This window comes from Pseudoduganella aquatica, assembly GCF_009857595.1.
Taxonomy (GTDB): domain Bacteria; phylum Pseudomonadota; class Gammaproteobacteria; order Burkholderiales; family Burkholderiaceae_D; genus Rugamonas; species Rugamonas aquatica_A.
This window is the reverse complement of sequence record NZ_WWCU01000004.1, coordinates 57672-115342: the sequence shown is the minus strand read 5'-3', so window position 1 is coordinate 115342 and position 57671 is coordinate 57672. Positions and strand designations below refer to the sequence as shown.

General features: G+C 66.2%; 37 protein-coding genes (1 of these 37 only partly in view). 24 read left to right on the top strand and 13 right to left on the bottom strand.

Annotated elements, in window-relative coordinates:
• Nucleotides 1-50 precede the first annotated feature (50 nt).
• Together galB and GTP77_RS05570 are read right to left on the bottom strand one after the other, a co-directional pair.
• The gene (galB, locus tag GTP77_RS05575) at nucleotides 51-2762 is read right to left on the bottom strand and encodes a beta-galactosidase GalB (protein ID WP_161071195.1); all 2712 of its coding nucleotides are present in this window, start codon (nucleotides 2760-2762) and stop codon (nucleotides 51-53) included.
• Nucleotides 2763-2934: 172 nt separating this feature from the next.
• Complete coding sequence (locus tag GTP77_RS05570; protein WP_161071194.1) at nucleotides 2935-4014, bottom strand: LacI family DNA-binding transcriptional regulator; 1080 nt, start codon at nucleotides 4012-4014, stop codon at nucleotides 2935-2937.
• 97 nt (nucleotides 4015-4111) lie between these two features.
• On the opposite strand from GTP77_RS05570, the gene GTP77_RS05565 reads away from it, so the two are divergent.
• Both GTP77_RS05565 and GTP77_RS05560 read left to right on the top strand, forming a co-directional pair.
• Entirely contained in the window at nucleotides 4112-5236 is a 1125-nt protein-coding gene (locus GTP77_RS05565) for an endo-1,4-beta-xylanase (RefSeq protein ID WP_161071193.1), read from the top strand.
• Nucleotides 5237-5255: 19 nt separating this feature from the next.
• Nucleotides 5256-6917 (top strand): glycoside hydrolase family 43 protein, encoded by a 1662-nt coding sequence (locus GTP77_RS05560; RefSeq protein ID WP_161071192.1) that lies wholly within the window; start codon nucleotides 5256-5258, stop codon nucleotides 6915-6917.
• A gap of 229 nt (nucleotides 6918-7146) precedes the next feature.
• Here GTP77_RS05560 and GTP77_RS05555 read toward each other — a convergent pair whose 3' ends face one another.
• Together GTP77_RS05555 and GTP77_RS05550 are read right to left on the bottom strand one after the other, a co-directional pair.
• Nucleotides 7147-9132 carry a TonB-dependent receptor gene (locus tag GTP77_RS05555; protein ID WP_161071191.1) on the bottom strand — a complete coding sequence of 662 codons (1986 nt, stop codon included), beginning with the start codon at nucleotides 9130-9132 and terminating at the stop codon, nucleotides 7147-7149.
• 78 nt (nucleotides 9133-9210) lie between these two features.
• A complete protein-coding gene (locus GTP77_RS05550; RefSeq protein WP_161071190.1) occupies nucleotides 9211-9507 on the bottom strand; it encodes a hypothetical protein in 297 nt (98 codons plus the stop codon).
• Between the two features lie 233 nt (nucleotides 9508-9740).
• Between GTP77_RS05550 and tolB the strand changes: the two genes are divergently transcribed.
• Both tolB and GTP77_RS05540 read left to right on the top strand, forming a co-directional pair.
• A complete protein-coding gene (gene tolB, locus GTP77_RS05545; RefSeq protein WP_161071189.1) occupies nucleotides 9741-11006 on the top strand; it encodes a Tol-Pal system beta propeller repeat protein TolB in 1266 nt (421 codons plus the stop codon).
• 103 nt (nucleotides 11007-11109) lie between these two features.
• Nucleotides 11110-11280, top strand: a complete 171-nt coding sequence (locus GTP77_RS05540) for a DUF3606 domain-containing protein (RefSeq protein ID WP_161071188.1) — start codon at nucleotides 11110-11112, stop codon at nucleotides 11278-11280.
• Here GTP77_RS05540 and GTP77_RS05535 read toward each other — a convergent pair.
• Complete coding sequence (locus tag GTP77_RS05535; RefSeq protein ID WP_161071187.1) at nucleotides 11264-13057, bottom strand: DUF885 domain-containing protein; 1794 nt, start codon at nucleotides 13055-13057, stop codon at nucleotides 11264-11266. The genes GTP77_RS05540 and GTP77_RS05535 overlap by 17 nt on opposite strands.
• 350 nt (nucleotides 13058-13407) lie before the next feature.
• Here GTP77_RS05535 and GTP77_RS05530 point away from each other — a divergent pair, with 350 nt between their 5' ends.
• The 12 genes from GTP77_RS05530 (at nucleotide 13408) to GTP77_RS05475 (ending at nucleotide 27850) form a co-directional block, all read left to right on the top strand.
• Nucleotides 13408-15774 (top strand): TonB-dependent receptor, encoded by a 2367-nt coding sequence (locus GTP77_RS05530; protein ID WP_161071186.1) that lies wholly within the window; start codon nucleotides 13408-13410, stop codon nucleotides 15772-15774.
• A 19-nt stretch (nucleotides 15775-15793) separates the two neighbouring features.
• Nucleotides 15794-16846 (top strand): LacI family DNA-binding transcriptional regulator, encoded by a 1053-nt coding sequence (locus tag GTP77_RS05525; protein WP_161071185.1) that lies wholly within the window; start codon nucleotides 15794-15796, stop codon nucleotides 16844-16846.
• Between the two features lie 53 nt (nucleotides 16847-16899).
• The gene (locus tag GTP77_RS05520; RefSeq protein ID WP_161071184.1) at nucleotides 16900-17655 is read left to right on the top strand and encodes an SDR family NAD(P)-dependent oxidoreductase; all 756 of its coding nucleotides are present in this window, start codon (nucleotides 16900-16902) and stop codon (nucleotides 17653-17655) included.
• Nucleotides 17656-17672: 17 nt separating this feature from the next.
• The gene (locus tag GTP77_RS05515) at nucleotides 17673-19676 is read left to right on the top strand and encodes a DUF4962 domain-containing protein (RefSeq protein WP_161071183.1); all 2004 of its coding nucleotides are present in this window, start codon (nucleotides 17673-17675) and stop codon (nucleotides 19674-19676) included.
• A gap of 10 nt (nucleotides 19677-19686) precedes the next feature.
• Nucleotides 19687-20634: a sugar kinase gene (locus GTP77_RS05510; RefSeq protein ID WP_161071182.1), complete on the top strand. Its 948-nt coding sequence runs from the start codon at nucleotides 19687-19689 to the stop codon at nucleotides 20632-20634.
• A 79-nt stretch (nucleotides 20635-20713) separates the two neighbouring features.
• Nucleotides 20714-21994, top strand: coding sequence for an MFS transporter (locus GTP77_RS05505; RefSeq protein WP_161071181.1), 1281 nt, complete (start codon nucleotides 20714-20716; stop codon nucleotides 21992-21994).
• Nucleotides 21991-22812 carry a GDSL-type esterase/lipase family protein gene (locus GTP77_RS05500; RefSeq protein ID WP_161071180.1) on the top strand — a complete coding sequence of 274 codons (822 nt, stop codon included), beginning with the start codon at nucleotides 21991-21993 and terminating at the stop codon, nucleotides 22810-22812. The genes GTP77_RS05505 and GTP77_RS05500 overlap by 4 nt, the downstream gene beginning before the upstream one ends.
• Nucleotides 22809-23645 (top strand): fumarylacetoacetate hydrolase family protein, encoded by an 837-nt coding sequence (locus GTP77_RS05495; protein ID WP_161071179.1) that lies wholly within the window; start codon nucleotides 22809-22811, stop codon nucleotides 23643-23645. Before GTP77_RS05500 ends, GTP77_RS05495 begins: the two co-directional genes overlap by 4 nt.
• A complete protein-coding gene (locus GTP77_RS05490; protein ID WP_161071178.1) occupies nucleotides 23645-24460 on the top strand; it encodes a polysaccharide lyase family 7 protein in 816 nt (271 codons plus the stop codon). Before GTP77_RS05495 ends, GTP77_RS05490 begins: the two co-directional genes overlap by 1 nt.
• On the top strand, nucleotides 24457-25179 hold the full coding sequence (locus GTP77_RS05485) for a ribonuclease activity regulator RraA (protein ID WP_161071177.1): 723 nt from the start codon (nucleotides 24457-24459) through the stop codon (nucleotides 25177-25179). The genes GTP77_RS05490 and GTP77_RS05485 overlap by 4 nt, the downstream gene beginning before the upstream one ends.
• A gap of 49 nt (nucleotides 25180-25228) precedes the next feature.
• Nucleotides 25229-26638 (top strand): aspartate kinase, encoded by a 1410-nt coding sequence (locus GTP77_RS05480; protein WP_161071176.1) that lies wholly within the window; start codon nucleotides 25229-25231, stop codon nucleotides 26636-26638.
• 9 nt (nucleotides 26639-26647) lie between these two features.
• Complete coding sequence (locus GTP77_RS05475) at nucleotides 26648-27850, top strand: YbfB/YjiJ family MFS transporter (RefSeq protein ID WP_161071175.1); 1203 nt, start codon at nucleotides 26648-26650, stop codon at nucleotides 27848-27850.
• A 10-nt stretch (nucleotides 27851-27860) separates the two neighbouring features.
• Here the strand turns inward: GTP77_RS05475 and GTP77_RS05470 are convergent, their stop codons facing one another.
• Both GTP77_RS05470 and GTP77_RS05465 read right to left on the bottom strand, forming a co-directional pair.
• Nucleotides 27861-30959: a glycoside hydrolase family 2 TIM barrel-domain containing protein gene (locus GTP77_RS05470; RefSeq protein WP_161071174.1), complete on the bottom strand. Its 3099-nt coding sequence runs from the start codon at nucleotides 30957-30959 to the stop codon at nucleotides 27861-27863.
• Nucleotides 30960-31047: 88 nt separating this feature from the next.
• Nucleotides 31048-32469 carry a glycoside hydrolase family 88/105 protein gene (locus GTP77_RS05465; protein WP_161071173.1) on the bottom strand — a complete coding sequence of 474 codons (1422 nt, stop codon included), beginning with the start codon at nucleotides 32467-32469 and terminating at the stop codon, nucleotides 31048-31050.
• A gap of 202 nt (nucleotides 32470-32671) precedes the next feature.
• Here GTP77_RS05465 and GTP77_RS05460 point away from each other — a divergent pair, with 202 nt between their 5' ends.
• From GTP77_RS05460 to GTP77_RS05445, 4 genes are read left to right on the top strand one after another with little or no spacing between them, the layout of a single operon-like run.
• Nucleotides 32672-33256: an RNA polymerase sigma factor gene (locus GTP77_RS05460; protein ID WP_161071172.1), complete on the top strand. Its 585-nt coding sequence runs from the start codon at nucleotides 32672-32674 to the stop codon at nucleotides 33254-33256.
• Nucleotides 33243-34190 (top strand): FecR family protein, encoded by a 948-nt coding sequence (locus GTP77_RS05455; RefSeq protein WP_161071171.1) that lies wholly within the window; start codon nucleotides 33243-33245, stop codon nucleotides 34188-34190. The genes GTP77_RS05460 and GTP77_RS05455 overlap by 14 nt, the downstream gene beginning before the upstream one ends.
• Entirely contained in the window at nucleotides 34191-37952 is a 3762-nt protein-coding gene (locus tag GTP77_RS05450) for a TonB-dependent receptor (RefSeq protein WP_161071170.1), read from the top strand. It begins immediately after the preceding gene.
• A 17-nt stretch (nucleotides 37953-37969) separates the two neighbouring features.
• Nucleotides 37970-39733, top strand: a complete 1764-nt coding sequence (locus GTP77_RS05445) for a glycoside hydrolase family 28 protein (RefSeq protein WP_161071169.1) — start codon at nucleotides 37970-37972, stop codon at nucleotides 39731-39733.
• On the opposite strand, the gene GTP77_RS05440 is transcribed toward GTP77_RS05445, so the two are convergent.
• Nucleotides 39728-42076, bottom strand: coding sequence for a hypothetical protein (locus GTP77_RS05440; protein WP_223149308.1), 2349 nt, complete (start codon nucleotides 42074-42076; stop codon nucleotides 39728-39730). The two genes, GTP77_RS05445 and GTP77_RS05440, sit on opposite strands and share 6 nt — an antisense overlap.
• Nucleotides 42077-42234: 158 nt before the next feature.
• Between GTP77_RS05440 and pelA the strand changes: the two genes are divergently transcribed.
• From pelA to GTP77_RS05420, 3 genes are read left to right on the top strand one after another with little or no spacing between them, the layout of a single operon-like run.
• The gene (gene pelA, locus GTP77_RS30310; RefSeq protein ID WP_223149307.1) at nucleotides 42235-46206 is read left to right on the top strand and encodes a pectate lyase; all 3972 of its coding nucleotides are present in this window, start codon (nucleotides 42235-42237) and stop codon (nucleotides 46204-46206) included.
• Nucleotides 46203-47609 carry an oligogalacturonate lyase family protein gene (locus GTP77_RS05425; RefSeq protein ID WP_161071168.1) on the top strand — a complete coding sequence of 469 codons (1407 nt, stop codon included), beginning with the start codon at nucleotides 46203-46205 and terminating at the stop codon, nucleotides 47607-47609. Before pelA ends, GTP77_RS05425 begins: the two co-directional genes overlap by 4 nt.
• A 25-nt stretch (nucleotides 47610-47634) precedes the next feature.
• Nucleotides 47635-50625 carry a TonB-dependent receptor gene (locus GTP77_RS05420; protein WP_161071167.1) on the top strand — a complete coding sequence of 997 codons (2991 nt, stop codon included), beginning with the start codon at nucleotides 47635-47637 and terminating at the stop codon, nucleotides 50623-50625.
• A gap of 119 nt (nucleotides 50626-50744) precedes the next feature.
• Here the strand turns inward: GTP77_RS05420 and GTP77_RS05415 are convergent, their stop codons facing one another.
• Together GTP77_RS05415 and GTP77_RS05410 are read right to left on the bottom strand one after the other, a co-directional pair.
• Complete coding sequence (locus GTP77_RS05415) at nucleotides 50745-51656, bottom strand: MBL fold metallo-hydrolase (protein WP_161071324.1); 912 nt, start codon at nucleotides 51654-51656, stop codon at nucleotides 50745-50747.
• A gap of 178 nt (nucleotides 51657-51834) precedes the next feature.
• Nucleotides 51835-52560: an oxidoreductase gene (locus tag GTP77_RS05410; protein ID WP_371869328.1), complete on the bottom strand. Its 726-nt coding sequence runs from the start codon at nucleotides 52558-52560 to the stop codon at nucleotides 51835-51837.
• Here GTP77_RS05410 and GTP77_RS05405 point away from each other — a divergent pair.
• The gene (locus GTP77_RS05405) at nucleotides 52540-53295 is read left to right on the top strand and encodes a LysR family transcriptional regulator (protein ID WP_228892941.1); all 756 of its coding nucleotides are present in this window, start codon (nucleotides 52540-52542) and stop codon (nucleotides 53293-53295) included. The genes GTP77_RS05410 and GTP77_RS05405 overlap by 21 nt on opposite strands.
• Before the next feature lie 23 nt (nucleotides 53296-53318).
• On the opposite strand, the gene GTP77_RS05400 is transcribed toward GTP77_RS05405, so the two are convergent.
• The 3 genes from GTP77_RS05400 to GTP77_RS05390 all read right to left on the bottom strand — a co-directional run.
• Nucleotides 53319-55070, bottom strand: coding sequence for a PHA/PHB synthase family protein (locus tag GTP77_RS05400; protein ID WP_161071165.1), 1752 nt, complete (start codon nucleotides 55068-55070; stop codon nucleotides 53319-53321).
• Between the two features lie 116 nt (nucleotides 55071-55186).
• Nucleotides 55187-56704, bottom strand: coding sequence for a thymidine phosphorylase family protein (locus GTP77_RS05395; protein ID WP_161071164.1), 1518 nt, complete (start codon nucleotides 56702-56704; stop codon nucleotides 55187-55189).
• Nucleotides 56701-57671: the 3' portion of an MBL fold metallo-hydrolase RNA specificity domain-containing protein gene (locus tag GTP77_RS05390; protein ID WP_161071163.1), read on the bottom strand. The gene runs 391 nt beyond the window's last position; the window shows 971 of its 1362 coding nt (coding positions 392-1362); the start codon falls outside the window, past its right edge; it ends in the stop codon at nucleotides 56701-56703. Before GTP77_RS05390 ends, GTP77_RS05395 begins: the two co-directional genes overlap by 4 nt.

The following is a 57671-nucleotide window of genomic DNA, read 5'->3' as shown; positions in this document are numbered from 1 at the left end:
GTCAACAACCATCGTGTCCATGCGTTGTTACATGGACACGGATAGTGAACTCAGCGCTTGCCGGTGTGTGACACTGGCTGCGCCTGCAGCGTGACGGAGGCGCTTTGCAGCGCCGGCGATTCGGCGCGCACGGTGATGGCGCCGCCCTGCCCCGGCTTGGCGCGCACGATGACCAGGCACAGGCCGTTGAACGCAGGCCGCTCGGCCGAGGGGAAAGGCACGAAGCTGGTCGGGTCGCCGTTGTCGGTCGCCACGATCTCGCCCGGGCCTTCGATGCTGAACTTGACGGCGTTGTTCGCCGTCGGCACGGTGCTGCCGTCCTTGTCCGCCACGCGCAAGGTGATGAAGGACAGGTCCAGGCCGTCCGCCGCAATCTGCTTGCGGTCCGGCGACACATCCAGCTTGGCGGCCGCGCCCACGGTGCGCACGGTGGAAGTTGCCCACTCCTTGCCCTGCTTGTAGGCCACCACTTTCACTTCGCCCGGCTCATACGTCACCAGGTCCCAGCGCAGGCGGTACTCGAACTCGGTGCGCTTCTTGCGGCCCTGGCTTTTGCCGTTGACGAACAGCTCGGCCTCGTCGCCCGAGGTGAACACGTGCACCGGCGTGACCTTGCCTTCCCGTCCGGGCCAGGTCCAGTGCGGCAGGATGTGGGCCAGCGGCAGTTCCGGACGCCAGCGCGCCTGGTACAGGTAGTAGCGGTCCTTCTTGAAGCCGGCCAGGTCTATCATGCCGGAGTAGGAACTGCGCGAGGAGTAGAACGGCGTGGGCTCGCCCAGGTAGTCCCAGCCGGACCAGACGAATTCGCCCGCCACGTAGGGATACTGGTCCTGCGCCGCCCAGGAGCGGTCCGCCGAAGTGCCGAAGTCCGCCGCGTACAGCTCGTAGGCGCTGACCTGGTGCGTGGTCCAGTCGCCGCCCGCGTCCGGGCGCACCGGGGACGTGAGCGCGCCGGTGACCGGGAACTGGTACTCGCCCCGGCTGCTCAAGGCGGAGGCGCTCTCGCTGCTGAAGATCACCTTGTCCGGGAAGCGCGCGCGGAACTCGGGGAAGCGGCCGGGATTGGTGCGGATGCCCGCGCCCTGGTAGTTCACGCTGATCATGTCCACCGTGGTGGGCAGCGGCATGTCGGCGCGCGCGTAGTTCATGGCCGTCATGGTGGGACGGCTGGCGTCTTCCTCGCGCACGATGGCGGTGAGCCTGCTGCCGATGACCGCGCCGGCCTCGCCCGAATACTGCTCGCCCACTTCATTCCCTATGCTCCAGATCACCACCGATGGGTGGTTGCGGTCGCGGCGCAGCATGGAGCGCAGGTCCTGCTCGTGCCAGTCGGGGAAGATCAGGTGGGTGTCCAGCGCGGTCTTCTTGCGCTCCCACACGTCGAAGATCTCGTTGATGACGACGATGCCCATGCGGTCGGTCAGTTCCAGCAGCTCGGGCGCGGGCGGGTTGTGGCTCATGCGCAGCGCATTGGTGCCCATCTCGATCAGGATCTCGAGCTGGCGTTCGGCGGCGCGCACATTGAAGGCGGCGCCCAGCGCGCCCAGGTCGTGGTGGTTGTTCACGCCCTTGAAGGCGATATGCTCGCCGTTGACGAACATGCCCTTGTCCGGGTCCATGCGCACGTCGCGCAGGCCGAACTTGGTCTCGTAGCTGTCCACCACCGCGCCGTCGCGCTTGACCGTGGTCACGGCCACGTAGCGGTTGGGCCGCTGCGTGGGCGGTGGTCCCCACAGGCGGGGATTGGCGATCGTGACGGAACCGGCGCTCTTGCCGCTGGCGTGCGGCGCCAGATCGATGCGCTGCGGCGCGATGGACGCCACCACGCCGCCGGTGCGCGCGCCCTTCTCGTCCAGGTTGTAGATGGCGGTCGCCACTTCCACGCTGGCTGCGGCGGCCGAATCGTTATCCAGCGCCACTTCCAGCGCCACATCGGCCGAGGCCTTGCCCACATTGGCAGTCTTCACATGCGTGCCCCACTGGCCCACGTGGCCCGGGTTGGTCTTGGTCAGCCACACATTGCGGTAGATGCCGCCGCCCGGATACCAGCGCGACGATTCCGGCGGGTTGTCCAGGCGGATCGCCAGCGTGTTGGCGCCGCCGGGCACCACGTAGGGCGTGAGATCCACGCGCCAGGAGTTGTAGCCGTATGGCCAGCCGCCCACCAGTTTCCCGTTCAGCCAGACCGACGCGTAAGACATGGCGCCTTCAACGTCCAGGAAGATGGAGCGGCCCTTGTCGGACGCGGGAATGGCGAGCTGCTTGCGGTACCAGCCTATGCCCCAGCTGGGCAGACGGCCCACGCCGCCGTATGGCCCCTGCTCCAGGAACGGCCCGGCGATGGCCCAGTCGTGCGGCAGGTTGACGCGCTTCCAGGCGCTGTCGTCGTAGCCCGCCTTCAGGTAGGCCACGTCCAGCCTGGGTTCCTGCGCGGGGCGTTGGTAGCGGCGCGCGGGGTCGCGGATAAAGGCATTGCCGCTCGGGAGTATCCAGGGTTTGAGCACCGGCGTCTGCGCGGCGCCGGCTTTGATGGCGGCATCCGGCATGGCGTCCGCCGCCTTGCCGTCTTCGCTGGTTTTCACTTCGGGGCGGACGTCGTAGCGCAGCGAGTCGGACGTGCCGGCCGGGTCGCCCATCTGGAAGCGCCAGTCGGCGTTGATCAGCACGCGCTCGCGCTGCGGGGCGGCGGTGGCGGCCATGGCAAAGAAGCCGGCGCATAGCATCAGCCGGGCCAGTATGTTTCGGTTGGATAGTGGGTTCATTTTTCTTCAGGCAGTCCGGATAAAAAAATCGCCGGGGCCATGACTGGCAACCCGGCGAAAAGACCTTATGAGTTACGCGACCACCCAAGAAATCTGGGAATAACAGGAAATAGATAGCGCAACCATTTCAGTCTATTCCTTTGCAAGGGAGCTTGTCAAGACGGCTGGCCGATTAATACGACAACAGCGTGGGCGCATAGGCGCGCGCAGGCGGCCGCACACGCGGCGGCGCGTCGGACTGGCGGCGCACCAGCGTGAAATCGACGGACAGCTGCTCCGCCGGGCACGGTGTATGGTTGCGCATGGCCTGCACCTGCCGAACCAGGCAGCGCACGGCCGCTTCCGCCATGGCCGCCGTGGGCTGGCGCACCGTGGTCAGCGCGGGCCAGATGGTGACGGCCAGCGCGGTATCGTCGAAGCCGGCCACGGTCAGGTCGCCCGGCACGTCCAGGCGCTGCTGGTGCGCCACCGCCACGGCGGCCGCCGCCATGTCGTCATTGCTGGCGAAAATGGCGGTCGGCCTGTCGCCCAGGGCCAGTAGCCGCTCCGCCGCGTCCAGGCCGGAGCGGTAGTTGAACAGGCCGGGCACCACCAGTTCCGGATCCAGCTGGCCGCCGAAGTCGCGCAGCGCGGCCTGGTAGCCGGCCAGCCGCAGCGCGCTGCAGGACTGGGCCGGATTACCCATCACGAAGCCGATGCGCGCATGCCCCAGCTCGATCAGGTGGCGCGTCATCTGGTAGGCGGCGGCATGCTCGTCGATGCCGATGGCGCTGGCGCGGGGATCGGGCTGCCCGCAGGCCACCACCACCAGCGGCACGCCGGACTCGGCCAGCAACTCGACGATGTCGGCCCGGTCGCACAGCGGCGGCGGCAATATCATGCCGTCCAGATTGCTGTCGGTGAAGCGCTGCGCCTGCTCCAGGGCCTGTGCGCCCTCCTCGCACGCTTCCACAAACAGCTGCACATTATTCAGGCTGGCCTGGCTGAGCAAGCCAAGCAGGAATTCCGCCAGGTAGGCGCCGCTCGGTTTGCTGTAGAGGAAACCGACGCGTATGGGCTTTTGCCCAGCGATACTGCGCGCCTCGGGATTGGGGGCGTAGCTGAGCGCGGCGGCGGCGGCGGCGACTTTCTTGCGCGTGCTGCCGCGCACCGTGTCCTTGCCGTTCATGACACGCGACACCGTCATCGGCGACACGCCGGCCAGTTTGGCCACATCCATCATGTTGGGGATGCGTTTGCTTTCCGAGTCCATTCGGCAAATCTTTATGAAAAAAATTGATATAACATCATAATCCGAAATAAAATGAATTGCGCTATCATTGCGTATAAAAAATCCAACAAGGAGACATATGACTACCCGACGCAGCACCCTCCACATGCTCGGCGCCGCAGCCGGCGCCCTTCTACTGCCGCCCACAGCGCTTGCGGCGCCCGCTGCCGCCGGTCCCGAACCGCTGAAAGACATCGCCGCAAGGAAAGGCATGCGCTTCGGGAATGCGCTTGGCAAGGTCGGCGGGCCGGCCTACCGCGAACTGATGGCGCGCGAGTGCAATTTGATTGTCGCCGAAAACGAGACCAAATGGCCAGCCTTGCAGCCGCGCCCCGGTCCGCACCAGTTTGGGGTTCCGGACGAGATGTTCGCCTGGGCGAAAAAGGAAGGCATGGCGCTGCGCGGCCACACGCTGATCTGGCAGTCGCCGAAATGGCTGCCGGCCTGGGTCAACGCCTACGACTTCGGCGCGCAGCCCAAGCAGGCCGCCGAGCGCCTGCTGGCGGAACATATCAAGGCCGTGTGCGGCCACTTCGGCAAGGACATCATCAGCTACGACGTGGTGAACGAGGCGGTCAACCCCGCCGACGGTGCGCTGATCGAAAACGTGTTCAGCCAGCGCCTGGGCGCAGTCGGCGAGATCGACCTGGCCTTCCGCCTGGCGCACGAGCACGCGCCACACGCGCAGCTGGTCTACAACGACTATATGGGCCCAGGCGCGGGCAGCGCCAAGCACCGCGCGGGCGTGCTCAAGCTGTTGCAGGACTTGCGCGCGCGCGACACGCCGGTGCACGCGCTCGGCCTGCAAAGCCATATCGGCGACGCGCTGCCGCCTGCGAACACCGCCGCCGGCAGCGAATGGCGCAAGTTCCTCGATGAAGTGACCGGCATGGGCTACGACCTGCTGATTACGGAGTTCGACGTGAACGACCGCAAGCTGCCTGTCGATTTCGCCCAGCGCGACGCAGGCGTGGCCGCGCTGGCGCGCGACTACCTGGACCTGACGCTGAGCTATCCGCGCTGCCGCGACTTCCTGCTGTGGGGCATGGCGGACCACGTGAACTGGCTGCAGACCTGGAAGGAAGCCGCGCGCCCGGACGGCAAGGCCCAGCGCCCCGCCCCGTTCGACGACCAGCTGCGCGCCAAGCCGCTGCGCGACGCCATCGCCAAGGCCATGCAGGACATGCCGCAGCGCGCCGCCTGAAACCACTTGGACATCAACCATGCGACTTAAAAACATACAGCTCTACACAGCGCTCGCCTGCGCGCTGATCGCCACCGCAGCCCAGGCCAGCGACGCTCGCTTCGAGCGCTTCAGCTACGAGGGCCGCACGCAGGAGATAGCGCAGCCGGCCGCCGGCGAATTCCGCAACCCCATCCTGTCGGGCTACTATCCGGACCCGTCCATCACCCGCGTGGGCGAGGACTACTACCTGATCAACTCATCGTTCACGCACTACCCCGGCCTGCCGGTGTTCCACTCGCGCGACCTGGTGAGCTGGAAGCAGATCGGCAACGCCATCGACCGCCCCGGCCAATTCAACTTCCAGGGCCTGCGCTCCTCGCGGGGCATCTTCGCGCCGGACATCTCCTACAGCAACGGCGTGTTCTACATCGTCACCACCTGCGTTGATTGCGGCGGCAACGTGGTGATGACCGCGTCCAATCCTGCCGGCCCGTGGTCCGATCCCAAGCCGGTGAAATTCGGCGGCATCGACCCGTCCATCTTCTGGGACACCGACGGTAAAGCCTATATGGTGAACAACGGCGATCCGATTGAAAAGCCGCGCTACGACGGCCACCGCGCCATCTGGGTGCAGGAGTTCGATCCCAAGACCCTGTCCATGGTCGGCGAACGCACGCTGATCGTGAACGGCGGCGTGGACATCAGCGCCAAGCCTATCTGGATCGAAGGGCCGCATTTGCTCAAGCGCGGCGAATACTACTACCTGATCGCGGCCGAAGGCGGCACCGGCGACCAGCACTCCGAAGTGGTATTCCGTTCGTCCAGCGTGCGCGGACCGTTCACGCCTTACGAGCACAATCCCATCCTGAGCCAGCGCTCGCTGGACGGCAAGCGCGCCAACCCGGTGACCTCGGCAGGCCACGCCAAGTTTGTGCAGACGCAGAACGGCGACTGGTGGGCCACCTTCCTGGCCACGCGCCCTTACGACGGGGACTTGTACAACATCGGCCGCGAAACCTTTTTGCTGCCGGTGACGTGGAAAGACGGCTGGCCCATGGTGCTGGAAGCGGGCAAGCGCATTCCCTTCACCGCGCCCAAGCCCAAGCTGCCGGAGCAGCCGCGCCCTGAGCTGCCCATGTCCGGCGACATCGCCTACACGGACGAGTTCACCGGCGCCGCCCTGTCAACGCAATGGATAGGCGTGCGCACGCCCGCCGCGCCATTCTACAAGCTGGAGCAAGGCGCGCTGGCGCTGACGGCCGGCGGCCAGCTGGGCGACCTGAAAAGCACGCCGTCCTTTATCGGCCGGCGCCAGCAGCACCATATCGCCAAGGTCTCGACCACGCTGAGCTTCCAGCCGCAGCGGGACGGCGACCGTGCCGGCCTGGTGGCCTACCAGAGCGACGAGTCATATCTGTTCTATGGGATCAGCCGCATCGCGGGCAAGAATGTGCTGGCCCTGTACACGCGTGCCAAGGCCAGTGAGGATGTGCTGGTCGCCAGCGCTCCGTTTGAAGGCGACAGCGTCGCGCTGTCCGTGCAGGCGGACGGCGGCAAGATGGCGTTCAGCTACACCGCAGGCGGCAAGACCGAAACGCTGGCGGACAAGGTGGACACCACCTTCCTGTCCACCCGCAAGGCAGGCGGTTTTGTAGGCACCATCATCGGCCCCTACACCTGGCGCGCGAAGGCAAATTGAGATTGGGGCATGCTAGAATGGCCTCTTGAAAAAGAAGCTGTTCCGCATGCCCCCTCTCCCCATGATCTGGGCCACTTACTGGTCCGCCGCCTTGCTGCTGCTGGTGTTCCTTGCTTTTGGATGGTGGTGCTACCGCGCGCACCGCAAAGGCGGCGGCGCGAAGAAACCGCCGCGCTCAGGCTCCTACACCAAGCGCAGGCCGAGGCGCAGGCGCGCCCCCAAACCCTAGTTAGAACTTGGCGCGCACGCCCAGCACGAAATTGCGGCCAGGCAGAGGCGCGATATCCTTCAGCACCGACGTCGACATGCGGATGTCTTCGTTCAGCAGATTCTTCGCCAGCACAAACCACGTCAGATCCTGGCTGCCCAGGCGCTGCGTGTAGGAGAAGTTGGCGTTCAGCTGGTTGTAGGAACCGGTCGGCGTGGTCTCGAAGGATGCGAGACGATCCTGGCCATTCGCGTGCACCAGCGACAGTCCGCCGCGCAATGCGCCTTCGCGGTAGCCCACGCTGGCGCCAACGCGCGTTGCAGGCTGCAGCGGCAGGCTGCCCGCGCCATCCAGTTTGCCTTTGGACGTGTCCGCAAAAAAACGGCCGGACCAGCCGCTGCCCTGCGCGTTGTAGGTGATCTCCGCTTCCGCACCCTTGATGGTGGCCTTGGCCTGCTCGAAGATGCGCTCGCGCAGTTCGTCGCCCGGGTTGCCTTCCTCATCCAGCAGCCTGCCGGTGATATGGCCGTAGATGAAATCGCGCACCTTGTTGCGGTAGGCATTGGCCTTCCAGCGCACCAGGCCCGTGTTCTTCTCCAGGCTCAGCTCCACATTGCGCGAAGCCTCTTTCTTGAAGTCCGGGTTGCCCACGTCGAAGGTCACCGTAGCGTCGTGCGGGCCGCCGGAGTACAGCTCCTCCGTTGCCGGCGCGCGCTCGGAATACGAGAAGGTGGCGCCCGCGCCATAGCCCGGCGTGAAGGTCCACAGCGCGCCCAGCGAACCGGAGTTCAGATTGAAGGAGCGGTCCTGGCCGGTGACCGGCTTGCGCTTGACGGACTCCACGCGCCCGCCCGCGCTGAGCAGCACGGCGCCGACTTTCGCCTCTTCCACCAGGAAGCCCGCCGTGGAAGTGGAATGCGTGACAGGCACGGTGTCGGCCGCACCGTCCGGGCTGAGCGCGGAAAAGTGCGTGTTCTCGGTCTGGAAGCCGAAGGTGCCGTGCATGCCGGCGATAGGCTCGTGCGCCAGTTCGGCGCGCGTTTCCAGCGAACGGTTATTGAAGATCACGACCGGCGCATTGCTCTCGTCCAGTTCCGCGTGTTCGTAGGTGGTGTAGCCGGCCTTGAACTTGAAGGTCTCGAAGCCGCTGAACGGCTTGTGCACCAGGCTGTCCACGTCGTAGCGGGTTTGCTTCTGGTCGATCTTCGAGCCTTCCGCGCTCGGGATGCCGTACATGTTGTCCAGGTGGGATACGGACGCGCCGACAAAGCCCCAGTCGGCAATATAGGAAGTGCCCGCGCCGACATTGCGTTCGCGCGTAGCCGAATGCGCCAGGCGGCCGGAGCCCGAGGCCGGGTCGTTGGCGATGCGGGTTTCCGGAATCTTGTAGTCGTCCGCGTTGCGCAGGTTGCCGTCCACGTGCAGCGCGAACTGGCCCGCTGCGCCGTCGACGGTGCCGGACAGGTTCTTGCCGCTATCGACCGAGCTGTAGCGCGCCTCGATCTGGCCGGTGAGCTGCTTTTCCAGCGCGGTGGGAATGCGTTCGTTGACCACGTTGACCAGGCCGCCAATGGCGCCGGAGCCGTACAGCAGCGCCGCAGGGCCGCGCAGGATCTCGATCTGGCGCGCCACCGCGCCTTCGGCCGCCACCGCGTGGTCGTTGGACAGGCCGGACACGTCCGACACGGCCATGCCGTTCTCCAGCATCTTCACGCGGGCGCCTTCCATGCCGCGGATGATGGGACGCGAGGCGCCGGCGCCGAAAGCGGACGCGGACACGCCCAATTCCTGCGACAGCGTATCGCCCAGCGAGCTGCCCATCTTGTCGCGCAGTTCGTCGCCGGCCAGCACTTTGGCGGGCGTGAGGATCTGGTCGCCCTCGGCGGTTTTAAACGGATTGGCGGTGACCACGACCTTGGGAACGACAGGGTCGCTGGTCTGGGCGGAAGCAATGGACGAAATGGTGGACAGGACCGCCGTGGCGATCAGGGTACGGGTGAACATCATGAGAACCTCAAACAAGAATTGACGTAAAGCGGCCGCGCGCCTTCCCGGCGCGCATAGCCTTGCTAAGTGCGATTTCTGTCAGAGGACCGGGGGAGCCCGGGATTGGAATACGACGGTGGCGAAGCGCTCGCGCGCCTGCACGAACAGCAGCGCAGGCAACAGCGGCTTGCTCGTCTGCGGCTCGAAGCGCAGCAGCGAGCCGTTGATGGCGAAGGCCAGCTCGGCAGCGGCCACGCACTGCAGGCAGATGTGGTCGACCACCGGGCTGTCGGACGTGGCGCCCGAAGCGGTGAGCAACTCCCCTGCGATGGTTTTTTGCGCCGGCGTCCAGTGCGTATAGCCGTGCGACATCGCCACCTGTTGCGACATCAGCAACAGATAAGCTATCAGCAGGGGCACTATGCGGCGTAACACGTCGGTCAATTCGCTGGGATGGAAAACGCGTATTCTAACCGCGATTTTCCATTCTTCCTATTCCCCCCTTCATTTCTTGCCAGGCAAGCCCGCCTGGCCTGCAAGCTCATTTTTTTGATTATTCATCTGACATTCTATTGCGTCGCTATTTCAATGCTAATATTTTCTCCTTTGCAACTGCCTTGGCGCCGCTAATGAGAAAACTGCTTACGCTTTACACCAGCTTGCTTATCGCCGCCACTGTGGGAAACGCGCAAGCTCAAGTGCGGATTGAGATTTCCGGCGTTGGCAGCCATCAGATCCCCGTCGCCGTTGCCACCTTCGCCAACGAAGGCGTATCGCCTCAAAAGGTTTCCGAAATTATCAAGGCCGACCTGGAACGTAGCGGCGCCTTCAAAATTATCGATGCCAACACGGTCAGTGACGTTAATAATATCGACTACAGCGGCTGGAAAGCCAAGGGGGCTAACGCGCTGGTGGTGGGCACCATCGATGCGCTGGCCAACGGCCGCTACGACGTGCGCTACAGGCTATTCGACACCATCAAGCAAGAGAAGATGTCCAATCTGGATAAGTCGGTCACCGCCCAATTTACTCGCCTGTCGGCCCACCTGATCGCCGATGACGTGTTCCTGAAGCTGACCGGCATACGCGGCATATTCTCCACCCGTATCTCCTACGTGAAGGAGGAAGGCGGCCAGTATCTGCTGATGGTGGCGGACGCCGATGGAGAGAATGAACAGTTGGCGCTGCGTTCGAACGAATCCATCATCTCGCCATCTTGGTCGCCGGACGGCACGAAGCTGGCCTATGTGTCATTTGAACAAAATAAGCCAGTGGTCTATGTGCAGAATCTAATCACCCGTGCCCGCACCGTGGTGGCTAACGAAAAAGGTAACAACTCGGCGCCCGCTTGGGCACCAAGCGGCAACAAGCTGGCGGTAGCACTGTCGAAAGACGGCCACACGCAGATTTACACCGTGAACGCCGATGGCAGCGGACTGCGCCGCATTTCAAACAGTGCCGATATCGACACGGAACCCCAATGGTCCGCTGACGGTCAAAGCATCTACTTCACCAGCAACCGCAGCAACAGTGCGCAAATCTACCGCATGAACCCGGACGGCGGCGAGGCCAAGCGCGTGACTTTCAGCAGCGGCGAAAAGACCAGCCCACGCATTTCGGCGGACGGCAAAACACTGGCTTATATTTCTCATCGTGACGGCAACTACCAACTGTTCACGCTGGACCTTGCCAGCAGCCAGGAGCAGCGCCTGTCCGACGCCACCGACGATGAATCACCCAGTTTTGCCGCTAACGGCAAATATATCCTGTACGCCACCCGCGCCGGCGACCGCAAATCGCTGGCCGTGGTCTCGGTTGACGGGCTTGTAAAACAACGCTTGACCACCAAGGCCGGCGACATCAAGGAACCCGCCTGGGGTCCTTACATGCAATAGCCTTCACCGATGGCGTTGAATGTGCGTTACCGCACAGAAGTGAGTTTGGCGTAGCGATACAGTGATGCCCCTGAAATATGGAGCATCACACATGGCGGAAAATTTGGTAGATCTGTTTCAGCGGGACCGCTCGCACATTCACGTGGACAAGGAATGGGAAGTGGCCTACTGGAGCAAGAAGCTCGGCATACCGAGGGAAACCCTCGTTGAGATCGTCAACGAGGTTGGTCCGGTAGTGGAAAACGTGGTGCGGAAGATTAAGAGCCTGCACTAGCCTTCTGGCGCGCCAGCCAGCGGTCCACGGCCGCTTCCAGCACGCTGAGCGGCACCGAGCCGTGCGACAGCACTTCGTCGTGGAAGGCGCGCAGGTCGAACCTGGCGCCCAGCTGCTTCTCGGCGCGGGCGCGCAGTTCGCGCAGTTTCAGTTCGCCGATCTTGTAGCTCAGCGCCTGGCCCGGCGCGGCGATGTAGCGCTCCACTTCCTGCACCGCCACCACTTCGTTCTGCGGCACGTTGTCGACGAAGTAGGCAATGGCCTGCTCGCGCGTCCAGCCCTTGGAATGGATGCCGGTATCAACCACCAGCCGCACCGCGCGCCAGATCTCGGCCGACAGGCGGCCGCACCACTGCCACGGATCGTCGTACAAGCCCATCTCCTGGCCCAGCATTTCGCTGTACAGGCCCCAGCCTTCGCTGAAGGCGCCGGTGCCTTCGTTGCGGCGGAAGGCCGGGAAGCCGGTCTGCTCCTTCGCCAGGCTGATCTCGAAGTGGTGGCCGGGAATGGCTTCATGCAGGAAGAAGGCCACCGTGGTGAAGCGGGTGCGGGTCTCCGGCTTGTAGGCGTTGTAGTAGAAGATGCCGGGACGCGAACCGTCCGGCAGGCCGGCGAAGTACTGCGCCGGCGCGGCGCTCACTTCGCGGAACGATTCCACCGGGCGCACTTCGAACGGGGTCTTTGGGATTTTGCCGAAGAACTGCGGCGTCTTCGCCTCCACGCGCGGGCGCAGGCCTTCGTAGGCGGCCTGGATCTGCTCGCGGGTGCTGAAACGCTGTTCCGGCGCGGTGTTCAGGTGCACGAAGAACTCTTTCAGCGTGCCTTTGAAGCCCACGCGTTCCTTGGCCTGCTCGAACAGCGCGCGGATGCGGGTCACTTCGTTCAGGCCGATGGTGTGGATCTCGTCCGCCGTCAGCGAGGTGGTGGTGGAGTTGCGCACCTTGGAGTCGTACCACGCCTTCCCTTCCGGCAACGCGCCCAGGCCCACGGTTTCGCGGCTGGCTGGCAGATAGCTGTCGCGCATGAAGGCCAGCAGGCGCTGGTAGGCCGGGGCGATCTGCTCGCCCACCAGTTTGGCGTAGGCGGCGGTCAGGCGGGCCTTGTCGGCCTCGCTGAAGTCCTGCGGGAACTGGCGCACCGGCGCCATGTAGACGCTCTTGGCCAGGTCGGCCGTGCCCAGGTTCTCCAGCTGCGGCAGGATCTGCTTGGTGACGATCTTGGGCTGGACCACGCCGCGCGCGATACCGGCGCGCATGTCGGCGATCATGGCGTCCGCCGCCGGGGCGAAGGCGGCGGCGCGCGCCAGCCAGTTGTCATAGTCCTTCACCGTGGCGAAAGGCTGCGCCAGCTTGCCGGAGCCCAGCTGCGCGAACAGCAGATGCAGGCTGAAGGTCTGGTTGATGGGGATGAGCTGCGATGGGAAGCGCATGTCGTCCAGCGACTGCTGCAGCTTGTAGCGCAGCAGATCGTAGCTGATGCGGTCCTCGGCGCCCAGCTTGGCGGGGTCGTATTCGGCGGTGCGGGCCAGGTATTTGTCCGCCAGGCGCTTGCGCTCGGCCAGCGCTTCCTGCGAGGTGACCGGGCCGAAACGGTCGTTGAAGCGGTTGTCGCCGTTGAAGGTGGCGCTGATCGGGTTCGCTTTCGAATACTCCTCCCAGTACTCGGCGTAGATCTGGTTCATTTTCTCCGGCGTGGCGGGCGTGGCGGCATGCACCAGCGTGGGCGCAAAGGCGAGCAGTCCGGCGCTGAACAGGAGACTGGAGAGCGAAATTTTCATGAGCGGTAGCGGTGAGAGTGGCTGAACTGCATATATTTGCATAGAACCATCATTGTGGAAACGAGAAAACATCCTGCGAAATTCTTGTTGACTTCGTTTTTCTTTGCTTTAAGATTCACTGCAACGTTACAGTAAAACGATTTACCAGCAACCTGCCGCGAAAATCTTCGAATTCGAAGGCCAGATTTTCCCGACCGGTTTTTTTTCAACACCTTACTGTAACGATACAGTAAACCGTTACACAAACGGTCAAAGCAGCTTATACTCATTCAAAAAGACCTATAAGGGAGACAGAGATGATAAGTAAAGGAAGGCCAGATGCCACGCAGCATCGCCTCACCCCGATCGCCATGGCAGCCGCACTGCTGCTGATGGGCACGGCCGCATCCGGCCAGGCGCAGCAAGCGCCTGCGGCGGGCGAACCGCTGAAACTGGAAACCGTGGTGGTTTCCGCCAACCGCCGCATCGAGAAGCTGGAGGACGTCCCGCAGTCCATCACGGTGCTGGGCGAGGAGTACATGCAGCGCAACAACGTGCGCGAGTTCAACGACATCGTCAACCTCACGCCCGCGCTGTCGATCTCCGTCGGCACCCAGGTCGGCACCAACAGCATCAATATGCGCGGCATCGGCACCACGTCCAACAACCTGGGCATCGAGGGCGACATCGCCGTCATCATCGACGACCTGCCCTACGCCCAGCCGCAGCAGGCCTTCAAGGACCAGGCCGACGTGGCCCGCGTTGAGGTGCTGAAAGGCCCGCAGAGCACCATGTTCGGCAAGAGCGCCATCGCGGGCGCGGTGGTGATGACCACCAAGCCTATCGGCGCCGGTCCGATGAAGACCAATGTCAGCCTGTTCCGCAGCAGCGACGACGAATACCGCGCCACCGCCGCCCTCAGCGGCCGCCTGAGCGACGACGTGGCCATGCGCCTGTTCGCCAGCAAGACCAACTTCCCCGGCCTGCTGAACAACCTCACCACCGGCCGCAAGCAGAACGGCTCCGGCGGCAAGAGCTTCGTCACCAAGTTCCTGTGGAAGGTCAACAGCGACGTGGACGTGATGGTCACGCCGCAGTACGACCACTCGCTCTCGACCGGCAACACCGCCGCCATCACCTCGATCGATCCGGGCGTGGGCTACCTGTACAACAAGGCCTATACGGCGCTGTCGAATACCGAAGTCCTGCGCGGCATCACACCCAGCCCGACCAACCGCGACATCCGCAACGATTCGCCGTCCGGCCTGGAGTCGACCAACCGCGGCGTTGGCGTGCGCGTGAACTACCAGTTCCCGGAACGCACACCGCTGGCCGGACATGCGCTGACGTCGATTTCCTCCGTCGTCAAAAACCTCTCCAACGACTTCCGCGACAACGACAATATCGACCTGGTTTCCACCTTCTACCAGCTGAACCACGCGGGCAAGCCTTCCGGCATCAACGCCAAGGCCGAAATCAACGGCACCAGCGACAGCAAGACCTCCACGCAGGAGTTCCGCCTCACGTCCCCGGACGAGGGCCAGCTGCGCTACCTGGTGGGCCTCTGGTTTGCGCGCAACAGCCTGTTCCGCACCTACTATCGCGGCAATCCGTTCGTGAAGGAGACCAACTTCACCAACTACGAAACCTCGTCGTCCAACCTGAACCGCGCCTTGTACGCCAACGGCAGCTGGGAATTCGCATCGCGCAACACGCTGACGGCCGGCGTGCGCCTGAACCGCGAATCGAACAACTATATGTTCCACACCATCGACAGCCTGTCGTCGAGCGCGCCGAACAACATCCACACCGGCGAGAACATGTACGTGGCGCCGCAGCACGACGAGAACGGCATCACCGGCAAGCTGGCCTATACCTACCACTTCACCCCGGACGTGATGGCGTACGGTTCGGCCGCCACCGGCCGCAAGGGGGTGGCGTATGACATGACCAGCGGCGCCAACAACGTCAACGTGTTCAAGCGCCTGCCGCTGGCCGCCGAAACGGCAGACAGCTTCGAGCTCGGTTTCAAGGCCAACCTGTGGAACAACCGCGCCACCTTCAATGCGGCGGCCTTCCGCACCCGCTTCCACGACTACCAGACCTCGGCCACCGAGCGCTTCTCCGACGGCAGCCAGGCCAGTGTGCTGTACAGCATCCCTGCCCTGCAGACCAAGGGCTTCGAAGCCGACACCACGGTGCTGCTGACGCGCGAACTGCAGCTGAACGCCAGCCTGGCTTTCACCCGCGCCACCATCCTGAACTGGACGCAGGGGCCGTGCTACAGCGGCGCCACCGACTGCACGGTACCGAATGCGCTGGTGCCCGGCGCCTTCCTGCGCGACGCCAGCGGCGGCGGCATGCCGAACGCGCCGAAGTGGAAACTGAGCACGGGCGCCGAGTACCGCCTGCCGCAGGGCATGCTGCCGTTCCGCACCGCGTTCAACGTGCAATGGCGCACCCAGTCGCGCGTGCAGGGAGCCATCAGCCAGGATCCAAGCCTGAACCGCCCCGGCTATGGCATCGTCGATTTGGGCGCGTCCATGTCGGATGACAAGGGCAAATACAAGCTGTCCGTGGGTGTGAAGAATGTGGCCGACCACCACTACGCGTCAGGCAACGTGGGCTCCTTCCTGAATTTCAAGAAGACCTCCGGTCCGGATATCAAGTCCCTGGGCTGGCAGCCGGCGCGCGACGCCTTCCGCTATTTCACCGTCCGCCTGGACGCGGCATTTTAAGCTAGCAATCAAGGGAATCATGAGCGAACCAAAAATTCAGGATGTAGCGCGCCTTGCCGGCGTGTCCACCTCCAGCATCTCGAACTACCTGAACAACAGGATGGGACAGATGCGGCCGGACACCCAGCTCAAGATCGAGCAGGCCATCAAGCAGCTAGGCTACCGGCCCAACAACGCGGCGCGCCAGCTCAAGACCGGCGTGGCCGCCATGGTGGGCCTGCTGGTGCCGTCCCTGGCCAACCAATTTTTCGGTTCGCTCGCCTGCGCGGTGGAAGCCGCCGCCGCGCGGCACCAATGCCACGTCATGACCTTCAGCACCTTCCGCGATCCGGACCGGGAGCGCGCGGTGATGGCCGACCTGCTTGCCTACGGCGTGCAGGGCATCATCACCGGCTCGGCCCTGAGCGACACGGACCACCTGGCCGCGATCACCGCGCGCTGCCCGGTGGTGGCCTTCGACATCAAGCAGACCGACGAGCACCACAAGAAGATCAGCACCATCTCGGTGGACAACGCGGCAGCCACCGCGATGGCGGTGGCGCACCTGGCGGCGCTCGGGCACCGCTCCATCGCCCTGGTCACGCCGCCGCCGTACACGCTGAACCGGCAGGAGCGCGTGCGCGGCTTCCAGCAGGCGGTGGCGCAGGCCGGCATTGCGGGCGAACTGGTGATTGCCGATTCCACGGACGCGCCCAGCGATCCGCACGGCGACACCCAGCTGTTCGAAATGGGGCGCAGTGCGGCGGCGCGCCTGCTGGCGGCGCCCGGCAAGCCGACGGCGGCCATCGCCATCAACGACATGATGGCGATCGGCATCGGCATCGGCCTGAAGCAGCTGGGCAAGCACATCCCGCAGGATTTCTCGCTGATCGGCATTGATGACATTTTCTTCTCGGCCGCGCACGACCCTCCGCTGACCACGCTGCGCCAGCCCATCCAGGCCATGGCGGATGCGGCGGTGCAGCGCATCCTGGCGCCGTCGGCGGCGCCGGGCGGCGAGCTGTTTGCGCCGGAGCTGATTGTCCGGGCGTCGACTGCGGCGCCGTTTGGCGGGTTACGCGCGCTGCGCTAACCCGCCCTACCGCCCTACGCAACTACAACCCAACCTTATAAAGAGAGACTATTATGGAACTGATCGGCAAACGCGCCCTCGTCATGGGCGGCGCATCGGGAATCGGCAAAGCCACTTCGCTGGCACTGGCGGAAGCCGGCGCGGACGTGGTGCTGACCTACTGGAGCAGCGACGCGGAAGCGCAGGAAGTGGTGGCGCAGATCCGCGCCATGGGCCGCCGCGCCCAGGCCATCAAGGCCGACCTGACCGGCGCCGACGCGGCCGAACAGGTGTATGCCGAAGCGGAAGGCGCCATCGGCCAGATCGACGCCCTGTTCGCCAACATCGGCGGCCTGATACAGCGCTGCCGCGTCGTCGACATGCCGCTATCGCTGTGGAACGAGTCCATGAACCTGAACCTGACCAGCACCTTCCTGATCTGCCAGGCCGCGCTCAAGCGCATGGAACCGCGCAAGAGCGGCGTGATCGTCACCATGTCGTCGCTGGCCGCGTTCGACGGCGGCGGTCCGGGTTCGGCGCACTACGCTTCGTCCAAGGCGGCCGTGGCCACCTTCACCCGCGCGCTGGCCAAGGAAGTGGGCCCGCTGGGCATCCGCGTGAACGGCGTCGCGCCCGGCCTGATCGCCACCCGCTTCCACGACACCTTCAACACCCCGGCCAACCGCCTCGCCATCGCCGAGCGCACCCCGGCGCGCCGCGAGGGCCAGCCCAGCGACGTGGCCAATGTCGTGGTCTTCCTCGCTTCCGAGCGTGCAGCCTTCCTGGCCGGCGAAATCATCCAGGTCAACGGCGGCCTCGGCATCTACTGATCCGCAACGGAGATCCCATGCAACCTAACTTCAAACGGCGCCGCCTGCTCGGCACCGCCGCCCTCGCCTTGCCAGCCCTCGGTGGCGGCATCCCATCCGCCTTTGCGCAGGATGCGCGCGAGGCGCTGGGCACCAAACAGGGCGGCGCGGCCACCGGCGGCGTCCATCCGCTGACGAAGCTGATGCAGGCGCATCCCGCGCCGCTGCGCGCGGAACTGAGCGGCGTGCATCCGCGCGTGTTCACCACGGCGGCGGGACTGGAGCAGCTGCGCCAGCGCGCGCGCGGCAGCCATAGCGCTATCTGGCAGAAGGCGCTGTCGGGCCTGGTGGCCATGCGCGCCGAGCCGGAGGCCTCGCCGGCGCAGACGCGCCGCGCGCAGAACACGGTCGGCATCGGCATGGTGGGCGCCGCCCTCGCCTACAAGATAGAAGGCGACGCGCGCTACCTGGAAGCGGCCAAGCGCTATATGGACGCGGCGGTCAGCTATCCTGTCTGGGGCTATACCTTCAGCAAGCCGGACATCGACCTGGCGGCGGGCCACCTGCTGTACGGCCTGGGCACCGCCTACGACTTGCTGTTCGACGTGCTGAGCGTGGAAGAGCGCACGCGCTACCGCGAAAAGCTGGTGCGCCACGCGCGCATCATGGCCGCGCATTTCAGCCCCAAGCCAGGCAAGTCGTATTCCTACAGCCAGAACCACTGCTTCATCCCCATCTCCGGCCTGGCCGTCGCCGCCTACGCGGTGTTCGACGAAGTGCCGGAGGCGGCCGGCTGGGCCGCCCTGTCGCGCGCCATCTTCACGCAAGTGCTCTCGGTGGCCTCGCCGGACGGCTATTTCTACGAAGGCGTGGAATACTGGATCTTCTCCATGCCGTGGATTATCCACGGGCTGGACGCCTTTGCCCACGCGGCGGGCGACGACATGTACGACCTGCCCGCGCTTCGCAAGGCCCACCTCTACATGGCGCACTCGATCACGCCGAACGGCCAGGACATCTTCGACTTCGGCGACGCCTTCGAAGGCCCGGTCACGCGCTCGCGCGTCGGCCACGAGCCGGACCGCACCCACCCGGGCGGCAAGCTGCACTCCAACTACAACCTGCTGTACCGCCTGGCGCAGCGCTTCGGCAATCCGGAGGCGCAGGGCGTGGCGGCCTGGATGGACTCGCTGGGCCATATCTGCGCGGAGGACTTCTGGTCGCTGCAATGGTACGAGCCTTCGATCAAGCCAACGCCGATGTCGGCCATTCCGCCGCACCACCACTTCGACGACCTGGGCACGGTGTACTGGCGCAGCGACTGGAGCAGCAAGGCCACCGCCTTCGCCTTCCGCGCAGGCCCGCCGGAGGGCCACCACGCCGCCTCGCTGATCGGCAAGATGCCGGACTGGCACCTGTCCATGGGCCATTCGCACCCGGATGCGGGCAGTTTCATCCTGTTTGGCGGCGGCAGCTACCTGACCGGTCCGAAAGGCTATGCGGGCATCCCGAGCAGCAAAATCAGCAACACGCTGCTGGTGGACGGCCAGGGCCAGGCCAACGAAGGCGGCGGCCACGATGCGTTCGAGGGCTATCCCTATGCGCGCCTGGACAGCATCCGCATCACCAAGCTCACGCTGGGCAAGGACCACGCCGACATCGTGGCGGACCTGACGGGCGCCTACCGCCCGGAGCTGGGCATCGAGAAACTGGAGCGGCGCTTCAGCTTTGCGCGCGGCGCCTGGACCACCAGCGACACCATGAAGGCCAGCAAGCCGGTGGTGCTGACGGCGCAAGTGCACGGCGACCGCGAGATCAAGCAGCTGGACGAACGCAGCTTCCTTGTGGAGGGCCAGCCCTCCGCGCTGAAGGTGGATGCGCGCACCAAGGCGGCGGCAGCCGTGGTGGAACCGGGCTTTGTGGTCTCCGCCGGCCCTCCGGGCAATGTCGACAAGGGGCCGAAGCAGCAGCGCGGTAATGTGCTGCGCATCTCGCTGCCGGCCAGCCGGCAGGCCACGCTGGTCACCGGCATGAAGTTCTGAGGGGCACGCTATGGACGAGACGCTGCAGATACCCGACGTGGTGACCGTCGGCGAGGCCATGGCCTTGCTGATGGCGCGCCAGCCCTTGCCGCTGGCGGAGGTGAGCGAGTTCGAGCGCGCCACCGCCGGCGCGGAGCTCAATGTGGCGGTGGGCTTGAGCAGGCTGGGATACAAGGTGGGCTACGTCAGCGCGCTGGGCAAGGACAGCCTGGGCCGCAACCTGCTGGACTTCATGCAGGCCGAAGGCCTGGACCTGCGCCATGTGCGGCTGGACCAGCAGCATCCGACCGGCTTCATGCTCAAGTCCATGGCGCTCGACGGCAGCGATCCGGAAGTGGAGTACTTCCGTCGCGGTTCGGCCGCCAGCCACCTGTCGCGCGCCGACATACCGTCCGGCGCCTACCAGCGGGCGCGCCTGCTGCACCTGACCGGCATCTCCCCGGCGCTGTCGGACAGCTGCCGCGACATGGCGCTGACCATGGCCGCGCAGGCGCGCGGCGCCGGCCGCATGGTCACCTTCGACCCCAACCTCAGGCCGCGTCTGTGGCCCACGCAGGAGGCGATGATAGAAACCGTCAACGCGCTGGCCAGCCTGGCCGATGTGGTGATGCCGGGCCTGGGGGAAGGCAAGCTGCTGACCGGCTGCGGCGACGCGGCCGGCATCGCGGACTTCTATCTGGCGCGCGGCGCGCGGCAGGTGGTGGTCAAGCTCGGGCCGCAGGGCGCGTACTACGCCGGTCCGGAAGGCCGGGGCATTGCGCCCGGCGTGCCGGTGCGAAAGGTGGTGGACACCGTGGGCGCCGGGGACGGCTTCGCGGTGGGCGTCATCAGCGCGCTGCTGGAAGGGCTGCCCCTGGCCCTGGCTGCGGCGCGCGGCAACGCGGTGGGCGCGCGCGTGGTGCAGTTCCGGGGGGACTGTGAAGGGCTGCCGACGCGCAGCGAGCTTGGCCTGCAATAACAAGAGCGCGCACCGCCCCGGCGAGGGCGGGCGCACAGAACAAAAAATAGAGAGACAGAGACATCTTGGAGAAGCGCGCATGAGAACTACTAAAGGTTTGCGCTGGCTGGTCATGACGCTGGTGGCCGCCGCAACAATTATCAACTACATCGACCGCTCGGCCCTCGCGGTCATGTGGCCGGGCATTGCCGCGGATCTCGGCCTGGACAAGCGCGATTACGCCAATATCGTCACCGTCTTCCTGATCGGCTACGCCATCGGCCAGACGCTGTTCGGCAAGCTGTTCGACGCGCTGGGAACCCGGATCGGCTTCATCCTGTCCATCCTCGTATGGTCGGTCTCCATCGGCCTGCATTTCGTCGCGCGCTCGGCCCTGTCGTTCGGCCTGTTCCGTGCGCTGCTGGGCGTGGGCGAGGCGGGCAACTGGCCCGGCGCCACCAAGGCCGTAGCCGAATGGTTTCCGGTGCGCGAGCGCGCGCTGGCGCAAGGCATCTTCGGCGCCGGTGCATCGCTCGGCTCCATTATCGCGCCACCGTTGATCGCCTGGCTGTACGCCTATGTGGGCTGGAAAACCACCTTCATCCTGATCGCCGCCCTCGGCTTCTTCTGGGTCGTGCCCTGGCTGATCATCTACAAGTCCGGCCCCGCCGCCCATCCCTGGATCAGCGAGGAAGAACGCAACTACATCCTCACCGGCCAGAAAACGGAAGCGGCCAGGCAGGCGGAATACGTGCCGACGCTGCCGCAGCTGCTGCGCCACCGCCAGAGCTGGGGCGTGATCGCCGCGCGCTTCTTCATCGACCCGATCTGGTGGCTGTTCGTGGCGTGGCTGCCGCTGTACCTGAACGAGAAATTCCACTTCGACGTGAAGCAGATCGGCATCTTCGCATGGGTGCCCTATGTAGGCGCCGCTATAGGAGCGCTGTCCGGCGGCTGGCTGTGCGGACGCCTGCTGCAGCGCGGCTGGAGCGTGAACCGGGCCCGCAAGACGGTGATCGCCCTCGGGCTGGCGCTGATGCTGCCCGCCCTGCTGTTCAGCGCAACGGCGGACACGCCGCTGCTGGCCGTGCTGTCGATTGCGGTCATCCTGTTCGGCTTCCAGGCCGCCATCACCAATATCCAGACCCTGCCGAGCGACTTCTTCTCCGGGAAAACCGTGGGCTCGCTGGCAGGCCTGAGCGGCACCTCGGCCGTGCTGGGCGTGATCATCTGCATGCAGCTGGTGCCGTCGATCACCGCCGGCGGCAACTACACGCCCTTCTTTGTGCTGGGCGCGCTGCTGGTGCCACTGGTGTTCCTGTCGGTCTGGCTTGGCGGCGCGGTGGCGCCGGTGCAGCCGCGCAGCGGGGTGGCGCGATGAGCCGCCTTCCACGCAAGCATCTGCTGCCGGCGCTGGCAGCGGCGTGCGCCCTCGCCTTTGCCTTCTCCTTGCCGCCGGCCATGGCGCAAGCCGGCGCCCCGGCAGCGGCGCCGGCCAAGCGCCTGAGCGCCTCCGAAGCCTTCGAGAAGCAGGACAACGGCCAGTTCCTGCAGAACCACGCGCGCTTCCTGGCCCGCGCCAAGAGCGGCCCCGTAGGCTTGCTCTTCCTTGGCGATTCGATCACGGCGGGCTGGCAGCGCGCGCCGCACATCTGGGAAGCGTATTACGGCAAATACCAGCCGGCCAACTTCGGCATCGGCGGCGCGCGCACGCAGAACCTGATCTGGCAGATCGAGCACGGCGAGCTGGAAGGCATCGCGCCCAAGGTGGCCGTGCTGATGATGGGCACCAACAACAGCCTTGACTACAGCGCGGAGGAAATCGCCGCCGCCAACCGCAAGATTGTCGCCATGGTGCGCGCCAGGCTGCCCGACACCCGCGTTCTCGTGCTGGGCATCTTCCCGCGCGGCCCGCGCGACGCCAAGGGCGGCCCCGTCACGCCTGCCGCGGTGGAAGAAGCGGCGAAACGCATGGCCACCATTGCCGCGGTCAACCGCGAGCTGGCCACGCTGGACGACGGCAAGACGATACGCTTTCTCGACATCGGCGCCGTATTCCTGGGCCAGGACGGCCACATTCCGCACACCATCATGCCGGATCAGCTGCATCCGGTCGCCGCAGGCTACCAGCTCTGGGCCGACGCCATGCAACCGCTGCTCGACAGCATGATGAAAGACGCCAAAAAGGACGACAAATGAAACTGCTACGCGTAGGCGCTCCGGGCGCCGAGAAACCTGCGGCGCTGGATGCGCAAGGCATCATCCGCGACTTGTCCGCGCTGGTGCCGGACCTCACGCCGGACTGGCTGGCGCCCGAAAAGCTGCGCGCGCTGGCCGCCATCGAACTGGAACGGCTGCCGGTACTGAGCGCGGACGCGCGCATCGGCGTACCCGTGGCCGGTATCCGCCAGTTCATCGGCATAGCGCTGAACTACCGCAAGCACGCCGAGGAATCCGGCCAGGCCATTCCTGCGGAGCCCATCGTCTTCAACAAGGCGATCACCTCGCTTAGCGGTCCGAATGACGCCATCGTCATGCCGCCGGGGTCGGAGCACACGGACTGGGAAATTGAAATGGGCATCGTCATCGGCACCACCGCGCGCAGCGTGGCCCAGAACAAGGCGCTCGATCACGTGGCGGGCTACTGCCTGGCCAACGACCTGTCGGAGCGGCACTGGCAGAACCACCGCAACGGCCAGTGGTGCAAGGGCAAGAGCTTCGACACCTTCGGCCCCATCGGCCCGTGGCTGGTGACCGCCGACGACATTCCGGATCCGCAGGCGCTGGATATGGAACTGAGCGTGAACGGCGAACGCAAGCAGGCCAGCAATACCTCGGACATGATTTTCCCCGTGGCCTACATCGTCTCCTACGTCAGCCAGTTCATGACGCTGCTGCCCGGCGACGTGATCGTCAGCGGCACGCCCGGCGGCGTGGGCATGGGCCTGAAGCCGCCCCAGTACCTGAAGCGCGGCGACGTGGTTCGCCTGGCGATGGACAAACTGGGCACGCAAACCCAGGTGGTTGCCTGATGCGCGCGCCATGCCGCACGCCCGCCGGGGGCATTGCAGTGCGCGGCAGCGCGCTGCCGCTGCTGTTGATGCAGCTGTTCTGCACTCCGCTGTCCGCAGCGCCGGCCGCAGCGGATTTCACGCCCGCCACCGCGCTGCAGGCCATGTTCGAAGCCGAAGGCAAGTCGCCCTATCCGTCGCCCTACACGGGCACGCTCACCTTCAGCGCCCTGCAGTCGAAGTACGATTCCGGCCATGGCCACGGCTACCGCAATGAGCTGAAAGTCATGTCCCGGCACAGGCTGGGCGTGGCAGCGACGGACGAACGCTTTTCCGCCATCGTCACCGCCACTCTGCCGGCAGGCGCCAAGACCATCGTTGCCCAGTACCACGCCGAAGGACTGGACACGCTGCTCAAGGTCTACGTGCAGGACACGGCCGACAGCAAGGCCATGGACGGCAAAGCGGGCAATGGCCTGTTCGACGTGCTGGCCCGCATAAAAGGCCCGGACGGCAAGGAAGCCATGACGGCACTGGGCACGGTGCGCTCCGGCGAAAGCTTTGGCCTGGACATCGGCTTTGCCGGCGGCGAGGCGAAGGTCGCCGTCAGCACCGCCCAGCACGGCGCCATGCAGACCGCGCCGACGCGCATCAAGAACACCGGCGAAAACATCTACTTCAAGTTCGGCGACTACCTGCAGGCCCTCGATCCGGCCACGCAGGCCCACACCACCAGCCGCGAGAAATGGGACCAGTACTACCAGCAAAGCCGCATCGGTAGCAGCCAGGTCCAGTTCAGCCACACCATTTTCCAACGCAGCAGGAGCCAGCCATGACCCAGGAACTGCATCCCGACACCCTCGCAACGCTGAAGACCGTCAGCACCGCCACCCTCACGTCGCTGCTGTACAAGCGCGGCTTCCGCAACGTCTTCATCCAGGGCGCACGGCCGCTCAAGCCGGGCCAGCGCCTCGCGGGCCCGGCCTACACGCTGCGCTACATCCCCTCGCGCGAAGACCTGGACGGCATAGAGGCATTCCGCGACCCGCGCCATCCGCAGCGTGTGGCGGTGGAAGAAATCCCGCCGGGCGCGGTGCTGGTGATGGACTGCCGGGGCGACGTGTCGGTGGCGTCGGCCGGGAGCATCCTCGCCACGCGCATGCAGGTGCGCGGCGCGGCCGGCATCGTGACGGACGGCGGCCTGCGCGACGCGGCGGGCATCGCCGCGCTGGACATGCCGGCATGGTGCTCCGGCCCTTCGGCGCCGACCAATCTGATACGCCACCACGCGCTGGACATCAACGCGCCCATCGGCTGCGGCGGCGTGCCGGTCTACCCCGGCGACATCATGGTGGGCGACGACGACGGCGTGGTCTGCGTCCCGCGCCATCTGGCCGACGAACTCGCGCGCGAGGCCGTCGAGATGGAACGTTTCGAGGAATTCGTGCTGGAGGAAGTGGCGCGCGGCGTGTCCATCATCGGCCTGTATCCGCCGACGGCGCCCGACACCCGCTCGCGCTACGAGGCATGGGTGGCGCAGAAGGCCGCTGGCTAGCAGGCGCGCCATCGGCTATGATATCCCGGTCTATCCGGGAATCCAAATCATGAAAAAAATCGTTGTCAAATTCGGCGGCTCCAACCTCAGGCGGCCAGAAGACATCGACCGCGTGGTCCATGTCGTGCAAACCTACAACCGGCCATTGGTGCTGGTGGTGTCCGCATTCTTCGGCATCACCAATGCACTGGTCGACTGCGTGCAAGCCGCGCGCGAAGGCGCCGGCACCATGTCGGCGCTAGCCGAAAGCCAGGACTACACGCTGGCGCTGCGCGCCCTGAAGAAGCAGATTCTCGAAGCGAACATCGCAGACCCCGCGCTGCGCGCCCGCACCGAGGCCGCGCTGAACGCCCGCCTGGACCAGCTGACGCGCTTCCTGACCGGCATCCACTACATCGGCGACGTGCCGGACTTCGTCAACGACGTCATCCTCAGCTACGGCGAACGGCTTTCCAGCCTGCTGCTCACGGACGTGCTGCAAAGCCGTGGCATCGCCGCGCGCGAAGCGCTACCCGAGGACATCGGCCTGCTCACCGACGGCGTGTTCGGCAACGCCGCCTGCGATTTCGACGCCAGCACCGGTCCCGTGTCGCAGGCGCTGGCGGGCGACGGCGTGGTTGTTGTGCCGGGCTTCTACGGCGTGAGCCGGGACGGCAAATCGACCCTGTTCGGTCGCGGCGGCTCGGACTACTCGGCCGCCTCCATCGCGCGCTGCATCGGCGCGGAATCGCTGGACGTGTGGAAGGACGTGGACGGCTTCCTCAGCGCGGATCCAGGCGCCGTGGACGCGCCCCACTCCATCGCCAAACTGCATTATCTGGAGGCGGCCGAGCTGTCCTACTTCGGCGCCAAGATCCTGCACCCGCGCACGGTGGAGCCGCTGTTCGACCAGGCCATCCCCATCCGCATCCTGAACATCACCAAGCCGGAGCTTGGCCTGCATCCCTTCACCGTCATCGACGCCGAGCGCACCGTCACGCACGACGTGGTGAAGAGCGTGTCTTCCAGCGACGACGTCGCCATCCTCAAGCTGCATGGTCCGGGCGTGGGCTTCAAGCCCGGCATCCTGGCCGAGGTGACGACCACGCTGGACCGCCACGGCATCAACATCAAGAGCGTGCTGACGGCGCAGACCGCCATCAACGTGCTGCTGGCGCGCGGCCACCTGGAGGCGGCCTACGAGGCGCTGATGGAGCACCACCTGGCTGGCGTGGTCGAAGTGAGCCGCAACGACGCAGTGGCCATCGTGGCCGTGGTTGGCGACGGCGTGCTGGACGCGTCGAATGTGGGCAGCGCGATCGCCAGCCGGGCTTTGTCGGCTGCGCTGGCGGGCGGCGTGCGTGTCACGCTGGCCGCTGCTGGAGCGAGCGAAGTGGCAGCCTATATGCTGGTGGACCGCGACGACCGCCGCCTGGCCCTGCGCCTGATACATGACGAGTTCTTCGCTCGGCCCGGCTGAAGTGCCTGGATGACTGGCCACCCGCACTCGCGGCCCACCCCGCTGCCGCACCCGCTGCTAACGGCGCTCGCGCTGTCGCTGGCGGCGGCCGTCGCCCTCGGGCTATCGCGCTTTTCGTATGGACTGCTGCTGCCGCCCATGCGGGCGGACCTGGAATGGTCCTATCTGCAGGCCGGCGCAATGAACACCTGCAATGCGCTGGGCTACTTCCTCGGCGCGCTGGCTACGCCGGCATTGATGCGCCGCCTGGGCGTGTGGCGGCTGATGATAGCGGGCTGCATATTGGCCAGCCTGTTCATGCTGGTTTCCGGCGCGGTGACCGGCGCCGCAGCCCTGTTCCTGCAGCGCCTGTGCGCAGGCGTGGCGAGCGCTTTCGTCTTCATTGCGGGCGGCGTGCTGGCGGCGCGACTGGGCTCCATGCACAGCGAGCGCGCGGGTTTCTATATCGGCCTGTATTACGGCGGCACGGGCTTCGGCATCGCGCTGTCGGCCTTGCTGGTGCCTGCGGCGCTGGGCTCCGCGCAGCAGCACGGCGTTGCGCACGCGTGGCAATGGCCCTGGCTGGCGCTGGGCATTGCCTGCCTGCTGGCGACCGCCGTCATGGCCGCCCCGGCACGCGCCATCGGGGAGGCGCCGCCCGGCCAGGGCGGCAAGCAGCGCTTCGCGGTACGGGACTTTGCCTTGGGCCTGAGCGGCTACTTCATGTTCGGCGTTGGCTATATCGGCTACATGACTTTCGTGATCGCCCTGCTCAAGCAGCAAGGCATGCGCGCCGATCTGATCACGCTGTTCTATACCTTGCTGGGGTTGGCGGTGGTGGCGTCTTCGCGGATCTGGGCCGGTATGCTGGACCGCTTCAAGGGCGGCGAGTCGCTGGCGATACTGAATGGCCTGCTCGGCGCCGTCACCATCCTGCCGGCGCTGACCAGCGCGGCGCCCATCGTCTTCATTTCCGGCATTGTATTCGGCGGGGTGTTCCTGTCGGCCGTGGCCTCGACCACGGCGCTGGTGCGGCACAACCTGCCGCAGGAATCCTGGTCGGCGGGCATCAGCGCGTTCACCACGGTGTTCGCGCTCGGGCAAATCATAGGCCCGACCGTGGTGGGCTGGATTGCCGACGGCCCGTCCGGCCTGGAGCGCGGCCTCATTGCTTCCGCAGTGGCCCTGTTTATCGGCGCGGCGCTGGCGTCGCGGCAAAAAGCCCTGCCTTGACGCCTGCCCTTTATTGATCGTAGCTGTGGACGAAGGGTTTGAACACGTCCTTGGCCGCGACAGGCTTGCCGAACCAGCGCACCAGCGGCGACGGCCAGGCGTCCGACACGGGCAGCAGCGTGAACGAGCCTGCAATACGGCGCGGCGCATCCAGCGGGATGGCGATTTCCGGCGTTGTGCCCTTGTTGCCGGGGCTGGCGATCAGGGCGTTGTGGCTTAGCAGCGTGCCGTCGCCATTGCGCTCCACCGCCACATCGGCTGCGGGCGTTGCCAGCGCAAAGCCGGCGCCGCCGGCGGAGCTCAGCACGGCGAGTTCGGTCTCCCGCCGGTTGCCCTGGAAGCGCAGGTCGGCGCGGTTCAGGTGGTACAGGCCGAATTCATTGAGCCTGTCCTTGCCGGGATAGCCTGCATACGGCCCTTGGCCTATCCAGCGGAATTCGTCCGTACCGGCGGGGGCGAGCACCGACAACCCGGCTTCGGACATGCTGCCCACGGCGTCAAACGACGCGTAGTCGTAGCTGACGGCGATACTGCCGTTGGCGGCGATCTCCAGCTGATAGCCGCCTGCCAGGCCTCCCTTGCCGCTGCCCAGTTTGGACGCGCTGGCTGCGCCGCTTGCGCCGGGCAGCAGGTCGTCGGCGCCAGCCGCCGGTGCGGCCGCCTGGATGGCGGCGAAGCGCGCGGCGGCTTCGTCATGCAGCGGATAGCGGCCCGACACAGCGAGGCGCACCTTGCCGCCGCCCTGCTCCACTTTCACCACCGGCTGCTCCAGGCTGGTCAGCGTGGACGACAGCCACAGGGGCGACGTCTTGGCGCGCAGCGCTTCCGCCATCGTCGGCTTGCGGCCGCTGTGGGGATAAATGCCGGCCACCAGCACCTTGCCCGCGCGGTCGCGGATGGTGAGTTCGCCCGAAGCGCGCTGCACGGATAGCGTCCATTGCGGCAGCGCCACCGTCACGCCGTCCGCGCTCTCGTTCACTTCCGGTTCGCCTTGCGACGGCAAGCTGGCGGTCCAGCCGCTGCGCGCGCCTGCCAGATCCAGCCGCACCGTGCGCTCGTTAATCTGCAAGCCTTGCTCGTCCACGGCGCGCGCATGCAGCGCCAGCACGTCGCCATCTGTGCCGGCCGGCACGGAAACCGGGATGCGCACGGTTTGCTGCCCGCGCGCGGCGGCGCTCAGGGCCTGGCTGCCCTGCTGGATGCTTTTGCCGTTGCGCTGCAATGCCCACAGCAGCTTTACGCCGCGCAGCGCGCGGAAGTCGTAGCGGTTCTCCACCGTCAGCGCGATCTCCTGCGCACCCGGCCGCACGGCTGCGGAACGTTCGGCGAACTGCACCGGGGCATACACTTTGCGCATCTGCCAGAAGTCAACCTGCGGCGTGCGGTCTGCGTAGGTCAGTCCGTCCGCTCCATCAAGGCCGTGGGTGTCGTAGTGGTGATACTGGTCCAGCCACGCCGTCTGCGTGGGCTTGCCGGTGTCCACCGGCCGGCTGCTGGCGCGCAGCAGCCCCTGGTCGTGGAAGTGCCAGATGGCGCCGCCCGCGAAGACGGGATTGGCCTGGATGATGTCCCACTGCACCTGGATGCGGTCCGTGGCCAGACCCAGCGCGTGCGCGTACTCGGTCAGTATGGTGGGCCGCTTCAGCTTCTGCGCGTAGCCCGCCAGCGTGGCGTTGCTTGGGTAGTGCGGCGAGTACAGGTCCACAAAATCCGGAATGCGCTCGTAGTTCTTGGCAAAGTAGCTGCCTATTTTGGGATAGGTGATGGGCCGCGTCGGATCGAGCCGCTTGGCGATGCGCCCGGCTTCCATCTCCGCGTCCGTGATGGGATTCTCGTTCCCTATGCTCCAGATCAGCACCGAAGGCCGGTTCTTGTCGCGCGCAATGGTGGGCACCACCCGCGCCAGGATGGCATCGCGGTAATCCGGTTTTTCCAGGTTCTTCTCGCCATGGCCGATGGCCACTTCGTCCATCACGTAAAAGCCCAGCTCATCGCACAGTTCCAGCAGGCGCGGGTGCGGCGGGTAATGCGAGGTGCGCACGAAGTTGACATTCCCCTGCTTCATCAGCGCCAGGTCCTGCCGCATCTGCGCTTCCGTGACGGCGCGGCCGGTCTTGGCATCCAGATCATGGTGGTTCACGCCGCGCAGCTTGATGGGGCGGCCGTTCAGAAGCAGCACGCCGTTGGCTATGCTGACTTCGCGCAGGCCTATGCGCTCCTCCACCGTCTGCAAGGTCTTGCCGCCGGCGGACACGGTAAGGCGCAGCCGGTACAGCGACGGCGTTTCGGCGGTCCACAGCCGGGGCGCGGCAATGCGGATGACGCCTGCGCGGTGCGCGTCGCCCGAACGGGGCAAGGAGAACTCGCCCACGGTGCGGCCGTCCGGCGCCAGCAGCACGGCGCGCACGTCGGCGTCCGACTGGCTCAGCTCCGCCTGCACGGTCAGTTCGGCTGCGCCACCGTCCAGCAAGCGCGTCTTGGTGCTGTAGTCCTGCAAGTACGCGGCGGGCAGAGAAAACAGCGTAACGTCGCGGTAGATGCCGGACAAGGACCAGTCGTCATTCAGGTCGAATTCAAAGCCGTGCGGCTTGGTGGTGACGCGCACGGCGAGCACGTTGTCCGCATTGGAATCCGGCAGCAGCAGCGCGCTCACGTCGAAAGTATGGCGATTGAAAGCGCTGGCAGAGGACTCGCCCGCCTTCTTCCCGTTCACCCAGACCTCGTAGCCGAAGGCCACGCCTTCAAAGCGCAGGAAGGCGCGCCGGCCGCGCCAGTCCGCAGGCACGCGGAAGCTGCGGCGATAGAGGCCCAGCCCGTCCTTCAGTTCGTCCGCATAGGACGGCTCGGCAAAGCCCTTCAGCTCCCAGTTGGCGGGCACCGGAATGGTCGCCCAGGCAGATGCGTCGAACTGAGGCGCGGCAAAGCCGCCATCGGCGCCTATCTCCAGGCTGGGGAGGTATTTGAAGGACCAGTTGCCGTTCAGCGAACGCGTATAGGCGGCTTCGCTGGAGGGGTAAGCTGAAGCGGAGGTGGCGGCGGAAGCTGCGCCGCCTGCCATGAATGCGGCAGCCAGCATGGCCGCCACCGGGGCGAGTTTGAAGGGGAACATGTGACGCAATCCAGTAAGAAGCCGCCAAGGCGGCGGCTGGTTGCCACGAACTAGCCGGCCCGGTTGAATACCGGGCCGGCCGGGCTGCTTAGCGCGCGCCCTGGAACATCAGGCCGCTGTCGTTCAAGCCGAACTTGTATTTCTTGTTCATCTCGATGATCTCGGCGCCGGCCAGCAGTGCCGGGCCATAGCCGTGCGCCGCCTTCACGCTGGTTGGACGGTAGGAGTAGAACGCCGGGTCGAACGCCATGCCGGTGCCCACGCAGATGCCTTCGATCTGGCCAACGGCCGTCACTTTGCTGGCTACCGCGTTCCAGGCCAGGTTGGCCATCGGGCCGTACATCTGCGCGTCCACGTAGCCGCGGTTGACGGCGCGGGCGATGGCGTAGGTGTAGATCGCGGTGGCGGAGGTTTCCTGGTAGGTGTCCGGACGGTCGATCAGCTGGTGCCAGAAGCCGTCGCGGGTCTGGTATCCGGCCAGGCCTTTGATGTGGGCGCGCAGCTGCTCCAGCACCGCGTTGTACTGCTTGTGGTTCTTCGGCAGCACTTCCAGGATTTCAACCATGGACATCACAGCCCAGCCGTTGGCGCGCGCCCAGCGCATTTCAGGATGGTCGCGCAGGCCTTCCACGTAGCCGTGCATGTAGAGGCCCAGCTTGGGATTGAACATGCGCTTGGAGAACTGCAGCACCTGCTTGGTGGCGTCGTCGAAGTGCTTGCGGTCGCCGGTGACGGCGCCCAGGTAAGCCATGGTCGGCACGCCCATGAACATATCGTCCAGCCACATGGTGTCCGGCAGCGGACGCATTTTCACGCCGCCCTTGCCATCCGGGCCGCCGCGCGCCAGCGTGCCGTCCTTGAGGCGGTACTCTTTCTTGGTCACGAAGTCGCCGCAAATGCCTATCATCTGCGAGTAATCGACCGTCGAGCCGCCCAGCTTGGCCTTCATGAAGCTGTGGCACAGCGCGCCCGCGTCATCCAGCGCGTGCGGGTTCAGGAAGCTCTTGATGGGCGCGTGCGCATTCTTCGGGTCGGCCTGCACCACCGGATAGTAAGTCTTGGTCAGCTGGGACAGCAGCTGGTGGCGCTTGATCGTGTAGTCGGTGTAGCGCTTGTCGCCGGTGGCCGCGCCCGCAGCGAGCATGCCGATGTAGGTAACGCCCCATTCGTAGCTGGTCAGGCGGAAGTCGCCCGGCTTGATCACCGCATCCGGATCGGGCCGGGTCAGGTCGGTCACGGGCGAGCCGTCGGCCTTGTGGACCAGTTCCGCCGGCGTGGTACGGTCCAGGTAGGTGAACACGCGGTCCAGCACCGCCTTCACTTCGGCCGTGTCCATGGCGCGGTACGGGGTGGGATAGTCCACCACCAGCGCGTGCAGCATGGCGTCGGCCGCAGCCGGCCCTTTTTCCTGGGCGACTGGCGCTTCCTGGGCCGATACGTTGAACGCAGCCGGGAACAGGCCGGCGACGAGCGCACTGGTCACACAGCGGCGCAGCTTCGAGGCATTCATTAAATACGTCTCCTTGATTGGAATGAAAATGTTTGCCAAGGATATGCCACAAAAAATGATCAGAACAATCAACTTTATGACTAATGGAATCATATCCGCGACACTTTTCATAAGGAGCGGGCAAAAACGGGCATGATAGCCATTAAATGGAAGCGCAAACGGAAGCGCAAGCAAATCCGGGGAAGCATGAATGGGCGGGCTTATGCACACTGAAGTGGTTGACTGGCTGACAATACATTTTTTGCCGCATGAAGCGGAACTGCGCCGCATGCTGCGCCGCGTCTGTATCGGACCGGCGGAGGTGGACGACGTGGTGCAGGAGACCTGTTACCGCATCCTGTCCATGCCCAGCCTGGACCATGTGCGCGATCCCAAGCCCTTTGTGTTCCGCGCCGCGAAAAACATCGTCCTGGACCGCATCAAGCGCGACAACGTGGTCCATATCGAGGCCCTGGCCAACCTGGAAGAGCTGGACATTGCGGACACGGCGCCCTCGCCCGAACGCGTGGTATTTGCGCGCTCCGAGCTGGAATGGGTGATAGGACTGGTGGCCAATCTGCCGGACCGCTGCAAAAGCGTGTTCCGGGCGCGTAGAATACATGGCCTTTCGCAGCAGGAGACCGCCGAAACGCTGGGCCTGACCGGCGGCGTGGTGGAACACGAGATGATGAAGGGCATGCGGCTGATGTCGGAAATGATCGCCCAGTACGGCATGCAGCAGGAAGCTGTGGTCAGCAATTTCATCCCGGGCAAGCGCCCGGCCAAGAGAATCAATGCCAAAGATTGACAACGAAGCCTTCGAATGGGTGACGCGCAAATTTGCGCGCGGCCTCGGCGAAGAGGAAAGCGCCCAGTTCAACGCATGGTATGCGGCCGATACGCGGCACCAGGGCGCGTATGTGCGCGCCATGGCAATTTACAACGCGATCGATCTCGCGACGGCGCCGCAATCGCTTGCGCCGGAACACGCGCGTGCGGCCAAACGGCCCCTGTCGTCCCGGCGCGGCTGGATGGCGGCCGCGATGGTAGCCTGCGTCGCCGCGACCGTGGGCGTGATGAGCTTATCAGCCGTCCACGATGACAAGGTGCTGGCCACGGCCAAGGGTGAATTCCGCAAGGTGCCGCTGCAGGACAAGTCCATTGCCACCATCAACAGCGGCAGCCGGATCGCGGTGGAGTTCACACAGCACCAGCGCAAGATCGAACTGCAGCAGGGCGAAGCCTGGTTCGAGGTGGCCAAGGACAAGTCCAAGCCCTTCATCGTTGCATCGGGGGACGCGCGCATCCGCGCGGTGGGCACCGCGTTCTCGGTGCGGCGCTTCGAGCAAGGGACGGAAGTGCTGGTGACCGAGGGCACGGTGGAGGTCTGGAGCGAGGGCCGCAATGCGGAACGGCGCCAGCTGACCGTGGGCGAACGGGCCTTCCTGGCGCCTGGCGCCAGCCCCATTTCCGTGAGCCGCCAGCCTGCGGAAGTCAGCCGCAAGCTGGCCTGGCGCGAGGGGAAGCTGGTACTGAAGAACCAGACACTGAGCGACGCCGTCGCCGACTTCAACCGCTACAGCGCCAAACCCATCGTCATCGCCGATGCAGCGTTGGGTGGAAAACGCCTGTTCGGGCAGTACAAGCTGGACGAGCCCGAGCTGTTCGCCAACGATGTGAGCACGGTGCTGGCGGTGCCGGTGACCATTACTGCGGACACGATTTTCATTGGCCGCCAGTAAATGCGTGCAATCGTTGCGCAAGTAGGCATCGTCGCCGTGGGCGCGCTGGCGCACGCGGCGCCGGCGGCTGCCCAGGCAGCGCATGAGACTGCGCGGCCCTACAATATTCCGGCCGGCCCCGCGACGGACACCATTCCGGAGTTTGCGCGCCAGGCCGGCATCAACATCCTGGTGTCGGCCGACATTCTGGACGGCGTCGCTACCAATGCGCTGGCGGGCGCACTGACCACCTCCGAGGCTGTCACCCGGCTGCTGGCATGCACCGACCTGGCGGGCAGGGTTGGCGCCAGCGGCACCGTGGTGATACTGAAGCGCGCGCCGTCCGAACCCGACTCCAGCGACGCGGCAACGGCATGCGGCGCGGCGCCCGCGCTGCCGGAACTGCCGCCGGTGCTGGTGGTGGGCACGCGCGCTGCGCAGCAGTCGGGCATAGAGCGCAAGAAGAACGCCGCCACCGCCATGGACTCCATTGTCACCGAGGACGTGGGCTCGCTCCCGGACCGCAATATCGGCGAAGCCATCTCGCGCATGGCAGGCATTGCGCTGGACCGGGGCGACTTTGGCGAAGGCGTGAACGTCGCAGTGCGCGGCAACGGCCCGGAGCTGACCCGCGTGGAGCTGGACGGCCAAGCCGTGCAATCGGCCGGCGGCTCAGACATGAACGGCGGCGGCGACGGCCGCGCCGTCGAGTTCCGCCAGCTTTCGGCGGACCTGATCAAGAGCGTGGACGTGGTCAAGGGCTCCACCGCAGACATGGTCGAGGGGTCGCTGGGCGGCAGCATCATCATCAAGACCCGCACCGGCCTGGATTTCAAGAAGCCCTACGCATCGCTGCGCCTGGGCGCGACCCAGCACTCGCTGAACAGGCAGTGGCAGCCGGACGCCAACGTCATCCTGTCGGACAAGTACCTGGACGGCCGCCTTGGCCTGCTGCTCAACGCCTCCAGCACCACCCTGCTCAACGAAGGCCACTCGGCGCAGGCCGCAGGCAACGGCAACCAAGGCTATTTCCGCCTGTATGACTTCGACAACTCGCCGGACAAGACCTTCAGCTTCCAGCCCGGCACCGTCAACAAGGCGGACCTGGCCGCAAGCACGCCGCTGCTGCAATCGCCGCTGTCCGGCGGCGGCTTCTTCAACTCGGGCACCCCGCTGGACATCGTCACCCGTTCGGCGGCGGCGCGGACCAAGGAAGACTGCGCCACCGCCTTCCCGGCCCTGGGCGCGGCCCAGCTGAACGCCATCTCGCCGGCGGCCCGCCTTGCGGCGCAGACCCAGCGCGGCAACGAGCTGGCAACGTGCCTGAACCAGTGGAACGACTACACCCCGTCCGCTCCGCGCTATCTGGTCAAGCGCGAAATCGACCGCCGCAAGAATCTCGACCTGCGCGCCGACTTCAAGGTCAGCGACGAGCTGACCGTCTACGCCAAAGCCAGCTACAACAAGCGCCACAACGACATCAACGTGCTGGCCTACAGCCTGGGCAACCTTGCCATCGTCAACGGCGTGCCGAACACGGTGCCGGGATCGGTGGTGGTGGACGCCGCCCACCACCTCACGCAATACACCTTCCAGGGCGGCGCGGCGCGGACCGACCAGCTGCACGACATCGGCCTCACCACCGCGAAATACCTGCAGCTGGGCGGCAGCTTCAAGCGCGGCGGCCTGTCTGCAGACTTCTTCGTGGGCGACGCGGGCTCCGACTTCCGGCGCGGCGCCAAGCGCCTTTCCTTCACCGACTACTACGGCCCGGCCACCGCCAGGCTGCTGTCGAACGGCTTGTGGGGCTACACCTTCCCCGAGACGGACCCCATCAAGGAACAGAGTTTCGAGCGCTACGCCAAGCTGTTCCCGAACGGCGCCAGCGCGGCCATCCTGCCCGGTCCCTACAATACGCAGGCGGTGCCGGCATATACCGCCGAGCAGCAGCAGGCGGTAACCTCGTCGCCCAACGTGACGTGGGAGCCGCAGATCCGCGAAAGCGGGGAGCGCACCGCGAAGCTGGACATGGCCTACGCCATGCCGGAAAGTGTCCCATTCTTCAAGCGCATCAAGTCCGGCTTCAATCTGCGCGACACCGGCAGCAAGAGCTGGACCATCAACAACGGCGGCTACATCCTGCGCGATCCGGTGGGCGTGTACGGCCAGCCCGGCTACGTGGCGCCGCTGGTGCTGCCTTCGCCCACCTTGCGCAGCACGCTGTACGGCTGCCAGGACACGCCTGGCTCGCTGGCGCCCGGCGGCAACAAGTGCCAGTATGGCCTCATCATGAAGGACAACACGCGCCAGGCCTTCGACAGTTTGGCCGTCATGACCCTGCCGCAGTTTATGGACCTGCTGCGGCAGACCATGATACTCAAGGCCACGCCCACCAGCTTCTTCCACGGCGCAAAAGACAGTCCGCAAGGGCTGATGGACAACTGGACCCAGATCGACGTGGAAAAGGTGTTCTCTCTGGTGGGCATCCCGAACGCCAACTTCGACTGCGTGAAGCGCTGCAAGGCAAGCGACGGCAAAGTCTACGACCAGCCCTACGCGCAGCTCAAGGAGCGCGCCTCCGCGTTCTACCTGATGGGCGACTTCAGCGCCCTGCCCTTCGGCCTGGAACTGGACGGCAACGTGGGCGTGCGCTACGTGCGCACCCGCGTCAACGGCACCGGCATGATGACCTTCGTGGCCATCACCAAGACCGACGCCTACGACCCGCTCAACCGCGACGCGCCCGGCGGCATCGTCACCACGCGTGTTTCGCAAGCCACCCGGACGGACGCGGAGGCCAGCGACATCCTGCCCAGCCTTAACCTGGCCTTGTGGCTGGTGCCGGACCAGCTGGTGGCCCGCTACAGCGCGGCCCGCACCGTGGCGCGGCCGCCGGTCTCCCGCCTGCTGCCGTCCGGCGTCTGCACCTTCGACGAGCGCAGCGAGGACGACAGCGAAGTGTTCCAGAAGTGCTCCGGCACCATAGGCAATCCGCTGCTGCGGGCGCAGCAGAATGTGAACCAGAACCTTTCGCTCGAATACTATCCCAACCGCGACACCATGTTCAGCGCAGCCGTATTCCGTCAGCGCGGCAAGGTTGGCGCGGCGGTGCCGCAGGGCGTATCGCACGTCCCCTTGCAGGCGCCGCTGGCGGCTGGCGCAGGCGCCCCCTTCACGGACACGCTGTTCGACTACTCCACCTGGATGAACGGCGCGGCCTCCAGCCGCACCGGCCTGGAACTGGGCGCCAAGACCGCCTTCACCTTCCTGCCCTCGCTGCTGCGCCATACCGGCATCGACGCCAACTACAGCAAGCAGCGCTCAAAGTCGAGCACCGAGAACATCGTGGACCTGCTGACCGGCGCACCGCTGCCGCCGGCGCGCGAATCCAAGTACACCTATAACTGGGCGCTCTGGTACGACGACGGCAAGCTGGCCGCGCGCGTGGCGGTGCAGGCGGTGGCGGCCTACTTCAACTGCATCGCCTCCTGCGGCGCTGCGGGCGTGAACAACTACCCCAACGCGGCGCCGGTGCGCACCGGCTTCCCCTACAACCCGGGCTCGCCGAACTTCAAGGACGGCACGCGCTACGTGGACGCCAAGCTGTCCTACAAATGGCGTCCCAACATAGAGTTCTTCATCGAAGGACGCAACCTGGCCAACGCCACCACGTCCAATAGCCAGGGGCGGTTCGCCCCCTTTGCCGACGGCACGCCCAACCTGCTCGACTTTAACTACTCCGGCCGCCGCATCATGGCCGGCGTCACCTTCCGCACCATGTAGACAAGGCCACCTTGACCATGAACGACGCAAGCAATCCGCACCGCCGCACCTTTCTGCGCAATGCCAGCGCCCTCGCGGCGGCCACGGCAACTGCTGTTCCCTTCGCCTCGGCCCAGTCCAGCGCGGATCCCTGGCAGCGCGCGCAGGACATCATCGCCCGCTGCAGCAGGCCGCCCAGCTTCCGCAACGAGGACTTCCCTGTCACCGCATTCGGCGCGAAGTCCTGCCGGCTGGTGGCCGCCACGTCCACCTGGCGCAAAGTGCAGTGGGAAGTGAAGACGCCCGCGCCCGGTTCGCACGACTGCCATCCCGCCATCGCCGCCGCCATCGCGGCCTGCCACCAGGCGGGCGGCGGCCGCGTGCTGATCCCGGCGGGAAGCTGGTACTGCAAAGGCCCCATCGTGCTGCGCTCCAATGTGCACGTGCACCTGGCCTCGGGCGCGCAGGTCTACTTCAGCGCCAACCCGGCCGACTACGCAAAATACGGCGATATCGACTGCGGCGAACGCGGCAAGCTGGTGGTCTCGCGCTGGCAAGGCAACGACGTGCTCAACTATTCGCCGCTGGTGTATGCCTACAAGCAGACCAACATCGCCCTGACCGGCGCCGACTGGACCAGCGTGCTCAATGGGCAGGCCGGCGTGCCGTTTGAATCCGGCGACAGCTCCTGGTGGGGCTGGATGGACCGCAGAGGCGACGAAGTCAGCGCCGCCACCGTCAATCCGCTCAACCTGCCGCTCGACGCGGTGGCGCCGGGCCTGGGCCCTGCCGAACGCGCGCTGATACAGGGCGAGCACCCGCGCTGGAACGGCGACACGCGCTACCTGCCGGCGCTGTCCGAGGCCGGCGTGCCGCTGGCGCGGCGTGTGTTCGGCGTGGGCCACCACTTGCGGCCATGCCTGGTCGAATTCATCGGCTGCAGCGAAGTGGTGATGGAAGGCTACCAGGCCGTCGCGTCGCCGTTCTGGATGCACCATCCGGTCGACTGCCGCAATGTCCGCTTCAGCAAAGTGAACATGGAGAGCATAGGCCCGAACAACGACGGCTTCGACCCGGAATCCTGCGACACGGTGCTGGTGGACGGCTGCACCTTCAACACCGGCGACGACTGCATCGCCATCAAGTCCGGCAAGAACCGCGACACGCAGTTCGGCCCGACGCGCAACGTGGTCATCCAGAACTGCATCATGAACAGCGGCCACGGCGGCGTAACGCTGGGCAGCGAGATGGCGGCCGGCATCGAGCATGTGTACGCGCAGAAGATCGAATTCCGCAATGCGCACTGGGCCACCGATCCGCTGGGCAGCGCGATCCGGCTGAAGACGAATATGAACCGTGGCGGTTTCCTGCGCCACCTGTATGTGCGCGACGTCCGGCTGCCCAATGGCGTGGACGCGCGCGACAAGCGCGGCAAGCCGGCCACCGGCGGCGGCGCCATCGTCACCATAGACTGCAACTACGCAACGGGAGACGACGGCGTGCGCACGCGGCCACCCAGCGTGTCGGACGTGCACATCTCCAACCTACGGGCCGGGACGGTCAACATGGCGGACGGCGACTACTCCTGCTACCAGGCCGTGGTGATACTCGGTCCTGTCGCGGCCAGCTTCAACGGGCCGGCGGGAACTGCCATCCTGCCGGTGACGAACATCTCCATCACCGACTGCGACTTTGGCACCGCACGCAACGCCGGCCAGCCGGTATTCCTGCACAACGCCCGCAACGTGGTGCTGAAGAACGTCAAAATCAACGGCAGGACAATCAGCGAAACGCTGTCATAGCGACGGCAATATGCCTTCGGCCCGGACTTTCCAGCCGGTTTTAGGGAAGCCCGGCGCGGCGCCCGCGTTTCCGTCCCAGCCGCCGGCCATCAGCGCGACGGCCAGCAGCAGGCCGCCGTTGGACGGGAAGTAGGTCTCCGCCGCGCGCTGGTAGCCGGGACCGTCCGGGCCGGCGTCCTGCCGCGCGCCCGCTTCCGCACCGGCGCCCGTGGCCGTGGGCACGAAGGCTGCGGCGTGCGCGTCCAGGTGCACGCGCGGCGTCATGCCGCTGCTGCCGAACTGGTTGTTTTTCGCGTCGAAGAACAGCCAGGACAGCGCCTCCTCCGGTGCGTTCAGGCGCGCGGCGGTCATGGCCATCATCGGATAGTCCCAGCCCCAGGTCTGGCGCAGGTCCCAGTCGCGCTTCACGCGGTCCAGCGTGCGGCGCATCGCGGCCTTGTCCACCCCGCGCCCCGGCAGCCAGCCCAGCGGCATCAGGAAGGAAGGATGGTCGCGGTTCTGGCAGTCCTCCTCCAGCGCGTTCGACTTGCAGGCGCCCGCCGCCTTGTTCCAGAAGTCCGGCTCGGAGCGCACCGGCAGGTACACGCCATCCTTCTGCGGCAGGTCCGGCCAGTTTGCCAGCACGGCGTCCCAGTCGGCGCGGCGGGCCTTGCCCGCGCGCTCGCGCCAGGCCTGCGCCGTCTCGATACCCCAGCGGAAGTAGGCCACCTCGAAAGCCGGATCGAAGGTGCTCAGCGGCGGGAAGTTTTCCTGCACCGGGATGATGGGCGGGCCGAGGCGCACCTTGCCGCTCTGTTCATCCAGATGCGCGAGGGTCGCCAGCAAGGCTGCGGTTTCCTCCACCAGCTCGCCGTAAGCCTTGAGCACGCGCGCGCCACCGCCACCGGCCCGGTACAGCAGCTCGCTCATATAAATAGGGTGCGGCTGCTGCCACATGATGAAGGGCGAGACCTTGGATGGGCTGTCGGCGCCATCCGGCCCTATCATTTTTGGCCACCAGGCGCCCTTCAAGCCCTGCTCCGCCGCGCGCGCCTTCGCCTTGGGCAGGAAGCCGGCGTACCAGCCCAAGCTCCGTTCAAGCAGTTGCGGGCGGCCCCACAGCGCAAAGTGCGCCGAGTGCCAGGGATGCATTTCCAGGTGCGACTTGCCATTCCAGCTATTGGAAAACAGCCCCTCCTCCTGCGGCGCGAAACTGCCGGCGGCGTTCACCGCCATCAGGTATTGGGACAGGATCACGCGGCGCTCCAGCTCATGGGCGCGGGGATCGGCGGAGCCCGAGAAATCGACCATGCCGCCCTTGCTCCAGTAATCCAGCCAGTGCCGCTGCACGGACGCCGCCGCAGCAGCAGGAGCAGGCATGGCGGCGCCGGGCTCGGGAGAGAACTGCGCCATCACCGTCAGGGTGCGGGATGTCGACCCGGCGCGGTAGGCGTGGGCGTCCGTCCGTTCTATCACTGCGCCCGGCGCTGCGATCGCCGCGTAGTAGGTGGTGGCGTCTATCCGGCGCTGCAGGCGCAGCTCGCCGGCCTTGCCCGGCAGCTCGCTGGTGCTGTGGGCGGCCGGATTGTTCCAGTCCGAAGGGTCGGGATTGAGCGTTTTGGACACGCCAGGGAAGCGCACGGCCACGGCCAGGCGCCCCTGCGCCACCAGCGCGGAGCTTACTTCGGCCATGACGGTGTCCTGCTCAGGCAGCACGCGGGTGACGACGGTGACGGCCTCGCCGTCGTAGACGAAGCGGCTGGTCAGCGTGCCGGTCCACAGGTCCAGCGACTGGTGCGTCTCCTTGATGTCGGCAAAGCGCGCCGCCGAGCCATCTTTCGCGCGCAGGTCCAGCGACAGGCGGCCCAGCGAGTAGCGGTGCGGGTTTTCCCGTATCCACGCCACTGCCGGGTTGTTCGCGGCCTCGGCCCAGTCCTTGATATAGCCATAGCGGCGCGTGTGGCCCTGCACGGGGATGTCGATTTGCGTGTCCCGCACGGTATGGCCCTGTGGATTGGGGAAGCTGTGCCAGGCCCACTGCGCTTCCGTGAGCAGGGGCGCGATCTTGCTGTAGGCCTCGGTGAAGGTCTGCAAGCCGGTGATGTCCGCCGTGAAGCCGATATTCCCGTTGCCCAGCATGAGCGGCGCCGAACGGTCAACCGCAGTGAGCACCGGATTGTGCCGCGTGACCAGCGCCTTGCGGTCTATGCGCTCCCCCGGGCCTATCCGCCGCGCCGCGGCGTGGCCGGCCGCAGGCAGGGCCAGCGCGGACGCGGCGGCGGCGGCGGTGAGCATGAGACGGCGGCGGGAAAGCAGGATGGGACGCATGTCGCTGGCCTTGATCTTCAATTCAGGGCTGGCCATTCAACCATAGGGCGCGCCGGAAAGTGAAGATTTATACGCTGCAGGGCTCCAATTAATCAAGTTCTTGCGTGTTTGCTGTTTTGGTTGAGGAAACTTCGTCTTCGCTAGTCTTATCTCTTAACGGGGCAGCGTTCCCGGCACAAGATGATGGAGACAGAATGATATTTTCAACAAGGACGGGCGCGTTCGGCGCCGTGTGCCTGGCACTCGCCGCACCGGCGTTCAGCGCGGTGGTCGGCATCAACACCCCCGCTCCGGAAGTGACGGCGGCGCGCCTGGCCGAACTACCCGCCTCGCAGCGCGCCGCGTGGGCCGACTATATTGCGCGGTCGCAGAAGCAGGAACGGTACGACCGCGACACCCTGGCCGCCGAACTCCAGCCCGGCGAGACGCCGCCGCCGCCTCCGCTGGCGGGCAGCAGCAAGATGCCGCTGAATAAAGACGCCGCCTGGTACGGCACGCCAGAAGCGCGCGCCATTGCGGACACCATCGCCAGCTTCCAGACCCCGTCGGGCGGCTGGAGCAAGAACCAGGACCGCACCAAGCCTGCGCGCCTGCGCGGCCAGCGCTATGCCAACGACGCCGAAACCATGGCGCTCAACACCGGCAGCTTCGACGCGCCGCATGACCGCTTCTGGACCTTCGTCGGCACGCTGGACAATGGCGCCACCACCACCGAGATGCGCTTCCTGGGCCGCGTGCAGGCACGCTTCCCCGGCAAGGATGGCGACGCCTACCGCGCCAGCATCATCAAGGGCGTCAAATATCTGCTGATGGCGCAGTACCCGAACGGCGGCTGGCCGCAGAACTACCCGCTGGAAGGCGGCTTCCACGACGGCATCACCTTCAACGACAACGCGGTGGCCGAAGCGGCCATGATCCTGGAGGATATCGCCGAAGGCCATGCGGACTTCGCCTTTGTGGCCCAGGACCTGCGCCAGCAGGCAGGCGCCGCCAGCGCCCGCGCCATCAAACCCATTCTTGACGCGCAGGTTGTGGTGGACGGCAAAAAGACCGTCTGGCCGCAGCAGGTGGACGCCATCACGCTGCAGCCCATTTCAGCGCGCAACTACGAGATGCGCTCGCTGGCCAGCGCGGAGAGCAGCGAGGTACTGCTGTTCCTGATGCGCCAGCCGAATCCGTCGCCGGAAATCAAGGCCTCGGTGGAAGCGGGCATCGCCTGGCTCAAGGCGAACGCCATCTACGGCAAGGCCTTCACCAAGGTGAGCGAAGAGGAAGGCCGCAAGCTGGTGGACAAGCCGGGCGCAGGCCCCATCTGGTCGCGCAACTATGACATCCGTACCGGCAAGCCTATCTTCGGCGACTGGGACAAGTCCATACAGGACGACGTCAACAACATCTCCAAGGGCCGCCGCAACGGCTATTCCTGGTACAACGCCGCGCCGCAGAAGGCGCTGGACGTCCACGCCGAGATGGCGGCCAAGGACATCGCTATCGCCGCGCCGCAGGGCCTGAGCGGCGTGATCGTGCACGCCGAAACCTATGGCGCCAAGGGCGACGGTGTGAGCAACGACACGGCCGCGCTACAAAACGCCATCGACGCGACGGCGGCGCGCAAGGGCACGCTGGTGCTGCAGCCCGGCGTCTACCTTACCGGTTCGCTGTTCCTCAAGTCCGGCATGGCGCTGCGCATCGACAAAGGCGTGAAGCTGGTGGGCGCGCAGGACATCAAGGCTTATCCAGTGATGCCGACGCGTATCGCGGGCGTGGAGCTGTCCTGGCCGGCGGCGCTGCTCAATATCTACGAGCAGAAGGACGTCAAAGTGTATGGCGAAGGCACGGTGGACGGCAACGGCAAGGTGTTCTGGGACCGTTTCCAGGCCATTCGCTACGACTACGAAGCGCGCGGCCTGCGCTGGGCCGCCGACTACGACGCGCAGCGCCCGCGCCTGATCCAGGTCTACAATTCCAGCCGCATCGAACTGGGCAACGGTCCGCAGGGCGCGCCGCTGAATCTGGAGCGCTCGGGCTTCTGGACCGTGCAGGTGGTTTATTCGCACGACGTGAAAGTCTCCGGCATCACCGTGCGCAACAACGTCGACGGCAAAGGCCCTTCGACGGACGGCGTGGATATCGACTCCTCCCACACGGTGCTGGTGGAGAACGCCGACATCGACGCCAATGACGACGCCTTGTGCCTGAAGGCCGGGCGCGATGCGGACGGCCTGCGCGTGAACCGCCCCACCGAGAATGTGGTCATCCGCAATTCGACCGTGCGCTCGGCCTATGCGGGCGTGACCTTCGGCTCGGAAACCTCGGGCGGCATCCGCAAGGTGCGGGTCTACGGCCTGAAGGTGGTGGGGCCGGTACGCTACGGCATCCTGTTCAAGTCGGCCGCCACGCGCGGCGGCGGCGCTTCGGACATTGATATCCGCGACGTCGACGTGCAGCAGGCCGAAACCGGCATCCGCATCAATCTGAACTGGTTCCCGGCCTATAGCTACGCCAAGATTCCGGACGCGATCAAGGACTACCCGGCCTACTGGAACACGCTGACGGCCCAGGTGCCGCGCGCCCAGGGGCTGCCGCAGGTGCGCGACATCCGCATCAGCCGCGTTACGGCCAAGGGCCTGAAAACGGCGGTCGAGCTGGAAGGCTATGCCGACGCGCCGCTGAACAATATCCGCATTGAAGACGTGGACCTGGAAGCGGACGCGCTGGGCGCCATCCGCCATGCGCACAATATCCAGTTTGCGCGCAGCCGCATTGTCAGCCGCAACGGCGTGCCTATCGCGCTGGAAGACGCGGACAACATCACCGGCTTCGCTCCCGTCGCCGCCGACGTGGCGGGCGTGGAAACGAACTGGCTCGCCGCGCCGAAGCGGCCCAACACGGCTTTCACCGCGGACCAGCTGCCCGCCCGCGCAGCCGTGCTGCCGGTGCTCGAATACGTGGCCGCCGCGCAGATCGCGGACATGAGCCGCCGCCCCATCCAGCTCTCCACCGGCTCCAACCTGTCCGAGATTTCCTCAAACTGGGTGGCCGCGACCTTCTACGTGGGCGCAGCCCGCCTGGCGCGCGTTTCCGAAGACAAGAACACGCTGCGCTTCCTGACCGCCACGGCGGAGCACTACAACTACGCATTCCGGGGCGCGCGCGCCGACCGCGCGCTGCTGAATGCCGACGAAGTGGCCATCGGCGATCTGTACCAGGAGCTGTATGCGCGCCGCCGCCAGCAGGGCGTGCTGATGCCGCTTCAGCAGCGCCTCGATTTCATGACGCCCCATCTCAGCCGTCCGCAGGAAACCGCGTCCCTGATCTGGTGGTGGTGCGACGCGCTGTACATGGCCCCACCCGTGCTGGCGCGGCAGTCGGCGCTGACCGGCGACCCTAAGTATCTGCGCGCCATGGACAAGGAATGGCGCCGCACCGCCGCCCGCCTGTGGGTTGAGCAGGACCGCCTGTTCCTGCGCGATGAACGCTTCAAGGATGCGGACCACAAGGGTGCCGGCGGCAAACCGGTGTACTGGGCGCGCGGCAACGGCTGGGTGATGGGCGGCCTGGCGCGCACGCTGGAGTCCATGCCCGCCAGCTTCAAGGGACGCGATTTCTATACCGGCATCTTCCGCAAGATGGCCAGCCGCGTGGCCGAACTGCAGCAGGCGGATGGCCTGTGGCGCAGCGACCTGAACGATCCCAAGAGCTTCCCCGAGGCGGAAACTTCGGGTTCGGCCTTCTTCGTCTACGCGCTGGCCTGGGGCGTCAACCATGGCCTGCTGGACAGGCAGGCCTACCAGCCGGCCGTACTGAAAGGCTGGGCTGCGCTCAACCGCCATGTGCTGCCCAATGGCCTGATAGGCGCGGCGCAGAAGACCGGCGACCGCCCGGTGCCGACCAGCGCGGACGATGTTGGCCCTTACGCCACCGGCGCCTACCTGCTGGCAGGGCTGGAAGTGATGGACCTGCACGGCCCGGTGCAAGCGTTGCCCGAACCGGCCGTCGCGCGCGACGACGAAGCCACCATCCTGGCCACCACGCCGCAGCCCGTCCTTCCCCGCACCGTGATCGGCGAAGCCGAGAAAGCCCGTCGCGAGCAGGAAATGCGCGCCACGCGCGCCCTCGCCTATGACCCGGCGGCGCTCAAGCAGCCAGCAAGGAGCCAGCCATGACGCAAGCACGCCGCCGCACCGTATTGAAAGGCCTGTGGGGCGCATCCGCCCTGCTGCCGATGGCGATGGCGTCCGCGCCGGGCCGGGCGATGGCGCAGGCTGACCAGCCTGCATCGCCTGCGCAGGCCGCACCGGCCGCGCCGCAAGGCCCGGCGCCCAAGCAATGGACGGACCCGAAAACCGGCCGCCGCATCCTGCGCATTTCGGACCAGGAAGGCTCGGGCGTGCTTTATTTCTACCGCCAGGCCTACACGCCCGAAGGCGACGTGATGGTGCTCAAGTCCCCCGCCGGCATCGCCGCCGTGCGCCTGAAGGACTGGAGCACCACGCTGCTGGTGAAGGGCAAGGAGAACGAACTCCTGTTCATGCTGCGCAACACCCGCGAGGCGGTCTACGCCGTCACCGACGCGGGCGACGGCGAGGCGGCGGAGCGGCCCAAGACCATTTACGCCATCCACGTCGATACCAAAAAAGTGCGCAAGCTGGCCCGCATTCCGTCCGGCGGCATCAGCGGCGCCAATGCGGACGACACGCTGCTGCTCGGCTCCGTCACCTATGGAGCCAAGCCGCTGCAGCCCAGGGATGCCGCTAGCATAGAAAAGTTCGGCAAGGCCGAATACGCGGCCCTCGGCCCGGACGGCAAGCCGCTCAACTTCGCCAAGGCCAAGGGCGTGCGCATGCTGGAACGCTGGGCTTCGCGCGTGCCCGCCGAGCTGTTCACGCTTGATATCAGGACCGGCCAGCGCACGGTGCTGTACACCACCGAGGCATGGATAGGCCACGCCCAGTTTTCGCCGACCGACCCAAAGCTGATCCGCTTCTGCATGGAAGGCCCATGGCACCGCGTGGACCGCATCAAGCTGATCCAGGCCGACGGCACCGGCCTGCGCAGCGTCCACACCCGCACCATGAACATGGAAATCTGGGGCCACGAGTTCTTCAGCCAGGACGGCAAGTGGCTGTGGTACGACCTGCAAACGCCGCGCGGCCAGGTGTTCTGGGTGGCGGGGCTGGAGCTGGCCACGGGCAAGCGCGTGTGGAAGCGCGTGGAGCAGAACGACTGGGGCGTGCACTTCAATATCGCCCCGGACAACAAGACCTTCGCCAGCGACGGCGGAGACTTCGACATGGTGGCCCACGCCCCGGACGGTAAATGGATCTCGCTGCTGCAGGCGGAAACCATCGTCGACGCCGAGCTGGATTCCTACAACGACAAGCTGGTCACGATCGAGCAGTTCCGGTCGACCCGGCTGGTCGACATGTCCGCGCATGACTACCGGCTCGAGCCGAATCTGCGCTTCACGCCGGACGGCAAGTGGCTGGTGTTCGCCTCCAATATGCACGGAGCAAACCACGTCTACGCCGTCGAGGCGCACGCGCCGGCCGCCAAGGCCGGCATTTAAGCCATAACAAAAAAGAGGAGACAACATGGCAGTAGCAACACACCCCAAGGCACAGATTCCCCACGCCCGGCTGCGACAAATAGCGCTTGGCGTTATCGCCCTGGTGGGAGCAACCCAGGCGCAGGCCCAGGCCCAGCAAGCTGGCAAGGAAGCGGCGGCCGATAACACGGTGGTCGTCACCGGCTTCCGCGAAAGCCTGAACAACGCCCTGAACATCAAGAAGAATTCGGACGGCATTATCGACGTCATCAAGGCCGAGGACATTTCCAAGTTCCCGGACGCCAACCTGGCCGAGTCCATGCAGCGCGTGCCCGGCGTGTCCGTGGCCCAGGGCGACGGCGGCGAAGGCAAACAGATCACCGTGCGCGGCCTGAACGCCGGCTTTACGCGCGTGCGCATCAACGGCATTGAAGGCACCACGGCCACCGGCGCGTCCGACATCAACGGCAGCACCAACCGCGGCCGCGCCTTCGACTTCAGCGTGTTCGCGGCGGAGCTGTTCAACAGCCTGGCCGTGCGCAAGACCTCCGAGGCCGGCGTGGAGGAAGGTTCGCTGGGCGCCACCGTGGACCTGCGCACCGCCCGTCCCTTCGACTTCAAGGGCGAGACCGCCAGCATTGGCGGCCAGGGCCTGTACAACACGGTTTCCCGCAAAACCCAGCCACGCCTGACCGCGTTGTATTCGAACCGCTGGGATACGCCCATCGGCAAGGTCGGCGCCCTGGTGGCGGTGGCCTACGCCAAGCGCAGCGCCATCGAGGAAGGCTATGAGTCGGTGGACAATATCGCCGGCTCCGTCAACGGCGGCTTCTGCTCGCCCATCGGCGCGGCCACGCAGTACCCGGCCACCAACGCGGTCAAGGGCATCGACGCGCAGAACTGCGGCTTCGGCGTGCCGCGCTCGGGCAACCTGGCCGTCTACAACGACATTATGAGCCGCAAGGACGATTTCGGCGGCACGGTGGCGGCTCCCCCCGGCAGCTCGGGCGCCTTCCACCCGCGCATTCCGCGCTACCGCCGCTCGCAGACCGAATACGACCGCACCGGCCTGACCGGCACCCTGCAATGGCGCCCGGACCGCGCCACCGAGCTGAATCTGGACCTGATGGGCGGCCGCTACAACAACAAGCGCTACGACAACTACATCCAGGCCATCTCCTTCGGCCGCGACATGACGGAAAACGGCAAGGGCCAGACCTCCATCGTCGATGCCAAATTCGACAGCAAGGGCAGCTGGGTGTACGGCAAATTCAACGGCGTGGACATCCGCAGCGAAGGCCTGGTGGACGAATACAGCACGCTGTTCAAGCAAGGCGTGCTGTCGCTCAAGCGCGAGCTGACCGAAGGCCTGACGCTGGACGTGATGAGCGGCGTATCGAACTCCCTGCTGAGCAATCCGCACCGCACCACCGTGCAGATCGACGCGCCCAATGTGAACGGCTTCACCTGGGACTTCTCCAAGGGCGGCGTGCCGGCGCTGGGCTTCGGCATGGATATCACCAATCCGAACAACTTCTCCTTCGGCCCGCAGGAGGCCAACGGCACCGTGCACGGCAACTTCGTGGGCCGCTACCTGCGCACCTCGAACGAGCTGAAAACCAACACGGCCAACCTGACCTGGGAGGTGAACGACAAGTTCACCGTCCGCACCGGCCTGTCCGCGCGCCGCAACAGCTGGTTCAACTACGAGGTGGCGTCCGGCGGCATTCCCACCCTGGGCCTGCCGGCCGGCACCACGCTGGCCAGCCTGACGCGCCAGATCTCCGGCTTCGGCAGCGGTCTGGGCGAGGGCGTGCCGTCGTCGTGGGCGGCGGTCGACATGGACAAGTTCCAGGCCGTCTACAACACCGAATGCCACTGCGCCGCCGTGCCGCTGTCGGACTACGTGCTGGCCAACCAGGTCAAGCGCCAAGTGGACGAGAAGATCAACGCGCTCTACCTGTCGGGCGACTTCAAGGTCAACGCCTGGGGCCTGCCGCTGCGCGGCAACCTGGGCGTGCGCGGCGCGGACACCACCACCACCGCCATGCAGCTGATCAAAGACCCGGCCGGCCAGCTGGTGCCGCGCGTGGTCGAGCACAGCTACCGCGACTGGCTGCCGGCGTTCAACATCACCGCCACGCTGCCGAAAGACCTGCTGGTGCGCTTTTCTGCCGGCAAGACCCTGTCGCGCGCCGAGTACGTGGACCTGGCGCCGTCGGCCTCGATCAACCTGACCGGCCAGTCGGTCACGGTGGGCAATCCGACGCTGGACCCGATCCGCGCCAACACCTTCGACCTGCAGGCCGAGTGGTACTACGCGAAGAACGCGATGATTTCGGTGGGCGCCTTCCACAAGAACATCAAGACCTTCATCCAGCGCACCAATGAGCTGATGACGTATGCCGAGACCGGCCTGTCCAACTCCTACCTGACCGCCACCGGCTGCTCGATCACCGGCGCCGTGCCGGCCTGCGCCATCCAGCCGGACACGCAGGTCAGCGTGAGCCGCATGGTCAACACCAAGGGCGGCCCGCTGGACGGCCTGGAAGTGAACTGGCAGGTGCCGTTCACCTTCCTGCCCGGCGCGTGGAGCAACTTCGGCGCGCTGGCCAACTACACCAAGGTCAAGTCGCGCATCACCTACATCACCCGGGTGGACAATCCGCGCACGCCGGCCAACGAGCAGCTGACCGAGGAAGCCAACTTCATCGGCCTGTCGCCCAACGCCTACAACCTGACCGTGTACTACGAGGACAAGAAATTCAGTGCGCGCGTGTCGGCCACGCACCGCTCCAGCTTCATCCGCGACGTGCTGCGCAACGCCAACGGCAGCGACCACTCCTTCGCCGATCCGTCGACCAAGGTTGGCCTGTCCATGTCCTACAACGTCACGCCGCAGCTGCGCGTGTCGTTCGAGGCGCAGAACCTGACCGACGAGCCGCTGCGCTACGGCAAAGACACCGAGCGCAACGACACTCTGCTGTACGGCAAATCCGGCCGTTCCTATGTGCTGGGAGCGAACTACAAGTTCTGAGCAGCGCGTTAAGCGTATCCACCGATCTTCCGTCCCCGCCTTGACTCCCTCTCGGCGGTGTTTGACGCGGGCTTAGTCCCGCGTCTTTTTTTTGGGCGGCGCGATTCGCCGTCCGGCGCTCAGAAATCCCAGATGACAGGCACCCAGCGGAAGGCGTCGCCGTCGATGGCCACGCGGCCGACGGATGGGAATGGGAGGTGGCTGGCTACCAGCAGGCCGCCGTTCCGGGCCAGTTCGCGGAACAGCCCCACGCGCACGCGCTCCGATTCCACCGGGTCGTGCTCGAAGCCGTTGTGCCATTCGGGGTGGTCGAAGGCGACCGGGAACATGGCGTCGCCGGCGAAGGTCAGCAGTTCGCCTTCGGAAGCCAGGTCCACCACGCTATGCCCCGGCGTGTGGCCGCCCGTGAGGCGCACCACCACGCCCGGCGCAACTTCATGGCGATCCTGGAAGATATGCAGATTGCTGCGGTATTCCTTCAAAAAGCTGGCGGCCGTTGAGCGCAGCACGTTCGGCACTGGCGTGGGCATGACGGTCTGGGTGAAATCGGGCGCGTCCCAGAATTCGACTTCGGCGGCCGCCACGTGGATGCGAACGTCCGGGCGCAGCTGCTCTTTCACGCCTTCGGCCAGCAAGCCGCCCACGTGGTCCATGTGCATATGGGTGATGACCACGTCCGTCACGGCCGCCAGATCGATGCCGGCGGCCTTCAGCCGCGCGGGGAACTGGCCGGCGCGCGGGAAGCCGGAGAACTGCGAACCGAGACCAGTATCCACCAGGATGATCTGCTCGCCGCTGCGTGCCACCAGCACATTGAGCGGCCAGTCGAACGCCTCCTGCGGCATGAACATGTGATCCAGCCAGGCCGACAAGTCGGCCTTCGTGGCGTTGGTGGCCATGGTGGAGGTGGGCAGCGGCAGCACGCCGTCGCTGACCACCAGCACGTCGATCTCGCCAACCTGCAATGCGTAACGGGACGGAACCAGTTCTTCGGTGTGTTCGGCACGCGCGTTTTTATCTACGGTAAACATCATGACTCTCCTTAAAGACGGCCCTGCTGGGGGCCAGCCAATCGGGCGACTGGCAGCAAATTGCACGTCTTCATCGTAGAGAGTAAGGGGGCGGGCCGGTAGGCCTGTACAGGGGCTCACACTGGTGCCTCATACGCAACAAAGCACCAGGGAAAACCACAGCTCGGCCCCCAGCAACTCAGGCGGCCTGGTGGAAGGGATAGTCGGTGTAGCCGATTTCCGAGCCGCCGAAGAAGCTGGGGCGGTCGTAGTCGTTCAGCGCCCAGCCGTTGCGGAAGCGCTCGGGCAGGTCGGGGTTGGCGATGAAGTGGCGGCCGAAAGCCACCATGTCGGCGTCGCCCGCCTGCAAAATGGCTTCCGCCGAAGCCTGGCTGAAGCCGCCGGCGGCGATGATGGCGCCCTTGTAGTGCTTGCGTATCAGCTGAGCGGCCACCGGCGCCTGGTCCCTGCTCTCGTCCTCGATATTGCCCGCGATGCGCGGTTCGATCAGGTGCAGATAGGCCAGCTTCAGCGGCGCAAGCTGCTGCGCCATGTAGGTGAACAGGCCTTCCGGGTCGCTGTCCGACATGTCGCCCCAGCTGCCGCTCGGGCCCATGCGCACGGCCACCTTGTCGCTGCCCCAGACGGAGATGATGGCGCGCGTGGTGTCGAGCAGGAAGCGGGCGCGGTTTTCGAAGGAGCCGCCGTAGATATCGGTGCGCTTGTTGCTGCCGTCCTGCAGGAACTGGTCGAACAGGTAGCCGTTGGCGGCGTGGATTTCAACGCCGTCGAAACCGGCCTCCTTGCCACGGATGGCGGCCAGGCGGAAAGCCTCGACCAGGCCTTCGATTTCGGCGTGTCCTCTTCGGCGGTGGGCAAAAGCATCGCGCGCATGGAGGAAAAGATGGCGATGCGCCTGTTCCACCGCAGCACCCGCAGCATCACGCTGACCACGGAGGGCGAGCTGTTCCTGGAGCGCTGCCGCCGCATACTCGGCGAGGTGGCGGCGGCGGAGGCGGAGCTATCCGAGATGTCGGGCGCGCCGCGCGGACGCCTGCGCGTCAGCACGCCGCAATTGACCGGCCTGGTGATGCCCGCGCTGACGGGCTTTATGCAGCGCTATCCGGACATCGCGCTGGACATCGACCTGTCCGAGCGCATGGTGGACATCATAGAAGAAGGCTTCGACGCCGTGATACGCACCGGCACCCAGGAGGACTCGCGCCTGGCCGCGCGCCGCAACGGCAGCTGCCCGCAGGTGGTGGTGGCCGCGCCGGCCTATCTGCAGCGGCACGGCGCGCCATCCCATCCGCGCGAGCTGGCGCAGCACGCCTGCCTGCTGCACAAGTTCCCCGCCAGCGGACGCATAGAGCGCTGGCCTTTCAAGCTGGCCGCCGGCGAGGCCGAGCCGCAGCTCAAGGAGCGCATGACCTGCAGCACCATCGAAGCCATCGCCTACGCGCTGCTGCGCGGCGAAGGCATCGCCTTCCTGCCCACTTTCATCATTGCCGACGACCTCAAGGCGGGCCGCGTGCAGACCATCCTGGAGGGCTATATGGACCAGACGGTGACCTTCTCCATGCTGTGGCCCGCAAGCCGCTACGCTTCGCCCAAGCTGCGCGTGTTCATCGATTACATGGTCGAGAACATGCGCATCTGAGGGCCGCGCGCGGCGGGCCGGCCTCAGCGCTGGACCACGAAACTCCCTGGGGCCCGGCCCAGCACCTGTTCCGGCGCCACCACCGGCGGCGCGGCGCGCTGCCGGTCCGAATGGCGCAGCAACCATTGCTGCCAGTGCGGCCACCATGAGCCCTCGATGGACTCGGACTGCCCAAGCCATTCGTCCGGACTGCTGTAGCCGTTCGGCGACCGATGCGCAGGCCGGATGCGGTAGCTGCGGTTGGCATGGCCCGGCTCCGAGACGACACCCGCATTGTGGCCGCCGGAAGCCAGCACAAAGTCGAACGGCGCGCCGCAGAGCAGATGTATCTTGTACACGGAGCGCCAGGGCGAGACGTGGTCGCGCTCCGTGCCCAGCACAAACAGCGGCGTATGGATGTCGGACAGCGCGACGGGCTTGCCAGCCACCAGGTAGCGCCCTTCGGCGAGGTCGTTATGCAAAAACAGGCCGTGCAGGTATTCGCTGTGCATGCGGAACGGCAGCCGGGTGCTGTCGGCGTTCCACGCCATCAGGTCGTTCGGCGCGCTGCGCTCGCCCAGCAGGTATTCCCGCATCATGCGCGACCATACCAGGTCGCGCGCGTGCAGCAGCTGGAAGGAGGCCGACATCTGGTCGCCGTTCAGGTAGCCCTGGTCCCACATCAGGGCGTCGAGGAAAGCCAGTTCGCTGTCGTCGATGAACAGGCCCAGCTCGCCCGGGTCGCTGAAATCGGTCTGCGCCGCGAGCAGGGTCAGCGTGGCCAGTTTGCCGTGCGCGGGATGCTCGCCCGAGTCCATCGCGGCGGCGCCTATCGACAGCAGCGTGCCGCCCAGGCAGTAGCCCACCCCGTGCACCGGCGCGCCGCCGCACAGGGCGTGGACCTGGTCGAGCGCGGCAAACAGGCCGCGCTGCAAATAGTCCTCCATGCCCATGTCGCGCGCTTCCGCGCCGGGATTGCACCAGGAGATCATCAACACCGTATGGCCTTGCTGCACCAGGTAGCGCACCAGCGAATTGTGCGGCGACAGGTCGAGGATGTAGTACTTCATGATCCACGACGGCACGAGCAGGACCGGCTCGCGGTACACTTTTTCGCCCTGCGGCGCATACAGTATCAGCTCGATCAGCGCGTTGCGGTACACGACCTGCCCCGGCGTGACCGCAACCTCCTTGCCCGGCGTATAGGACGCGCCCACGGGTTCCGCCACCACCGCGCCGGGCAAAGCCAGGCGGCGGCACAAGTCCTTGCGCCAGTTGAGCGCGCCGTCGATCAGGCTGCGGCCGCCGCTGGCCTGTGCGGCCCGCATCACTTCGGGATTGGTCCACGGGTAGTTGGACGGCGACAACATGTCAAGCAGCTGGCGCGCGGTGAACGCCACCACGTCCGCATGGTGCGGGGCGACCCCGGGCACGCCGCTGGTGGCCTGGCTCCAGAACTGCTCGAGCTGCTTGAAGCCCTGGGCGTAGGCGGCAAACGGCCAGGCGCGCCAGGCGGAATCGGCAAAGCGGCTGTCCGCGCCGGCGTCGGCCTGGGGCACCGGGATGGCCAGCATGCGCCACCAGGCGCTGGCCAGCTCGGCGCGCTTGCCGGGCGCCACCGCCAAATGCTGCCACCAGTCCTGAAACGCCAGCTGCATGGCGATGGGCGAAATGCCGCCCGTCACGCGCGCGGCCAGGCTTTGCAGATACAGATCCAGCGCGTTGCGGCCGCCCGTGGCCGGCGCGGCGGCCTGGGCGGCGAGCGGATTCGCGCTAACTTGCGGCAGTGTATTCATCGGCGTCCCCTCCATTGTCGGTACTGCGGCGATTATGGTTGACCAAGGCGGGACCAGGGTTTGATCCACGTCAAGTCCTTGTCCATCGCCGCCCCTTTGCGCCGCGATGGCCTTGTTCATGCCTGCTGTATCGTAAATATCGTGTCCTGGGCCTCCGCGTAAGCCAGGGCATAGGCCAGTTCGCCGGGCGACTCGGCGTGCAGCGTCAACAGCGGCTGACCCGGCCGCAGCAGCGTACCCAGCGGCGCGTGCAGTTCCAGGCCGGCGGCGGGCGCCCTGGGCGCGCCGGCCAGCTTGGCCAGTTGCGCCAGGCGGCGGTTGTCGATGGCGGTGAGCCTTCCCCGGTGCAGCGCGCCCAGCACATGGGTGTGGGCCGCGCGGGGCGGCTCGCGCATGCCCCCTTGCGCGGCGCAGATGGCTTGCAGCTTGGTCCAGGCCGCGCCGCTGTCGAGCACGCCGGCGGCCAGCGCCCGGCCCTGGCCGGCGCCGGCCTTGCCGCCCAGTTCCAGCAGGCTGGCGGCCAGCGCCAGCGCGCGCTGGCGCAGGTCGGCCGGCGCATCGGGCAGGTTTTGCAGCACCGCCAGCACGTCCCACGCCTCCAGCGCCGGACCGATGCCCCGCCCCACCGGCTGGCTGCCGTCGCTGGCAATCACGCTCACGCCTATGCCCAGCGCGCCGCCCACGCTATGGAAGCGCTGCGCCAGCGCGCGCGCCGCCTGCGCCGAGCGCACCTTGGCGCTACGCCCGACCGGCATGTCGATTACCACGTGGGTGGAGCCGGCGGCGATCTTCTTCGACAGCACCGAGGCCACCATCAGGCCGTCGCTGTCCAGCCCCAGCGGGCGTTCGACCCGTATCAGCATGTCGTCCGCAGGGCTGAGCGACACGGCGCCGCCCCAGGCGATGCAGCCGCCCTCGCTTTCCACCACGCGCCGCATGGTGGGCAGGTCCAGCGCGACCGGCGCCAGCGTCTCCATGGTGTCGGCGGTGCCGGCCGGCGAGGTGATGGCGCGCGAGGAGGTCTTGGGTATGGTCAGGCCGCAGGCGGCCACGATGGGCACCACCAGCAAGGTGGTGCGGTTGCCCGGCAGGCCGCCCACGCAGTGCTTGTCCAGCACGGTCCCGCTGTCCCAGCGCAGCCGCTGGCCGGCCGCCACCATGGCGCGGGTCAACGCGATGGTTTCGGCCACGTCCATGCGGTCGCCGGAGCAGGCGGTGATCAGCGCCGCCAGTTCGATGTCCGAGTAGCGGCCCTCGGCCACGTCGCGCACGATGGCCGCGGCCGCCTCGGCGCCCAGCGGCCGGCCGTAGATCTTGGCCCGCACCGCCGACAGCGACTGCAGCGGACGCGCGTGCGCCACCCGCAGCACGTCGCCGTCGATGCCGCCCAGCGCGCGCCAGGCCGCCTCCGACAAGCCCAGCTGCTGTATCCCGATCAGGCTGTCGTACACCACGTTGAGCGTGGCCAGGATGTGCGTCGCGCCGCGCCAGACCTCGATGCGCGCGCGCGCCTCGAAGCCCTCGGCCTTGCAAATGGCGCTGTCCCGGTGCAGGTAGACCACCGGCTCCTGGTAGGTGTCGATGCCGAGCCGGCGCAGCAGCAGGCCGCCTGCGGGGGCGTCGCCGGGCGTCATGCCAGCTCCTGCCGTTCCAGATAGTCGGGCACCAGGCAGTCCCAGTGCAGCTGCTCCTTGATGCGGTGGCGCAGCGCGTCCGCTGCGGCCGGCTCGCCGTGGGTGATGAAGGTGCGCTTCGGCGGCCGCTGGAAATGGCCCAGCCAGCTCAGGATCTCGCCGGCGTCTGCGTGCGCCGACAGATTGTCGATCTGGTGCACGCTGGCCCGCAGCGGCGTGTATTCCCCGTAGATTTTAATCTCCGGCACGCCCGCCAGCATGGCCGCGCCGCGCGTGCCGCCGGCCTGGAAGCCAACGAACAGCACGGTGTTGCGCGGGTCCCCGGCAAATGCGCGCAGGTGGTGCAGCACCCTGCCCCCGGTGGCCATGCCACTGGCCGCGATGATCACCATGGGCATCCGGCGCTGGTTGAGCGCTATCGACTCCTCCACGCTGTTGACGATGCGCGCCGCATGGCACATGGCCTCGCATTCGGCATGGTCCAGGCGGTGCAGCCGGCGGTGCTTCTGGTACAGCGCCGTGGCGTCGGTGGCCATGGGACTGTTCAGGTACACCGGCAACGCCGGCGGCAGCAGCCCCCGCTGCTTGAGCTGGTGGATCGCATACAGCACCGACTGGGCGCGGCCCACCGCGAACGCGGGAATGACGGTGACGCCGCCGCGCGCTGCGGTCTCGCGGATGACCTGGCCCAGTCGCAGGGCCGGATCGGCTGCGTCGTGCAGCCGGTCGCCATAGGTCGATTCCAGCACCAGGTAGTCGCAGCCGGCGATATGGCTGGGCTCGACCATGATGGCGTCGTGCAGGCGGCCCAGGTCGCCGGAAAATGTGACGGTGCGGCTGCCGTCGGTCACGGTCGCAATGGCGGCGCCGAGGATATGCCCGCCCAGCGCCAGCTGCCCGCACAGCTTGCCGCAAATTTCAAACGGGCGGCCAAACGGCACCGGCGAAAAATGTCTGAGCGCGTTCA

Excerpts from the sequence above, each read along its gene's own strand:
- GTP77_RS05420 (WP_161071167.1), top strand. The coding sequence starts at position 47,635 with ATGGCAGTAGCAACACACCCCAAGGCACAGATTCCCCACGCCCGGCTG.
- GTP77_RS05530 (WP_161071186.1), top strand. The coding sequence starts at position 13,408 with ATGGCAGCCGCACTGCTGCTGATGGGCACGGCCGCATCCGGCCAGGCG.
- GTP77_RS05495 (WP_161071179.1), top strand. The coding sequence starts at position 22,809 with ATGAAACTGCTACGCGTAGGCGCTCCGGGCGCCGAGAAACCTGCGGCG.
- GTP77_RS05485 (WP_161071177.1), top strand. The coding sequence starts at position 24,457 with ATGACCCAGGAACTGCATCCCGACACCCTCGCAACGCTGAAGACCGTC.
- GTP77_RS05500 (WP_161071180.1), top strand. The coding sequence starts at position 21,991 with ATGAGCCGCCTTCCACGCAAGCATCTGCTGCCGGCGCTGGCAGCGGCG.
- GTP77_RS05565 (WP_161071193.1), top strand. The coding sequence starts at position 4,112 with ATGACTACCCGACGCAGCACCCTCCACATGCTCGGCGCCGCAGCCGGC.
- GTP77_RS05445 (WP_161071169.1), top strand. The coding sequence starts at position 37,970 with ATGAACGACGCAAGCAATCCGCACCGCCGCACCTTTCTGCGCAATGCC.
- tolB (WP_161071189.1), top strand. The coding sequence starts at position 9,741 with ATGAGAAAACTGCTTACGCTTTACACCAGCTTGCTTATCGCCGCCACT.
- GTP77_RS05405 (WP_228892941.1), top strand. The coding sequence starts at position 52,540 with ATGGCGATGCGCCTGTTCCACCGCAGCACCCGCAGCATCACGCTGACC.
- GTP77_RS05555 (WP_161071191.1), bottom strand. The coding sequence starts at position 9,132 with ATGATGTTCACCCGTACCCTGATCGCCACGGCGGTCCTGTCCACCATT.
- GTP77_RS05415 (WP_161071324.1), bottom strand. The coding sequence starts at position 51,656 with ATGTTTACCGTAGATAAAAACGCGCGTGCCGAACACACCGAAGAACTG.
- GTP77_RS05475 (WP_161071175.1), top strand. The coding sequence starts at position 26,648 with ATGACTGGCCACCCGCACTCGCGGCCCACCCCGCTGCCGCACCCGCTG.
- GTP77_RS05455 (WP_161071171.1), top strand. The coding sequence starts at position 33,243 with ATGCCAAAGATTGACAACGAAGCCTTCGAATGGGTGACGCGCAAATTT.
- GTP77_RS05480 (WP_161071176.1), top strand. The coding sequence starts at position 25,229 with ATGAAAAAAATCGTTGTCAAATTCGGCGGCTCCAACCTCAGGCGGCCA.
- GTP77_RS05570 (WP_161071194.1), bottom strand. The coding sequence starts at position 4,014 with ATGGACTCGGAAAGCAAACGCATCCCCAACATGATGGATGTGGCCAAA.
- GTP77_RS05425 (WP_161071168.1), top strand. The coding sequence starts at position 46,203 with ATGACGCAAGCACGCCGCCGCACCGTATTGAAAGGCCTGTGGGGCGCA.
- pelA (WP_223149307.1), top strand. The coding sequence starts at position 42,235 with ATGATATTTTCAACAAGGACGGGCGCGTTCGGCGCCGTGTGCCTGGCA.
- GTP77_RS05440 (WP_223149308.1), bottom strand. The coding sequence starts at position 42,076 with ATGGCCAGCCCTGAATTGAAGATCAAGGCCAGCGACATGCGTCCCATC.
- GTP77_RS05490 (WP_161071178.1), top strand. The coding sequence starts at position 23,645 with ATGCGCGCGCCATGCCGCACGCCCGCCGGGGGCATTGCAGTGCGCGGC.
- GTP77_RS05505 (WP_161071181.1), top strand. The coding sequence starts at position 20,714 with ATGAGAACTACTAAAGGTTTGCGCTGGCTGGTCATGACGCTGGTGGCC.
- GTP77_RS05535 (WP_161071187.1), bottom strand. The coding sequence starts at position 13,057 with ATGAAAATTTCGCTCTCCAGTCTCCTGTTCAGCGCCGGACTGCTCGCC.
- GTP77_RS05465 (WP_161071173.1), bottom strand. The coding sequence starts at position 32,469 with ATGAATGCCTCGAAGCTGCGCCGCTGTGTGACCAGTGCGCTCGTCGCC.
- GTP77_RS05460 (WP_161071172.1), top strand. The coding sequence starts at position 32,672 with ATGCACACTGAAGTGGTTGACTGGCTGACAATACATTTTTTGCCGCAT.
- GTP77_RS05525 (WP_161071185.1), top strand. The coding sequence starts at position 15,794 with ATGAGCGAACCAAAAATTCAGGATGTAGCGCGCCTTGCCGGCGTGTCC.
- GTP77_RS05395 (WP_161071164.1), bottom strand. The coding sequence starts at position 56,704 with ATGACGCCCGGCGACGCCCCCGCAGGCGGCCTGCTGCTGCGCCGGCTC.
- galB (WP_161071195.1), bottom strand. The coding sequence starts at position 2,762 with ATGAACCCACTATCCAACCGAAACATACTGGCCCGGCTGATGCTATGC.
- GTP77_RS05560 (WP_161071192.1), top strand. The coding sequence starts at position 5,256 with ATGCGACTTAAAAACATACAGCTCTACACAGCGCTCGCCTGCGCGCTG.
- GTP77_RS05520 (WP_161071184.1), top strand. The coding sequence starts at position 16,900 with ATGGAACTGATCGGCAAACGCGCCCTCGTCATGGGCGGCGCATCGGGA.
- GTP77_RS05515 (WP_161071183.1), top strand. The coding sequence starts at position 17,673 with ATGCAACCTAACTTCAAACGGCGCCGCCTGCTCGGCACCGCCGCCCTC.
- GTP77_RS05450 (WP_161071170.1), top strand. The coding sequence starts at position 34,191 with ATGCGTGCAATCGTTGCGCAAGTAGGCATCGTCGCCGTGGGCGCGCTG.
- GTP77_RS05510 (WP_161071182.1), top strand. The coding sequence starts at position 19,687 with ATGGACGAGACGCTGCAGATACCCGACGTGGTGACCGTCGGCGAGGCC.
- GTP77_RS05400 (WP_161071165.1), bottom strand. The coding sequence starts at position 55,070 with ATGAATACACTGCCGCAAGTTAGCGCGAATCCGCTCGCCGCCCAGGCC.
- GTP77_RS05470 (WP_161071174.1), bottom strand. The coding sequence starts at position 30,959 with ATGTTCCCCTTCAAACTCGCCCCGGTGGCGGCCATGCTGGCTGCCGCA.